The sequence below is a fragment of the Pseudoalteromonas sp. genome (assembly GCF_018402495.1).
Classification (GTDB): Bacteria; Pseudomonadota; Gammaproteobacteria; order Enterobacterales; family Alteromonadaceae; genus Pseudoalteromonas.
In genome coordinates, this window is the sequence record NZ_JAGYIU010000001.1 from 1038088 (window position 1) to 1095758 (window position 57671).

At 40.2% G+C, this 57671-nt stretch carries 45 protein-coding genes, 1 pseudogene and 1 riboswitch (2 of these 47 only partly in view); of the genes and pseudogenes, 23 read left to right on the forward strand and 23 right to left on the reverse strand.

The annotated features are described in order from the left end of the window. A protein-coding gene (locus KG708_RS04790) for a LysR family transcriptional regulator (protein ID WP_213608332.1) crosses the window boundary here: on the reverse strand, positions 1 to 863 show its 5' portion. It extends 82 nt beyond the left edge of the window; the window shows 863 of its 945 coding nt (coding positions 1-863); the start codon lies at positions 861 to 863; the stop codon falls past the left edge of the window. A 118-nt stretch (positions 864 to 981) separates the two neighbouring features. Here KG708_RS04790 and KG708_RS04795 point away from each other — a divergent pair, with 118 nt between their 5' ends. Further along, a complete protein-coding gene (locus KG708_RS04795; RefSeq protein ID WP_213608333.1) occupies positions 982 to 1929 on the forward strand; it encodes a sodium-dependent bicarbonate transport family permease in 948 nt (315 codons plus the stop codon). A 316-nt stretch (positions 1930 to 2245) separates the two neighbouring features. Further along, on the forward strand, positions 2246 to 3415 hold the full coding sequence (locus KG708_RS04800) for an MFS transporter (RefSeq protein WP_213608334.1): 1170 nt from the start codon (positions 2246 to 2248) through the stop codon (positions 3413 to 3415). 312 nt (positions 3416 to 3727) lie between these two features. Here KG708_RS04800 and KG708_RS04805 read toward each other — a convergent pair whose 3' ends face one another. The 6 genes and pseudogenes from KG708_RS04805 to KG708_RS04830 all read right to left on the reverse strand — a co-directional run bounded on the left by KG708_RS04805 (position 3728) and on the right by KG708_RS04830 (position 9363). Continuing rightward, positions 3728 to 4759 (reverse strand): UvrD-helicase domain-containing protein, encoded by a 1032-nt coding sequence (locus KG708_RS04805; protein WP_301003227.1) that lies wholly within the window; start codon positions 4757 to 4759, stop codon positions 3728 to 3730. 3 nt (positions 4760 to 4762) lie between these two features. Further along, a pseudogene (locus KG708_RS04810) lies at positions 4763 to 5730 on the reverse strand (IS30 family transposase). Positions 5731 to 5803: 73 nt separating this feature from the next. Next, complete coding sequence (locus KG708_RS04815; RefSeq protein ID WP_301003229.1) at positions 5804 to 6937, reverse strand: UvrD-helicase domain-containing protein; 1134 nt, start codon at positions 6935 to 6937, stop codon at positions 5804 to 5806. Between the two features lie 207 nt (positions 6938 to 7144). Further along, positions 7145 to 7852 carry a pirin-like bicupin family protein gene (locus KG708_RS04820; protein WP_213608335.1) on the reverse strand — a complete coding sequence of 236 codons (708 nt, stop codon included), beginning with the start codon at positions 7850 to 7852 and terminating at the stop codon, positions 7145 to 7147. A gap of 29 nt (positions 7853 to 7881) precedes the next feature. Then, positions 7882 to 8832, reverse strand: a complete 951-nt coding sequence (locus KG708_RS04825; RefSeq protein WP_213608336.1) for a glutathione S-transferase family protein — start codon at positions 8830 to 8832, stop codon at positions 7882 to 7884. Positions 8833 to 8910: 78 nt separating this feature from the next. Further along, positions 8911 to 9363, reverse strand: coding sequence for a DoxX family protein (locus KG708_RS04830; protein ID WP_213608337.1), 453 nt, complete (start codon positions 9361 to 9363; stop codon positions 8911 to 8913). A gap of 124 nt (positions 9364 to 9487) precedes the next feature. On the opposite strand from KG708_RS04830, the gene KG708_RS04835 reads away from it, so the two are divergent. Beyond that, positions 9488 to 10387, forward strand: coding sequence for a LysR substrate-binding domain-containing protein (locus KG708_RS04835; protein ID WP_213608338.1), 900 nt, complete (start codon positions 9488 to 9490; stop codon positions 10385 to 10387). A gap of 64 nt (positions 10388 to 10451) precedes the next feature. On the opposite strand, the gene KG708_RS04840 is transcribed toward KG708_RS04835, so the two are convergent. Both KG708_RS04840 and KG708_RS04845 read right to left on the reverse strand, forming a co-directional pair. Continuing rightward, a complete protein-coding gene (locus tag KG708_RS04840) occupies positions 10452 to 10862 on the reverse strand; it encodes a hypothetical protein (protein ID WP_213608339.1) in 411 nt (136 codons plus the stop codon). Between the two features lie 293 nt (positions 10863 to 11155). Further along, entirely contained in the window at positions 11156 to 12454 is a 1299-nt protein-coding gene (locus KG708_RS04845; protein ID WP_213608340.1) for a porin, read from the reverse strand. Positions 12455 to 12767: 313 nt separating this feature from the next. On the opposite strand from KG708_RS04845, the gene KG708_RS04850 reads away from it, so the two are divergent. Next, positions 12768 to 12989 (forward strand): hypothetical protein, encoded by a 222-nt coding sequence (locus tag KG708_RS04850; RefSeq protein WP_301003232.1) that lies wholly within the window; start codon positions 12768 to 12770, stop codon positions 12987 to 12989. Positions 12990 to 13090: 101 nt separating this feature from the next. Here the strand turns inward: KG708_RS04850 and KG708_RS17475 are convergent, their stop codons facing one another. Beyond that, positions 13091 to 13213 carry a hypothetical protein gene (locus tag KG708_RS17475; RefSeq protein ID WP_301003233.1) on the reverse strand — a complete coding sequence of 41 codons (123 nt, stop codon included), beginning with the start codon at positions 13211 to 13213 and terminating at the stop codon, positions 13091 to 13093. An 80-nt stretch (positions 13214 to 13293) separates the two neighbouring features. Continuing rightward, a complete protein-coding gene (locus KG708_RS04855) occupies positions 13294 to 14154 on the reverse strand; it encodes a hypothetical protein (protein WP_213608341.1) in 861 nt (286 codons plus the stop codon). A 244-nt stretch (positions 14155 to 14398) separates the two neighbouring features. Between KG708_RS04855 and sbcB the strand changes: the two genes are divergently transcribed. Then, complete coding sequence (sbcB, locus tag KG708_RS04860; RefSeq protein ID WP_213608342.1) at positions 14399 to 15844, forward strand: exodeoxyribonuclease I; 1446 nt, start codon at positions 14399 to 14401, stop codon at positions 15842 to 15844. A gap of 339 nt (positions 15845 to 16183) precedes the next feature. Here sbcB and KG708_RS04865 read toward each other — a convergent pair whose 3' ends face one another. Continuing rightward, complete coding sequence (locus KG708_RS04865; protein ID WP_213608343.1) at positions 16184 to 17065, reverse strand: NAD(P)-dependent oxidoreductase; 882 nt, start codon at positions 17063 to 17065, stop codon at positions 16184 to 16186. 120 nt (positions 17066 to 17185) lie between these two features. On the opposite strand from KG708_RS04865, the gene KG708_RS04870 reads away from it, so the two are divergent. Next, positions 17186 to 17728 carry a glutathione peroxidase gene (locus tag KG708_RS04870; RefSeq protein ID WP_213608344.1) on the forward strand — a complete coding sequence of 181 codons (543 nt, stop codon included), beginning with the start codon at positions 17186 to 17188 and terminating at the stop codon, positions 17726 to 17728. A gap of 84 nt (positions 17729 to 17812) precedes the next feature. Next, positions 17813 to 18793, forward strand: coding sequence for a 2-hydroxyacid dehydrogenase (locus KG708_RS04875; protein ID WP_213608345.1), 981 nt, complete (start codon positions 17813 to 17815; stop codon positions 18791 to 18793). 78 nt (positions 18794 to 18871) lie between these two features. Here the strand turns inward: KG708_RS04875 and KG708_RS04880 are convergent, their stop codons facing one another. After that, on the reverse strand, positions 18872 to 20194 hold the full coding sequence (locus KG708_RS04880; RefSeq protein ID WP_213608346.1) for a sodium-dependent transporter: 1323 nt from the start codon (positions 20192 to 20194) through the stop codon (positions 18872 to 18874). A 166-nt stretch (positions 20195 to 20360) separates the two neighbouring features. On the opposite strand from KG708_RS04880, the gene KG708_RS04885 reads away from it, so the two are divergent. Beyond that, the gene (locus tag KG708_RS04885) at positions 20361 to 21119 is read left to right on the forward strand and encodes a 4'-phosphopantetheinyl transferase superfamily protein (protein ID WP_213608347.1); all 759 of its coding nucleotides are present in this window, start codon (positions 20361 to 20363) and stop codon (positions 21117 to 21119) included. Here the strand turns inward: KG708_RS04885 and lysC are convergent. Next, positions 21096 to 22487 carry a lysine-sensitive aspartokinase 3 gene (gene lysC, locus KG708_RS04890; protein ID WP_213608348.1) on the reverse strand — a complete coding sequence of 464 codons (1392 nt, stop codon included), beginning with the start codon at positions 22485 to 22487 and terminating at the stop codon, positions 21096 to 21098. The two genes, KG708_RS04885 and lysC, sit on opposite strands and share 24 nt — an antisense overlap. Positions 22488 to 22562: 75 nt before the next feature. Continuing rightward, a riboswitch (Lysine riboswitch) is annotated at positions 22563 to 22735 on the reverse strand. A 98-nt stretch (positions 22736 to 22833) separates the two neighbouring features. Next, positions 22834 to 24081, reverse strand: coding sequence for a sodium:proton antiporter NhaD (gene nhaD, locus KG708_RS04895; protein ID WP_213608349.1), 1248 nt, complete (start codon positions 24079 to 24081; stop codon positions 22834 to 22836). 196 nt (positions 24082 to 24277) lie between these two features. On the opposite strand from nhaD, the gene KG708_RS04900 reads away from it, so the two are divergent. The 5 genes from KG708_RS04900 to KG708_RS04920 all read left to right on the forward strand — a co-directional run bounded on the left by KG708_RS04900 (position 24278) and on the right by KG708_RS04920 (position 30464). After that, complete coding sequence (locus KG708_RS04900; RefSeq protein WP_213608350.1) at positions 24278 to 25549, forward strand: hypothetical protein; 1272 nt, start codon at positions 24278 to 24280, stop codon at positions 25547 to 25549. 5 nt (positions 25550 to 25554) lie between these two features. After that, positions 25555 to 26103 carry a hypothetical protein gene (locus KG708_RS04905; protein WP_213608351.1) on the forward strand — a complete coding sequence of 183 codons (549 nt, stop codon included), beginning with the start codon at positions 25555 to 25557 and terminating at the stop codon, positions 26101 to 26103. Then, the gene (locus KG708_RS04910) at positions 26100 to 28874 is read left to right on the forward strand and encodes an ATPase (RefSeq protein ID WP_213608352.1); all 2775 of its coding nucleotides are present in this window, start codon (positions 26100 to 26102) and stop codon (positions 28872 to 28874) included. Before KG708_RS04905 ends, KG708_RS04910 begins: the two co-directional genes overlap by 4 nt. 164 nt (positions 28875 to 29038) lie before the next feature. Continuing rightward, positions 29039 to 29587, forward strand: a complete 549-nt coding sequence (locus KG708_RS04915) for a DUF4136 domain-containing protein (RefSeq protein ID WP_213608353.1) — start codon at positions 29039 to 29041, stop codon at positions 29585 to 29587. A gap of 64 nt (positions 29588 to 29651) precedes the next feature. Continuing rightward, positions 29652 to 30464: a methionine sulfoxide reductase gene (locus tag KG708_RS04920; protein ID WP_366513560.1), complete on the forward strand. Its 813-nt coding sequence runs from the start codon at positions 29652 to 29654 to the stop codon at positions 30462 to 30464. Between the two features lie 5 nt (positions 30465 to 30469). Here the strand turns inward: KG708_RS04920 and KG708_RS04925 are convergent, their stop codons facing one another. Next, entirely contained in the window at positions 30470 to 30976 is a 507-nt protein-coding gene (locus KG708_RS04925; protein WP_213608354.1) for a peptide-methionine (S)-S-oxide reductase, read from the reverse strand. A gap of 202 nt (positions 30977 to 31178) precedes the next feature. On the opposite strand from KG708_RS04925, the gene KG708_RS04930 reads away from it, so the two are divergent. After that, positions 31179 to 33032: a TonB-dependent receptor gene (locus KG708_RS04930; RefSeq protein ID WP_213608355.1), complete on the forward strand. Its 1854-nt coding sequence runs from the start codon at positions 31179 to 31181 to the stop codon at positions 33030 to 33032. Positions 33033 to 33352: 320 nt separating this feature from the next. Here KG708_RS04930 and KG708_RS04935 read toward each other — a convergent pair whose 3' ends face one another. Beyond that, positions 33353 to 33616, reverse strand: a complete 264-nt coding sequence (locus KG708_RS04935) for a YkgJ family cysteine cluster protein (RefSeq protein WP_213608356.1) — start codon at positions 33614 to 33616, stop codon at positions 33353 to 33355. A 171-nt stretch (positions 33617 to 33787) separates the two neighbouring features. Between KG708_RS04935 and KG708_RS04940 the strand changes: the two genes are divergently transcribed. The 3 genes from KG708_RS04940 (at position 33788) to KG708_RS04950 (ending at position 39139) form a co-directional block, all read left to right on the forward strand. Continuing rightward, positions 33788 to 34963 (forward strand): efflux RND transporter periplasmic adaptor subunit, encoded by a 1176-nt coding sequence (locus KG708_RS04940; protein ID WP_213608357.1) that lies wholly within the window; start codon positions 33788 to 33790, stop codon positions 34961 to 34963. 3 nt (positions 34964 to 34966) lie between these two features. Further along, positions 34967 to 38119, forward strand: coding sequence for an efflux RND transporter permease subunit (locus tag KG708_RS04945; protein ID WP_213608358.1), 3153 nt, complete (start codon positions 34967 to 34969; stop codon positions 38117 to 38119). Between the two features lie 129 nt (positions 38120 to 38248). Continuing rightward, positions 38249 to 39139 carry a dienelactone hydrolase family protein gene (locus KG708_RS04950; RefSeq protein ID WP_213608359.1) on the forward strand — a complete coding sequence of 297 codons (891 nt, stop codon included), beginning with the start codon at positions 38249 to 38251 and terminating at the stop codon, positions 39137 to 39139. A gap of 20 nt (positions 39140 to 39159) precedes the next feature. Here the strand turns inward: KG708_RS04950 and KG708_RS04955 are convergent, their stop codons facing one another. Then, the gene (locus tag KG708_RS04955; RefSeq protein ID WP_213608479.1) at positions 39160 to 40101 is read right to left on the reverse strand and encodes a LysR family transcriptional regulator; all 942 of its coding nucleotides are present in this window, start codon (positions 40099 to 40101) and stop codon (positions 39160 to 39162) included. Between the two features lie 126 nt (positions 40102 to 40227). Here KG708_RS04955 and KG708_RS04960 point away from each other — a divergent pair, with 126 nt between their 5' ends. Then, a complete protein-coding gene (locus KG708_RS04960; protein WP_213608360.1) occupies positions 40228 to 40884 on the forward strand; it encodes a nitroreductase family protein in 657 nt (218 codons plus the stop codon). A gap of 44 nt (positions 40885 to 40928) precedes the next feature. Here the strand turns inward: KG708_RS04960 and KG708_RS04965 are convergent, their stop codons facing one another. From KG708_RS04965 to dapB, 5 genes are all read right to left on the reverse strand, one after another. Further along, on the reverse strand, positions 40929 to 41987 hold the full coding sequence (locus KG708_RS04965; RefSeq protein ID WP_213608361.1) for a S66 peptidase family protein: 1059 nt from the start codon (positions 41985 to 41987) through the stop codon (positions 40929 to 40931). Positions 41988 to 42157: 170 nt separating this feature from the next. Then, entirely contained in the window at positions 42158 to 42634 is a 477-nt protein-coding gene (greA, locus tag KG708_RS04970) for a transcription elongation factor GreA (RefSeq protein WP_213608362.1), read from the reverse strand. Positions 42635 to 42684: 50 nt separating this feature from the next. Further along, entirely contained in the window at positions 42685 to 45903 is a 3219-nt protein-coding gene (gene carB / locus KG708_RS04975) for a carbamoyl-phosphate synthase large subunit (protein ID WP_016900400.1), read from the reverse strand. A gap of 16 nt (positions 45904 to 45919) precedes the next feature. Next, entirely contained in the window at positions 45920 to 47056 is a 1137-nt protein-coding gene (carA, locus tag KG708_RS04980) for a glutamine-hydrolyzing carbamoyl-phosphate synthase small subunit (protein WP_213608363.1), read from the reverse strand. A gap of 362 nt (positions 47057 to 47418) precedes the next feature. After that, complete coding sequence (gene dapB, locus KG708_RS04985) at positions 47419 to 48216, reverse strand: 4-hydroxy-tetrahydrodipicolinate reductase (RefSeq protein WP_213608364.1); 798 nt, start codon at positions 48214 to 48216, stop codon at positions 47419 to 47421. Positions 48217 to 48596: 380 nt separating this feature from the next. Between dapB and KG708_RS04990 the strand changes: the two genes are divergently transcribed. From KG708_RS04990 to KG708_RS05010, 5 genes are all read left to right on the forward strand, one after another. Beyond that, a complete protein-coding gene (locus KG708_RS04990) occupies positions 48597 to 49820 on the forward strand; it encodes a glycosyltransferase (RefSeq protein WP_213608365.1) in 1224 nt (407 codons plus the stop codon). Positions 49821 to 49943: 123 nt separating this feature from the next. Next, on the forward strand, positions 49944 to 51176 hold the full coding sequence (locus tag KG708_RS04995) for a threonine/serine exporter family protein (protein ID WP_213608366.1): 1233 nt from the start codon (positions 49944 to 49946) through the stop codon (positions 51174 to 51176). A 133-nt stretch (positions 51177 to 51309) separates the two neighbouring features. Continuing rightward, a complete protein-coding gene (locus KG708_RS05000) occupies positions 51310 to 53358 on the forward strand; it encodes a S9 family peptidase (RefSeq protein ID WP_213608367.1) in 2049 nt (682 codons plus the stop codon). 377 nt (positions 53359 to 53735) lie between these two features. Then, a complete protein-coding gene (locus KG708_RS05005) occupies positions 53736 to 56063 on the forward strand; it encodes a TonB-dependent receptor (protein WP_213608368.1) in 2328 nt (775 codons plus the stop codon). A 113-nt stretch (positions 56064 to 56176) separates the two neighbouring features. Continuing rightward, positions 56177 to 57671, forward strand: partial view of an RluA family pseudouridine synthase gene (locus KG708_RS05010; RefSeq protein WP_213608369.1) — the 5' portion only. Its footprint extends 179 nt past the window's final position; 1495 of the gene's 1674 nt are visible here — the first part of the coding sequence; it begins with the start codon at positions 56177 to 56179; its stop codon lies off the right edge, out of view.

Sequence of the window (57671 nt, forward strand, 5' to 3'; positions counted from 1 at the left end):
ATAAAGCTGCGCGCAGCATGAGAAATATGCCTGTCTGTACGTACTACAAAATACCAATGGCTGGCTAAGCAGGTGTCGGTTACGTTGAGCACTTTAAAACTGTTATCGCCTTTTGGTAATACATGATGGGAAAGCACCGCAATCCCCATCCCCGAGGATACAGCAACTCGTATGGCTTCGTTACTAGCCATTTGCACGCTATCGCTAAGAACTAAACCACGGCTTTGTAATTCGCTTTCAAAAAGCATACGCGTAGCAGAGCCCGGCTCTCTTAATAAAAATCGATATGGCATTAAATCAGCTAATGTTAATGCTTTTACATCGGCAAGCGAATGATCAAACGGCACAATAAAAACCAAGGGATTATGTAAAAAACGCGCAGCTTGGGCATGTTCAAGTGATGGTGGGTGGCTAAACACATAAATGTCGTCTTCTCCACGCTCAAAACGCGCTAGCACTGCAGAGCGGTTGCCAATTTCTAATGGCAGCTCTACATGGGGATGGGCATTACTGTAAGGCCCTAGTAACTTAGGCAAAATATATTGTGCAGTGTTTACCATGGCAATTTTACAGCGCCCGCGCTCCCCGCCTTTAAGCTCGGCTAAATAGTCTTGGTAATCATCAAAGTGACCAAACACTTGCTCACAAGTTCTAAATAAGTGTAAACCAGCTTCGGTAACCTGCAATTTTTGCTGTTGCATAATAATTAAAGGTTCATTGACTGCTTCTTGTAAACGTTTGATTTGTAGCGAAACCGTAGGCTGGGTTAAATGTAATTGCCGAGCCGTTTCGCTAATGGAGCCGGTTTTAACTACACTCATAAATACTTCGAGTAATCTAAATGATAATTGTCTTATGTTCATATTTACCTCATAGGTTTTTATCTATGAGATACTATCATCAATTTTATTATTTACTATACAAAGATTTGTTTACAATAACGCCGCTTAACAATAACTATCTAATAAAAAGGAGAATCGTGTGCCTGATATTGTAGTCATGTTTTTTATTTTAGGATTAGTAGCGGGTATTTTACGCTCAGATCTATCAATTCCCAAAGCCACTTATGACACCCTTAGTCTATTGTTAATGCTCACCATAGGTTTAAAAGGTGGCATGGTGCTGCATGGTAACTTAAGCTGGCAACTTCTTCCTGAAATGGCCTCGGTTATGTTACTTGGTGGTCTTATTCCGCTCACCCTTTATCCTATTTTAAAGTACGTTGTTAAACTAAGTGTCGCTAATAGTGCCAGTATCGCCGCTCATTATGGCTCGGTAAGCGCAGGGACGTTTGCAGTTGCACTGGCATATGCAGAGTCAGCTAAATTAGAGGTAGGTGCTGAGGTTACACTGTATTTAGTGATGCTCGAATTACCTGCCATTATTGTTGGTTTAATGTTATATCGTAAGCTTGATAAACAACACAGCCAAAATAATGCGCTATCACTTAAGGCGCTTTGGCACGAAACACTTACTAACAAAAGCGTGATTTTGTTAGTTGGCGGTGTGATCATCGGAATGATGTATGGCACACAGCAAGGCAGCCAAGTAACCAGTCTTTTAACCAGTAGTTTTAAAGTAGTACTGGCATTATTTTTACTTGAAATGGGTTTAGTGGCTGCGCAAACTCTGCGCCCATTCCCTTGGCAGCATTGGAGACTCGCTGCATTTGCTATTATTACTCCGCTATTTTTAGGTACTATCGGCGTAACTGTAGGCACACTATTAAAATTAGAATTAGGCTCGGTGGTGATACTCGGTAGTTTAGTGGCTAGTGCCTCTTATATTGCAGCCCCTGCGGCAATTAAAGCAGCCGTTCCCAAGGCTGATATTGGCCTAGCTATGCTGAGCTCTTTAGGGGTAACGTTTCCGTTTAATGTGATTGTTGGTATTGGTTTATACCATAAGCTTGCGCTTGCCATGCATTAAAATAAACACCAATAAAAGCCCAACATGGGCTTTTATTTTTTAACTATACCCCGCCATTACTAAGTTATTACCCTCTTAAAAACTCAACAAATATAAAACAAAACCGCCAACTTATTTCTACAATCACATTGCAATTAAGCGATTAATTTACCTAAAAAACCATTTTTAAAATTATTTTAATTGAGCAATTAAAAAACACTTTACTTGGTATAAAAAGCAGCATAAATTCGCAGCCAAATTAACCTGCTTCAAATAATCGCGCCACTATCACACCTAAATCAGCAATTATTTAAACCCTTTTTATCGGAATAATCTAATGGTGGAACTTGCCGCTAATAGTAAATCAAATAATCCTTTAGCCCCTGTTATTGGTTTATCTTTTTTTGCTATTGCTTCGGGCTTTTTAATGAGCCTGATCCCGTTATCACTGAGTGCTTTTAAGTTAAGTATTGATCTTGCGCCTTGGCTTGCCAGCGTCTTTTATTTTGGTTTACTTATTGGCGCGCTGTGTATTGAGCGTGTGGTAGTAAAAATTGGCCACCGTATGGCATTTATCGCATTTTTAATGTTGCTGATCATCAGTGTTATTGCACAGATCATATCCCCTACAGCCACTATGTGGTTAATTGCTCGCTTTATTGCTGGTATTGCTGTTGCGGGAGTATTTGTAGTGGTTGAGTCGTGGTTGTTAATGGCGAATACACCTAAGGCGCGAGCTAAACGCTTAGGTTTATATATGACCTCTTTATATGGTGGCAGCGCTGTGGGGCAATTAGCAATCACACCGCTTGGCACTGAAGGTGCCGTACCGTATTTATTTGTCGTAGCCCTTTTGGCGTTGGCTATTTTAGCTCCATTATTAATTACCACAGGCCAACCTAATGCTCAGCAATTACAAAAGCTGCCACTTAAAGAGTTAAAAACTCTAAGCCGCCCTGCTATTTTAGGCTGTTTAGTATCAGGATTATTACTAGGCCCTATTTACGGATTATTACCAGTTTATATAGCCGCGCAAGCTGATCAAGCCCAATATACCGGCTTACTTATGGCGGTGATTATTTTAGGTGGCATGCTGGTGCAACCTTTAGTGAGTTATTTATCAACCCGTATTATAAAAAGCTTACTTATGGCTATTTTTTGTTTTGTTGGTGCTGCCAGCGTAATGGGAATATTAAACGCACATAGCTTTGGCGGATTAGTTGTAAGTTACTTTGTATTAGGTGCGTGTAGTTTTGCACTTTATCCGATTGCAATTACTTTAGCGTGCGACTCCTTACCTATGGCAAAAATAGTGTCAGCAACTGAAATAATGCTGCTCAGCTACAGTGTCGGCTCTGTATTAGGCCCGTTGTTGGCAACGCATTTTTCTGATGCAAGCCATGGTGTGCTTATTTATTTAGGTGGTTGTTTAATTACCACCTGTATTTATATGCTCATAAAAAGTATGAAAAAAATACCCACAGGTAACACCCCTGTTGCAGGTTAATTAACGCAATAAACCGCTTAAGCTTATTCGTTTGTCATTAGGGTCTGTTGACCTTTCAAGGTTGAATTTACAGAAGTCTGTTTTGTATTTAGGCAAGGCAGCGCCTATGTGGTGTGGTTATTCCCCATAAATAGGTGATAACGCAGCATCAATGCCAAACAGGCGCTGCCCTTCGGGTTCTGCCTAGGAGCGATTTACTCTTTGTTGGTCGGTTTTTACTTAGCCCACTAGGTTACAAACCGAGCGCCGCGATTAAACCGCCCCTAGTTTGAACAAATTTTAATCCGCAAAGGTCAACAGGCCCTAAGCGGTTTATACCTGCGCTGCCAAATTACTGGCTTTGTTTTTTAACTCTTTTAGCTCAATTTGATGCTCGTTTATGAGCTCGTCAACAAAACAGCTGCGGTTGTTGTCATCACTTATGATAAACACCTTGTGTTTAGCACGAGTGAGCGCCACATAAAATAAGCGTCGCTCTTCGCTATGGGCATACAAATCTTTAGCGGGTAAGAGAGCTTCTAACATTGCAGGCGATGGCTTAGTGCTCGGAAATCCAAATTGCCCGCCATGCATACCTAATATAACTACGTAATCGGCTTCTTTACCCTTTGAACCATGAAAAGTATCACACTCAATTTGTAATGAAGAAAAGGTGTGCTGCAAGGCGTTAATATCGGCTTTAGTAGGTAACTGAAAGCGATAGCGTGCCAGTAAATACACAACAGCGGGCTTATTTGTGTTGATAGCGCCAAGTACATGGGCAAGTGCCCCATTATTTAGCTCAGCTATTTTTGTATTTTTGCTTGAGACAACATTCGCTGTTTTTAATACGCTAATAGCGGGCTTTGTCACTTGTGATAACGAGTTAATTTGCTTAGCTAACTGGGCAGGGTTTTTCATGATAAAACATGAAGCAACCTCACTAATTTTATTATTAAAACGAAACGTAACATCCAGTATGGTTTGTGTAGTAAAACCAAAATGTGCAGCAAACTCTGTGGTAAGGCGCATATCAGCACCACTAAAACGGTAAATAGCTTGCCAATCATCGCCTACTACAAACAATGAGCTTCTAGGCTTACTATCGCGCAGCGCTTTAACCAACGCCGCACGCGTAGGCGATATATCTTGAAATTCATCAACCATAATATAACGCCAAGGCGATTTAAACTTGCCTGACTCAACATATTGTGTTGCTTTTAAAATCATGTCGTCAAAATCAATTTCACCTTTCGTGTGTAAGTAATGGTTATAGTTAGCCAGTATTGGCTTTAACAATTTCCATGCCTGCTGTAACTGCTTTGACTCGCTTTTAAAGGTCTTGAATTCAAGTATTAAGTGCAATCATTATGCAGCCACCAGAACTTCTGATTGCCCGGTAAATAATTCATGAGGAGTTTTATATCCTCTTGTCTTTCTTGGCCGATGGTTGAGCTTATCAACTGCCGCCTGTATTTCTGACTCACTTAGCGCCATAAAGTCAGTTCCCTTAGGGAAGAAGCGCCTGAGTAAGCCGTTGGTATTCTCATTTATGCCCCTCTCCCATGATGAATATGGGTGAGCGAAATACACATCCGCTTCTAATTTTTGTGCAATATGCTCATGGTAAGCAAACTCTTTTCCATTATCTAAAGTCACGGTAATAACCTTATCTTTATATGGTGTCATACACTTTATCAGCGCATCGGCTGTTATTTGCGCATGTTTGCTTTCAATTCTGTGAACGATTGTATATAACGTTTTACGTTCAACCATTGTGACAAAGGCATTTTTACGCCCTTTACCTATCACTGTGTCACCCTCCCAATCACCAATCCTAGACTTTGCATCCACAATACTTGGGCGTTCATCAATACTGACTCGATTAACTATCTGTCCACGTTTATCGTAGCTTCCATAGCGTTTTTTATACTTTTTACATGCACGAGTGAGTGTCTTATATAGTTCACCACCATGAGCCTTGTCCCTGTAAATATATTGATAAATCGTTTCATGATGTAAAACGACCTTTTTCTCTAAAGCTAAGCGACCTGCCACCTGCTCTGGCGAAAGCCCGTTAAGCAACAATTTATTAATCCATTCAGTAACTTCATCTGTTAACTTACTTGCTTTGAAAGATGATTTGCGTCTTTGCTCTGCAAAATTATTGGCTTGGTTAGGCCGATAGCCTTTAAGCCCTTTATTGCGTTTTAACTCTCTGAAATGAATGACGGTGAACGAGTTAGTTCATCAGCAATTTGTTTTTGGTTATTTCCTGCTTTTATTAACGCGTAAATCTGGTATCTTTCTTCTTGTGTCAGCTGTTTATATTTCATTAAAGCAATTTCCTTTGGCGAGAAAATGGCCGAATTATAACAGCTGGCCATCTAATCTGAGAAATTGCACTTATTATCCGAATTTAGGGGTTGTATTTGCTGTTTTATACACGCTAATTAATTGACTAAATAAAGTCGCTAATTTGGTTAGATAACCGCCAGCTTTTATCTCTTTTAGAAGCGCTATATGACTAGGCTTTGCAGTGCTTAATTCAAACCCACTTTTAACGTCATTAAGATTGTTATTTATATAGTTTACCAATGCTTTAGCATACTGTGGCTTAGCATTAGCAAGCGATTCAAAACACCCTTCAACCCATTTTATTTTAGCTTTTTCGTTTTCAGCAAGTTTAGATATTTTAGGTGGCTTGCCCTCAACCTCAGTAATAATAGTTAAACCTAAACTGTGAAAAGTAGCGGTTTTTATAGCCTGTGTATTCAGCTTAGTTTTAATACGTTCGTCCATTTCACTGGCAGCTTGCTTACCATAGGCGAGTAATAAAATATCATCGTAATTAGCTTGCTCACTGTTAACTAAATAGCCCGCTCGCGCCACCATTACACTGGTTTTACCTGTGCCGGCTCCGGCTAATACGAGGTTATTATCGTCATCGATAATGCATGCCCGTCTTTGCTTTTCAGTAAGTGGGTTTGCTTCAACGTTATCGAAAAAACCAGCATAACGCTGCAACTGTGTTTGTGTGTATTTATGCTGTAAAAAGCGAGTTAATGAATCGCTCCACTGACTATATTGTTCGAGCAGTTTTATTTGCGTACTAACAAGTGCCAATGCCTCACTCTTTTTTATCCAAGGTAACCAGCGGTTGTATTGCTGTTTAACGCGCTGTTTTATATCTGCCACATAGGATTGACGCAAAAATTGATGATGTGCAAATTGGTTAATATTTTCTAGCAGCTGATTTAATGGTTCAATATTATTATTGACCCATAGCTGATCCGTTTTGGCTTTAAGTATTCGGTGACTGCCATAAGCCCTCATCCACACTCGATACTGCCCAGACTGTGTTGAAAAACGTAGTGTTTGTCCAAGCACCCCATATTCATAACAAATAGGCGAGGTTAAATCGCACCAATTCAGTGTATCCGTGTGCTTTTTGTTGTTAATGACTAAACCTTGTTGATTAATATCAACAGCGAGGTGTGGGGTAAACAGGCGGCCAAATACGCTGGGGAAAATAGAATTCATTAACAGCAGAATTCCTTTATAAAAATAAACCAATTAGCGCTATTTTAAGGGAATAATGTTTATAAGTGTAATAAAAATAAAGATAAATAATGGCGCGGTGCCTGCTACACCATTATTTAGCCGATGCTGGGTTTTTAATAATCTAAAAACAATTTAATTAACGCTTTTTTGTAACCTAACCCGCTTATTGGCGACTGCTACTGAGCCCTAACCTAATGTATCAATAATAATTATTTCACACTCTGTTGTTGTAGTTAGCGTGATAAAATCAGCATGAGTGACCTCAGTACCATCCCCTTTGTTCATGGTAATTACACTGTTTTTGTCATCTACAGTAAATACACCATCAGATGCAAGTACATAAGCTTGATGATCAATACGCTGAGTGATGGTGGTACCTTTTGCAAGCTTTCCACCATAAATGCGTGCTTGTTGATTAATAAATAAAGTATTTCCCGCATCTTCTGCATAACCCGACACTAAAAGCGTAAGCTCGTTAGCTACGTCGGTCGGAAATTTTTTACTTTCCCAACGGGGCTGCACATTATGCTGATTACTTTGAATCCAAATTTGATAAAACGTCAAAGGTTCATCTGTTAGGTTATATTCTGAGTGGGTAATACCGGTGCCTGCACTCATTACCTGCACCTCACCTTGCTCGGTGATCCCTTTGTTGCCCATGCTATCTTGATGAGTAATGGCACCACTGCGGATAAAACTAATAATTTCCATATTTCTGTGCGGATGCGCTCCAAAACCCATTTCAGGTGCAACCCAATCATCATTAATAACGCGTAATGTACCAAAGCCCATACGTGCCGGATTATAGTAATGTGCAAAACTAAAATGATGTTTAGATTTAAGCCAACCGTGATCGGCACTGCCTAAACTGTTCTTTGGATAATGATTGATCATGGTCTTTCCTCAAAAAGAATAAACATTAATTAATATTGACGTTCACGGTCGTGTGGAGCATCAAAATGATGCTTTGCACCCAGCGGTACTATTTGTGTTGGATTAATCGTTAAGTGGCTTACATAGTAATGCACCTTTGTGTACTCTAAATCGACTGTTTCTTTAACACCCGGTACTTGGTAGAGCTCGTTAACGTAATTGCTAATATGGTGAAACTCGCTTAATTTTTGACGGTTACACTTAAAATGCCCGTGATACACCGCATCAAAGCGGATGAGGGTTGTAAATAATCGCCAATCGGCCTCAGTGAGAGTATCGCCTACTAAATAACGCTGTTTTGCTAATCGTGCTTCTAACCAGTCTAAGCTATCAAATAGTGCGGTGTAAGCCTCGTTGTAAGCCTCTTGTGTTGTAGCAAAACCGGCTTTATATACTCCATTATTGATAGTGTTATACACGCGGTTATTCACGGCTTCGATTTCTTCACGAAGTGGCTCTGGATAATAATCATCAGTATTGCCAGTGAGCTCATTAAACGCACTATTAAGCATACGAATGATCTCTATTGATTCATTATTTACAATAGTTTGCGTTTTTTTATCCCATAAAATAGGCACGGTAACACGCCCTTCATAGCTAGGGTCTGCTTTTAAATACAATTGGTAAGCGTAATCTAAGTTATAAAGTGGATCGCCCTGCTCGCCAAATTCCCAACCATTTTCCATCATCGGAGCTTCAACAATGCTCATAGAAATAATGTCTTCGAGCTGCTTTAATTTACGAAAAATAATGGTGCGGTGCGCCCAAGGACAAGCCAACGACACATATAAATGATAACGACCCGCTTCTGGTTTAAATTTACTGTTTTGCGCTGATGAAATCGTATCTCTAAAGCGGCTATCTTGGCGTACAAATTTACCGTCGCTTTTTTCGGTATCGTACCATTTATCGACCCATTCACCGTTAACAAGTAATCCCATGTCCGTCTCCTTAATTTATAGAATGTGCCAACCTTACGTAGATTGGCAGCTTAAAGTTTAGTCACTTATGTGATCAGCTTATTGATTTAATTTGCTATGAATTTTTCCATCAACAGATAGCTTTCCAGCTCCTTGGATCAGTAGAGCTAGGGTAATAGCTAACAGCGATAACGCAAATTCATAGCCGTTGTTGCTCATAAATAAACCGTTATCTATGTGCGTGGTAAAAATAGCAACCACCATAGTGATAGCCAGTACAAAACTCGCAGGACGCACCAGTAAGCCTATAAGCAACAATGTGCCTCCAAAGAATTCAGCACTGCCTGCCATTAATGCCATTAAATACCCAGGCGCTAAGCCAATCGATTCCATCCATTGCCCGGTGCCTTCTAGGCCGTAGCCGCCAAACCATGCAAATAATTTTTGCGCACCATGTGCACTAAACACTAACCCCGCAATAAGCCTTAATGGTAGTGCTGCAAAAGACTGTTCAGTTTTTGTGATGATGTTAAAGATGTTTTTAGTCGTCATAGTGTTAACCTACATGATATGTATTGAGTATGCAGCCATTGTATAAGTTGAATTAGAATTAAATAACCCCTATTATTTACTCTATATGTTCAAATATTTTGAACAGTTAATATTTGGTATTATTATGAATACACCCCCTATCAGCATTGAGGCTTTACTGGTATTAGACGCCATTGAGCATCGTGGCAGTTATGCCGCCGCTGCAGAGCAACTTAATAAAGTGCCATCAGCCCTGTCGTATATTGTTAATAAACTTGAAGAGCAATTAAATGTAACTTTGTTTCAACGCCAAGGTCGTCGTGCGGTTTTAACCCCAGCAGGTAAACATTTACTAACCGAGGGGCGTAAAGTGCTCAATGCTATAAATAGTTTGTCTGAGCAAACACAAACTATAGCCAATGGTTGGGAGCCACGGATCCGTATTGCCTATGACTCTATTTTTGATATGAGTGGCACATTTAAGAGCTTGCAACTTTTTTTAAATGAACATAAAAATATTGAAATTGATGTTAAAGAAGAAGTACTCAATGGCACATGGGAGGCTTTAATTGAGGATAATGTTGACCTATTAATTGGCGCGCCGGCTCCCGTTCCCAATCAAAAAGGAATAAGAGCAGTAAAAATAGCAGATATTCAAAATGTTCTGGTGGTTCACCCTAGCCACCCGTTAGCGCAACTAAAAACACCCATTGAGCCCAGCGAACTTGGTCAATACACTACGGTTATAGTACATGATTCCGCAAAGCAGAGCATTCCGTGGTCAGCTAATTTAATCGAAGGTAATCAACGTTTTTATGTAAGTTCTGTAAGCCAAAAAATAACCGCTATTTTATCCGCTATTGGTATTGGTTATTTACCTACAAACCTTATTGCTGAGCATGTAAAAGCTAACAAACTGCATGTTGTGGAACTTACCGAACCACGCCCATTACAAGAGTTATATCTTGCATGGAAAATAACAAATAAAGGCAAAGGGTTAAAAAAATTGACTCATCTTTTAATCAATAATAATTTACTAAGCTAACTACATAAATGCAAAAGCCCACGCTCACTAAATTAGCATGGGCTTTTTAAATCAGTAATAAACGTTATAGAGCAAGATCTTGCTTAGCGCGCGTTAAGTTATGCGACACTAACTCGTTACCAGACATTTGCTGTGCTTCGTAAAAATCTGATAATGCAGCAGTTTCGTTTTTAGCCATTAAACGCCCTACTCCCCGATTACTCAAAGCAAATGAAGTCAGCTCACGTACTTTAAAACGCGGGCCTTTACTTTGCTTTAATAACGTAATCGCTTTTGAGCAGATTTCTTCAGCTTGGCTGTAATTTTTTGATTTTACATTTAATGCGCAACTGTTAAATGCAACTTCGAATTCTTGTGGGGCTGTTGCAGCCTCTTCAATAACCATTAACTTGTAGTCACTTTGCTCAGCCATTACAGCAGCTGAGCAAGTTAATAAAGAGCCAAGAGCGATGGTTTTGATAAGTGAACGTTTCATGATTAGTTTCCTATTTGGTTAGTCGTGCTTGTTGCCGACAACTAAACTTTAGAGTGTTTACTTAATCTCGACAAACGATTAAAAACAAACCAATAAGTGAAAAAAACTAACCTATAAACTTTAGGATATGCTGACATTTGTAGACTAAAATTTTAATGTGCTAAGCTACAAATTATTAAGTAGCAAAGAGTTAATATTAAAGCCTGCACTCATATAAAGCAGCACGTGTTTGCATCTATACGACGAAATTAGCTAATTATGCGCAAGTAACAAACACGGCTGCAATTTAACTATTAAAAATAATAACCAATATTGATATTAAAGCGACGCTCGGTTTCGCTGCTGTCACCGGCAATAGAGCCACCAACAAACGGCATGTTTTTACCATGTACTAAGTCAAAGTAAGTGAATAAACCACCTGCCGCCACTGAAACACCCGTTACGTTCATCCAGGTATCTTTTGTGTTATCTGATTTATCGTAAATAGCACTATAGTCGTTATAAAACTGAAGATTAGTTACAGCGCCCCATTGCACCGGTACACTGTATGCCACGTTTGCACTCGACATTGTTGCCTCAGCAGCCATGCTATCGTAAAACGCGTAAGCACCTACCGCAATGCGATTTACATCATCAATATCGTAATTGTATTCACCATGTTGTAGTTGGAAATTCCAAGGGCCCATATTACTGTTTAAATGTAATGCCCATGCGTTGTAATCACCTGCGCGATCATTTCCATCATGTAAACCACCGGCAAGCGCAGAAACACCCACTTCTGTTTTACCACCTTCATGTTCTATATGGTAGCCATAACGTCCTACAAAGGTATTGTATTCGCCTATAGGATTGCCAGGTTCGTCGTAAACGCCATCACCCGCCTCTCTAAAACCGACAATATCATAGGAATAGCGGTCGCTACGGTCACTCACATAACCATCAACCCCACCTAATTCGTCATTTTTGAAAAAACCAAGATCAAGCTGCCAGTTATCGGCAATTTTACGTTTAAATAACACACCTAAGTCGTGATCGTCTTCTAAACCAACATAGTAATTTGTACTAAAAAAGTAGTTGTGGGAGTTATAAGGCCAGTTACCAAAAGGAACCTGAGTAATACCTGCCTGAACTTGCCAGTCATCTGCAAAGTCGTACGCAGCATAGGCATATTTTACCGCGGTCATGTAATCGAAAAAGCGAATTTCAGCGTTTAGTTTTACATTACCCACGTCACCTGAAAAATTTAGACGAAATATATCAAAATCAAAATCGCCACCACGGTTTTTATTTCCATCATCATACGATGTATGGCTGTAGTTGGTACGAACAGCACCACCAACTTTAATACCTTGGGGTTTATGTTCATGCTTAGCCACTTTAACTTCAGCAACATCTTCTTTGCTTTCAATGGTACGGTTGATTGCTTCTTCGCTATTTTGCTCTGCTTTTGCAAGTTGTTTTTGTAAGCTTTCAACTTGCTTTTGTAAGCTACTTAATTGCTGTTTAACCTTATCAAGATCTGTATCTGCATGTGCCGGATGTGAAAAAACAACCATAGCCACTGCCAGTGCTAAAGGTTTCATAGGTGTCATAATTTGTCCTTGCTTGCCTTGTTGATATTATTAACTCGAACTTGGTCAGCGTGAGCTAAGTACCTGCTTGATTTTACATGTTGTTTTACAATGATAACTTATTTTTACAACTCTTCAATTACACTTTGTAATTTTGCACAACAGACTAGCAACACTCAAATCACTTTTTTGCATGGTAAATATGAAAATTAATCATCGCTTTTGTTAATAAAAGCAGTAACTTGCAAAAATTAAAGTTTGAAAAACAATAAGGTGATTATGGCCTTATTACTAATGTAGTATTATTTTAAAAATAAACTTAAGACCACAACATATGCAAAACAACACAACTTTCAACACCATTGCAACGTTAATTTTTAAACATCTTTATAATAATTTTCCAAGCCCATATCAATTAGATCCAGAGCAAATCATTGAAGATACATCAGATAAACAAGGTGAAGAAATTAAAGGAACTATTGCGTTTCTTATTCACGAGGGATACATATTTACAACACCAAATACCACCTTTTTTACTAACCGAAAAAGGCTTTAGCAACGCATTGTGTCCAAAGTTTTAAACTCACCGCTTACAAAGCGATACCACAAAAAAAGCCCTAGCAATTAAAGCTAGGGCTTTATAATGATTTTTAACGTTTATTTTTTCTCTTTTTCTAAACGCTTTTTAAGACTCAATGCCGCATCGGCCGCCAGTAAGCACATAAATTCAGAACCATTATTTTTCTCCCCCAGCCCTGCACCTATAACAATTTTAGGCACTAAGCGACTGTTACCTAAGCTCGTAAATACAACATTAACCTTTTTTGTAACGTGTTAATAATCAAAACATATTTTTATCTCTACATTTTTCTTATCACTATTTTCGCCTCTTCATTTATTTCACTGCTAGGCATTCTTATAATTGCTTTAGCCAATTCCATATCAAAATTTAATGCTAACTCTTCGAAAAGCTCATTTTTAGTAATTTCATCATATTGGTAGATATTATTTATTAACCTTGATAACGCATTATTTATTATCTTAAATTCATTACTTAAACAAAAATGATAGCCTAAAAGTATATTTAAACACTCTTCCTTATCTTTCATTTTTAAACAACGTTCAAAATCAGGTTTAATTTCCTCATTTATAGACACAACATAACGATGCAGTGCTGTACTTACATAAAAGTCTTTATTAAAAATCAATGAAGCCATTTCAGCAGCTGTAACCTCGCCACTTCCTGAATTAAAATTATCACAAACATTATTAGTCAGTAATTTTGATAAACTAATCCTATCAGCAGCACTAACTTTTCCATGTAATAAGTTAATTAAATCATTAGCAACGTTTGAGGACGTCCTTAAATCTATTTTTTTATTTATCTTATCGTTTAAATTGTTAATTCTGCGAGAAAAAATTTCTAGAGAGTTTTTCTTTTTTTCTTCATTTAATTGTAGATTTAGCAAGTTTCTCGTTAATTTCATTTCACTTTTTGTTGTTACCCAGGTCATCCAAAGTAAAACTATACTTACTAAAGCAAGAAAAGGTGAAATTAAACCATTCATTATTGTTGCAGTATTATTCCATGCGCTTTGTGTATTTGAACGAATGGGAAATGCCTCCCTATACTCATTCAACAACAACAAGCAACATACAGACAAAGCAAACAGAATCAAATACGGGGTTATTTTTCTTACAGTTTCTAATCCTTTGCTCAACACTATCTAACCTCCGTAACACATATCTAAAAAAATGTAATAATACACTAAATAATTTTATTAATAATAAGATTTAAACCATAAGTAATTTTTATAATATGTGAAATCTCAAGGTTGAGTTTTGATAACATTTTTAATCTAAATCTACAAACCTCTACTCCCCTATGCCATAATCTAAATAATTCATAAATTTAGTAACTTGGCGGTGTGTCAACCGCTTCAAGCTAACTTACAGGGTGTTTAAATGGCTTATCCAGAACAAAACCAACCTACAATCTACTGGCACGATTATGAGACTTGGGGGGCTAGCCCGCAAAAAGATAAGCCGAGCCAGTTTGCAGGTATACGCACCGATCTTGATTTAAATATTATTGGCGAGCCGCTTATTGAGTACTGTAAGCCGCAAGCGGATTATTTACCCCACCCTGAGGCGTGTTTGATCACCGGCATAACGCCGCAAGTAGCAATGCAAAAAGGCTTAGTTGAGGCTGAATTTATTGCCAAAATTCATGCACAATTTAGCGTAGCCAATACCTGTGTAGCCGGCTATAACAGTATTCGATTTGATGATGAAGTAAGTCGATATAGCTTTTATCGTAACTTTTACGATCCGTATGAACGTGAATATAAAAACAATAACAGCCGTTGGGATATTATAGATTTAGTGCGTGCTTGTTATGCGCTGCGCCCTGAAGGCATTGAGTGGCCGTTAAAAGAAGATGGTAGCCCTAGCTTTAAACTTGAGCATTTAACTGTCGCTAATGGCATTGAACATGGCGCAGCGCACGATGCATTAAGCGATGTTACAGCTACTATTGCGCTCGCAAAACTAATAAAAGAAAAGCAGCCTAAGTTGTACAACTTCTTTTTTAGTCTTCGTGGTAAAAAAGCGCTCGCAGAATTGGTTGATGTGTTTAACATGACGCCATTAGTGCATACTTCGTCTCGTTTTTCAGCAAGCCAAGGCTGTACAACGTGGGTAGCACCTATGAGTTTTCATCCAGTAAATAAAAACGCGGTTATTTGTTTTGATTTAACCCAAAGCCCGCAAGTGCTGCTTGATTTAAATGTAGAAGAACTTCGTAAACGTTTGTACACCAAGCGGATTGATTTAGCTGAGGGTGATTTACCTGTCGGTTTAAAATTAGTACATTTAAACAAGTGCCCTATTTTAGCGCCGGCTAAAACGCTACTGCCTGAAAACGCGGCTCGTTTAGGTATAGATCGTGAGCAATGCTTGGCAAATTTAGCTATTTTAAAAGCCCATACTGAGCTTCGTGATAAAGTCACTGAAGTATTTAATGAGCAAGGCGATTACAGCGCCACCACGAACGTAGATTACTTATTATATGATGGCTTTACTAGCCATGCTGATAAAGCTAAATTTGCGATTATTCGTGATGCAAAACCTGAAGACTTGGCAAGTTTAAAGCTTGAATTTGAAGATCCTAAATTTAATACTTTGTTGTTTAGATACCGTGCGCGTAACTGGCCACAAACACTTAATCAGCAAGAGCTTGACCAGTGGCGTCAATATTGTCAAAACAAGTTAATGCATGGCGAAGATCAACCGTCAATCAGCGCGCAGGATTTTATGATCACTCTTGAAAACCTAGCGCACGAACATGACGACAGCGAAAAAAATCTTACAATTTTAAAAGCCCTGTATAACTACGCACAAAGTATGTAATTTGCTTTAGTTTATATAAGGCATGATAAACGCGACGCTTTAACAATAAAGTGTCGCGTTTTTGTTTTAAGTAACTGAACCACCAAAAAGCTTAATCCACAAAGAGAAGCGAATGAGAAGTAAATGAGAAAACATAAACCAACATTTATTGTTTATGTTTATCACTCCCTCTAAAAGCGCAGCGCCTCTTCGCCTCTTTGTGAACAATTAACTTTTATGGCCCTGCCCATCACGCAAGCAAGCTTCGCGTCTACAAAACAACCATAAATCTATATTTTGGGGTAGACGTAGAGCTTGCTCACGTGAAAAGCGCAGCTTTTAATTTTTACACGTGCAATGTTACTTTTTATGCAGTGCTTCTATGCGTGCAAGTAAGCTTGACGTATCGTATCGACCGCCGCCAAGAGCTTGAACATCAGCATAATATTGATCAACCATGGCCGTCATTGGCAGCGTTGCACCGTTATTTTTAGCTTCATCTAGGGCTATGCCTAAATCTTTACGCATCCAATCTACAGCAAAACCAAAGTCGTATTCGCCTGCCCACATTGTTTTGTAACGGTTTTCCATTTGCCATGAACCGGCCGCACCTTTAGAAATGGTTTCAATTACTTTTTCGCCATCAAGCCCAGCTTGTTTAGCAAAATGTAAACCCTCAGCTAAACCTTGCACCACACCCGCAATACAAATTTGATTTACCATTTTACATAATTGCCCTGAGCCTACTTCACCTAAAAGCTGGCTAAAACGGCTAAATGCCGCCATAACAGGTTGTGCTTTAGCAAATATCGCTTCGCTTCCACCTGCCATTACGGTTAATACTCCGTTTTCGGCACCAGCTTGACCGCCAGATACGGGGGCGTCTATAAAATCAATACCTTGAACAGCCGCTTTTTCAGATACTTCACGCGCCACTTCAGCGGAGGTGGTGGTATGATCGATTAAAATTGCATTTTCGTGCATACCAGCTAACACACCATCATCGCCGTATACCACTGAGCGCAAATCGTCGTCATTACCTACGCACATAAATACCATGTCGGCACCGCTGGCCGCTTCGCGTGGAGTCGATGCAAAGCGTCCGTTAAACTCTTCAACCCATTTTTGCGCTTTAGCTGGCGTACGGTTGTAAACACACACATTATGCCCCGCTTTTGCTAAATGCCCTGCCATGGGATAACCCATTACGCCTAAACCTATAAATGCAATTTCAACTGACATAAAAATGACCTAATAAAATGATAACGTACAAAATCAAACACGATTATGTCAATCGATGAATAAAAAAGCGAATTAAAATCTTTTAAAATTTCCTTTATAAGGGAATTAAGTAGGTAACCTATGGATAGTATTTATCAATTTAACGCACCACTTTGTAATAACAATAATTTTCCTTTGAGCCAGTTAAAAGGAAAAACGGTTCTTATTGTTAACACAGCAAGCAAATGTCATTTTTCTGCGCAATTATGCGCGCTTGAAAAGCTATATCAACAATACAAAATCGATGGTTTTACTATTTTAGCTTTTCCCTGTAATCAGTTTGATAAAAACGAACCATTAGAGGGAATGGCCATTAAAGACTACTATCAAAAACATTTTTCAATTAATTTTGAGGTGTTTAACAAGGTTATGGTAAATGGCCCCGATACACACCCACTGTTTAGTTATTTAAAGTCTCATACACGGGGTATTGCACAAAACCGAGCAATAAAGTGGAATTTCACCAAGTTTTTAGTAAATGCACAAGGACAGCTTGTTGCGCGCTATGCACCACGCACTAAACCTGAATCATTACATAATGTAATAAGAAGCTGTATTGAGTCAACGGCCACTACAAAAACACCTACGTCTGGCTTTAGCTCCGGTACATCAATGGTAAAATAAAGCTGTAAAATAATAACAACAGTGAAGCATCTGTAGTAAGAATAGTTTATGGTAATAAAATGATTAATTAATTGGAGCCTGTGAATGAACATTGCTTTTTTTAGTGCTCAAAAATATGAGCGCTCTTTTTTTGAGCAAAGCTTAAATGGCTATTCTAGTATCACTATTACTTATTTTGAGCAAAGTTTATCGGCGCACACAGCAATATTAGCTAAAAACTTTGACGCTGTGTGCGTATTTGTAAACGATACAGTAGATAAAGCGGTAATTGAGCAACTTGCCACATTGGGTGTTAGCGCTATTTTATTACGCTGTGCGGGGTTTAATAACGTTGATTTGCCCGTTGCCAAACAGCATAACCTAAGCGTATTACGCGTACCTGCTTACAGCCCTGAAGCAGTAGCTGAACATTGTGTTGCCCTTATGCTTACCCTCAGCCGTAAAACACACAAAGCTTATAACCGCGTACGCGAAGACAACTTTGATTTAAATGGCTTACTCGGGTTTAACTTACATAACAAGACCATAGGTATTATAGGCTGCGGTAAAATAGGCTTGGCACTGTGTAACATTTTAAATGGTTTTGGCGCTAACATTTTAGTGTGCGACCCTTACGCAAAACCAGGCAATTACACTATTACCGATTTAAATACCCTACTTGCCCAAAGCGATATAATTTCACTGCACTGCCCACTGAGCGAAGACACGCATCATTTAATCGATGATGCCGCATTTGATGAAATGAAACCTGGGGTAATGCTCATTAATACTTCTCGCGGTGCATTAGTAGACAGCCAAGCCTGCATTAGGGCGCTCAAATCACAAAAACTGGGGTATTTAGGGCTTGATGTGTACGAACAAGAGTCTGAGTTGTTTTTTAAAAACCTCAGTGACGAAATAAATCAAGACGATATATTCTCCCGTTTAGTGAGCTTTAGAAACGTGTTAATAACAGGTCATCAAGGCTTTTTTACTCAAGAAGCCTTAACCGAAATCGCTAATATAACATTACAAAATGCAAATGAGCTTGCTCAAGGGCAAACGCTAACTAATCAAGTCATCTAAAATGTAAAAAGCGAACTTTGAGGTGACCCTCAATAGTTCGCTTTTTAGAACTACATTTTTAATTAACTTTTAAAGGTTTTAACCAAACGCTACATTTGCAAATACTAAGGTCATTAGCACTGGGCAAACAAAACGAATATATTGTGCAAACCAATAGTGCGGTCCACTACTTGCCCTGTGGAGTTTATTACCACGTTGCCATAGCCAGCCTACGGTTATAAAGTAAAACAGCCCCATTAACGGCAATTGGTATTGGGTAAATACCATAATCACTAAACCAAATAACCAATCAAAGTTTAAAATAATGATACTGGCACAAATAAGCACAACAGCACTGACTGCCCAAGTTGCTTTGGTTCTATCCACACTGTGGTTTTCAACCAAAAATGCCACAGGGATCTCGGTTGAAGAAATAGTCGAGGTAACTGAAGCTATCGACATCAATACAAAAAATAATAAGCCAACCAATAAACCAATTTCACCCATAGTGCCAAATAGCTCAGGTAATATGGCAAAAATAAGTTGCCCCTCACCAATTAGTTTACCGCTACTAAATACTTCAACGCCATTGTACTGGGCAACATAAATAGCCGGAATTATTAATAAACCGGCTAAAAAAGCCACACTTGTATCTAATAAAGCAACACTTGCGGTTAATTTTGGTAAGTTAGCGCCGGGTTTTAAGTACGAGCCGTAAATCATCATACAGCCTACCCCAAGCGACAACGAAAAGAACGCCTGCCCCATTGCGGCAATAATTAAATCAGGGTCGAGTATTTTGCTAAAGTCAGGCACTAAATAGGCAGCAAACCCTTCGCTTGCGCCATCTAACGTTGCAATATAAATAATAAGCCCAACAAGGAGAACAAGTAAAAGCGGCATTAAACGGCGTGACCAAGTTTCTATTCCCGACTTCACCCCTTTTAAAATAATACTGGCGGTTAAAATAAGCATAAGCGGCGTAAAAATAAAATTACGTAACATAGAATCGCTATGTAAAAAATTACTCAAGCTATACATGCCAAAAAAGCTACTTATAGGCTCTATGGCGTATGACAGCATCCAACCGGCCACAATAGAGTAAAAACTTAACATAACGATGGCACCGGCAAGGCCAATATAGCCTGCTGCGGCTCCCACTTTAGGCGCGTGATCTTGCCATGCTTGGCTTAGCGCTTTAACAGGGTTAGCTTGGGCTTTGTAACCTAAATACAGCTCGGTGTACAAAGCAGGTAACGCCAGCAAAAAAATAACGATAAAGTAAACCAGTAAAAATGCGCCGCCACCATGATTAGCAGCCTGCGTAGGAAAACCCCATATATTGCCTAACCCTACCGCAGCACCGGCTGCTGCCAATACAAAACCAAGTCGACTTTGAAAACCATCACGCACTTGTGCCATACACCTACAAATCTGTTATTATTTTAACGAATGCGAATTAAACCATATTTAAGCGCGACTGAGTAATAAAAATGTACTTAGCGCCCACAACAACTAACAACCGCTCACAAACTATCCAGCTTAGGGTAATAAATATGTAATCGGTCGTCATTTATAACGAGCAATGATGAGTTCAACTTACTTTGAAAACCAGCTAGCAGTCACGCCCGCTTTAGCAAATAACAGCCATTGCATTGCGTTGCTTAACGCTACCTCCCTCAATGTCAGCAAATTTGATTTACCCCGCTATTTAAGCCCTTTTGAGCTCAATGTTATTAATCGGCGTAAAACCCCACAGGCTAAACAAGAATATTTAGCCACACGTTTAGTGCTTAAATATCTAGTAAAAACCGTTTTAACTGGGTATGCCTGCGTAAAACTGTGTGATATTAGTTCTGAATTTAACTCTAATAACAATAAATTAGAGTTACATATTAAAAATACGACAGAGGTGATCAGTTGCTGTGTTTCTCATTCTCATGGTTTTATAGGTGCAGCGTTAAATGTGGCAGCCACTCCATTTGGTTTTGATATTGAAAAAGTGAGTTTAAAGCGCCCTTTTAATAAACTCGCTAAACACTTTTACCACCCAGCCGAAGTGAGCTTAATAACCAATACAGATAACATAACAACCCAAGCACAGCATTTTTTTAGGATTTGGACCTTAAAAGAAGCGCTGGCTAAAGCCACCAGCCGCCCTATTGCTCAGCTATTAAGCCCTAATGTGTTTAACGAGCTTAATAACGCCCAGTTCACAGCCTGCAGCAATACCGTGATTGGAGCACATAACGAAATGTTTGATATTAGCGTTGTGGCAAAAAAAAGCACCGACTGGCGGTGCTCAATCATGACTATTAACGATTTACGCAGCGCAATCACTTTCTAATAATCGGCTATGAATCGCTTGAACCACTGCATCAGACTCGCTTTGCTCAACTAAAAAGCACAAGTTATGTTTACTTGCACCATGGCAAATGAGTCGAATATTAAAGTCACTTAATACTTTCATTAAATTCATTTCATGTTGGCGCAAAACAATTTCAGAGCCAATTAACGCTACCAGCGTTAAATTGTTTTCAACCGATACATGGCAAAATTCAGCGAGTTTATCCAAGCACTCTTGATCTAGCTCTGGGCGTGATGCATTAGGCGCATTATCAAGGGTAATTGCTACACTAATTTCAGAGGTGGTGACCAAATCTACCGAAATATTACACTCACTTAAAATGGTAAATATACGGGCTAAAAAGCCACTGGCTAACAGCATTTCTGGGCTTTTAAGCGTTAACAATATTTGGTTTTTACGTTGCGTTACCGCACGAATTCCAGGTAGCTGCGATTTTTCACGTTCAATCCAGGTACCACCAAGTTCTGGTTCTCGGCTAGAGCCAACAAATACACTAATGTGGCTACGACTGGCTGGCAAAATAGTCGCCGGATGCAGCACTTTTGCGCCAAAAGTCGCCATTTCAGCCGCTTCGTCAAAACTTAAACGGGCAATAGGTGTGGCTTTTACACACAAACGAGGATCGGTGCTAAAAATACCCACTACGTCCGTCCAAATATGTACACTTTTAGCGTTAATAGCCTCCGCAAGAAGCGCAGCGCTATAATCAGATCCTCCGCGACCAAGTGTGGTCGTCACATTATTTGCATCGCACCCAATAAAACCCTGAGTAACAATAACACTATCATCAAGCAGTGGAATTAAATGGGTTTTAGCAGCTTGCGCTGTGGCGGCCACATTAGGTGTTGCTTTACCAAATTGACTATCGGTTTTAAGTACGTGGCGCACATCAAAACGCTGTGCATTTAAGCCTTTCAGGCGTAATACTTGGGTAAATAAATACGACGATAAACGCTCGCCAAAGCTAAGTAGCTCATCGAACTGCTGCTCAGTATTGAGTATTTGTGCCGCCAAGGTTTGCAGTTCATCCAGTGTTTGATTAAAGCCAAGGGCTAAATCATCGTCGAGTGTCAAATCATTTAAAATAGCCTGCTGAATGGCAAGTACGCCATCAATATGCTGTTGACGTTCGGCTGCAGTAATATCGGCTTTGCAAAGTGCCACTAAGTGATTAGTCACTCCAGCACTGGCGCTTACTGCAACAATACGTACATTTTTATCGTTTACGATAATTTCGCTACAACGGCTCATAGCCTTAAAATTAGCCACGCTGGTGCCACCAAATTTGGCAACAATGTAATCTGATTTAGTGCTCTGTGAACTTTGTGGCACTGGTTGGGTAGTCATTTCGTCTCCTTTGGCGGCATTCAAACCGCAATAAAACAAGAAGAACTTGGCAGGAAATAAAGATAAGAAAAATCTACTGCCAGAAGCTCTCCACCTAAATTGGTGACAGTTTTGAGGATTCAGCCCCATAAACCGAAAAATAATGAAAACGACCCATTATCTTCCTCGGCGAGTACTTCCCTCCTTAATGGTCAAAGGCTGTCGTTGCCTCACATTAAGTACCTAAGTATCGCACCTCTTCTGAATGGTTTATTAACCTGTGGCTAATAAAACAAAACCGCACTAAAAGTGCGGCTTTGAAAGTTATCGTTTAGACGTCTAGCTGTCAAGTCGTTTTACTCTAAAATCAAATAAAACTTCCCATATAATAGGCACCCGCATAGCCAAAGGTATAACACACTAATAAATAGAGCGATAAGCGAAAGTAACTTGTAAACGTTAACGCTTTCACTTTACTCATAGCAATAATACCAGCCGCAGAACCAATAATGAGCATAGAGCCACCTACACCGGTTGCATAAGTAAACGACAGCCAATGCTGTTGACTCATTACAATATCGGCTTTTAATAACGCTGCCGTTAGTGGCACGTTATCAACACCTGCAGATAAAATACCCATTAAGTAGTTTGCATACTCGGGTGCCATTACCGTATACAAATTAGTAAATTGGCTCAGTACACCTACTTCTTTCAATGCACCAACAAGTAATAATACACCAACAAAAAACAATAAGGTGTCGTACTCTATGTCACGTATAAAATCGATCATATCTTTGTTGATGTCTTTTTTGCGCATTAAAAATTGCGCCACTAAAAACATAATAGATAGACCCAATAAAAAAGTAAGTAATGGCGGCACACTGTATAAAACACTTAAAGTAAGCGTCGCAATAACCGTAGAGAAGAAAATAACAGCAATAGTAATATCGGTTTTTTCAATGCGTTTAAATTGCGTTTTTTTGAACTCAAGCTGCTTATTCATACCAATTGATAACAAGGTAGCGAGTAACAATACACTTAATAATGAAGGTATAATTAATAGCAACAAGTGACTAATGGTCACTTTACCATCAAGGAAAATCATTAAAGTAGTTACATCACCCGTGATGAGCGATACCCCACCGGAATTCACTGCAAATACAATCAGCGTGGCATACTTAACTAGTTTTTTAGCTTCAAGCTTCAATGACATAATCACTGCCAGTGATATCAGCGTGGCTGTCACGTTGTCGGAAATAGATGAAAATAAAAATGCAAAACCACCCACTAAAAACATCAGCTTTCGCTCACTAATGCTTGTTGGCATCACCCGATTCACAACATTTTCGATGAGTCCTTTCGAGTTTAAATAGGCAACAAAGGTCATTGCGGCCATTAAAAACAGCCATAAAGAAGCAATTTCTAAAATATTGTGATTAAGGAGAGTTTGAATCGTTTCAGGGCTTTGCCCATTAAGAGGAAAAATAAAGGAGATAATCCAGCAAAGTGTACCAAAAAACAACGTCGTTTTGGCTTTGTTAACATGAATCACATCCTCAATAACGATAAGCAAAAATGCAATCGCTATCAGCGTCAGGATAATCGAAGAAACCATGATATTAAACAACCTTTGGGGTTAAGTAAAAATTGAAACCATGTGAAAAATATACCCACAAACTCTACGTGCCTATATTTGGCGCGCATGCTATCACTAAGCGGGTGTAAAAACTATTATTAAATCGTCGCAAAAACGAATACCATATAAGCTCAAAAAATATAAAATAACCAATACTAGGATGTTGTAACGCCTTATGATCCCAGCTAAAAAGCGACTAAATACCCTAAATGAACACTGGGAAGTATTAGCGCTATTATTTAAACGCTTTAAAATGGTCGATTTTAGTATTAAAGATTTACAAAATGCCATTAAGCAAAAACAACCCACATGGAATAATGAGCGCATTTATAAAGAAACCAATCGGTTATTAAATCAAGAAATTATTATTCCTTTAGCTAAATCGTCTCAATTAGAAATTAACCGCGACATTGCTGACTTTGCCACCTTTTTACTGCAAGAAGAACATTTAGGCCTAGCACAAGAAATTAGCGTATTGGTTGACGATTTAGCCCGTTTAGGTAATCGGCTATCAAATGCAGGTGAAATAGAAGACTTTGATGATTTACGCCGCTTTAGCCGTATTATGGATGATCGGGTGCGTAAAATAATCAAACTGTTTTTACACAACGAAAACGCTATTTTAAATATTGTTGAGCAAGCTAAGTCTAATAACGCGATACAATCATTGCAAAAGCGCTATAAAGCCGTGATAGAAGCGTTTGATGAATACATAGAGCCCATGCTGGAAATGGTGGATATTCGTGGTGATTTTCATGCCTGCTTCACCCTTATTGAGCAACAAATCAGTACCCAAATAGAACATATTGAGCGTTCAGGTAAAGCGTACAGCGACAAACGCATGCTTGAGCAATTGCGTACCCGTATTCTAGAAATGCACCTAATTGGCCGTGAAAGTTTGCGAAAAAGTGCCGATATGCTAATGCCACTGCGCGAAGAATTGCGCCGCAATAACCTTATTACCCGCCAAGCAGCAAAAGTACTTAGTTTAATTCGTAAAAACGGGGTAGACAACATGCTCAGCGCAGTGCAACCCCATTTTGTAAGCGATGCGCAAAAGTATTCATTGGGGCAACAACGCCATATCGTCGCCTACATGGCAAGCCTAGCTGAGTTTGAACATCACGAATATCAGCTACCAGAGCAAGATGATGTGCCCGCGTTTGTTACGCCAAACATTCCTGACTATCAGGATGTAAAAGCGCAATTTGCAAAACGCTTTAAAAAACAGCGTAAAAAACCACAGCCTCTGCTGCAATTTTTAGACGAAAGCTACCCTGAACTTGAAGCCGATGAAATGCTGTTTTTGTATCAAAAACTAGTGAGCGATAACACCCTACACATTAGCCAAAGCGATAAAAAAGCCCGCATTAACATTGCAGGCCAGCACTTTTCTTTGTACCCCTTTAATTCAGAGCCTCAGGCTGATAAAGCCGAGCACGAGTAATGACCATGACACAGATAAACTTAGATGCGCTTTCTCACTTACAAGCCATAAATAAAAAATTAGTCGCGGGTTACCACATTTGCGAACAAGACACCCTAATGTGGCAAGAGCTCGACCAACAAATTGAAGCCTATAGTGCCTTATTCACAGCATTAGGCCATGATTTAAAGCATGATAGTCGTGGCTTTTATTATTTTGCCAGCGATGAAAGCACCCCTAATATGGGCAAAATATCGCGCGCGATAGCGCTCACTATTTACATTTTAATCGAACACTTTGCCAACACAGGTAAAGATCCGATGCGTGCATTATTTGATGAGCCAAACGATTTAGAGTTAATGCAAACCTTAGTACAACTTAATAAGCATTTGTTTGATCAGCTAGAAATATTCTCGGGTTCTGATTTACGCAAAGATGTGTATTTACGCATGGTACGTTTAGGCCTTGCCCGCGAAGTGGAAAATGGTTTTATGCTGCAAGCCCCTATTCACCGCTATATTGATGCCTTAATGGAAGTAAACGAAGAAACCTTTTTAGGAGAGGACGAGCAATGAAAAACTTATATGGACTGAGTAAACTCGCCCTACTTAATACTGCAGGCTATGCAAAATGTGTGATCCCACTGGATAAAAGCAGCTCTATTTGTGCCCCTAACAACACAGGTAAAAGCTCAGTTATAAATGCTCTGCAATTTCCGCTTATTAACGATTTACGCCTTACTGAGTGGGATGGCCATGATTTAGATGAAACGCGTAAGTTTTATTTTTCATCCGATCAATCGTACATTTTATTGCAAGCCGATTTACCCCATGGCTCAGTGGTCATTGGCGTAGCAGGCTTAGGTAAAATTGCTGGTTATGCACACCAGTACTTTTGCTATCAAGGCAAACTTGATTTAGCCCAGTACACCCAAGGCAATACTATTATTAAGTTTACCAAGCTGTTTAATCACCTAAAGCAGCAAGGTTACAACCCGATAGAGCTTAAAGCGCAAGAGTTAAACGCCCTACTTACTGGCGGTGCAACGCAATTTGATGGTGAGATCAACTTAAAGATGATCCCCCTTAACAACGTTCAAGACTCTGCAATATACAAAGAAATATTTCGTCGCATTCTTAATTTACATAAATTAGGCGCAAACGACGTTAAGCGCTTTATGTTACGTGTGTTTGAGCGCCACATGTCAAATTCAAAGGTCGACTTCTTTGAGGTATGGCGCCGTTCATTCGATAAAGTAAACCGCGCAAAGCGTGAATTAAAAGCACTTGAATCGATGCAAGAGCCCATAGCCGCCCTTGAATCTATGCTAGAAAACCAAACCGTGCTTAAAGGTAAACTAGCCGCTTATGCGCCAAAAATTGATCAAGCGCTCGTTGATTTTGATACGTATCAAGAAGAGCAACTAAGCGAGCTCAACATCGCCCTTGAAGACATTGAGCACGAAAAACACGAGTTTGAACAAAAACAAAGTCTATACGTTCAACAATCGCGCGATATAGAGCGCAAACAAACCCAAATTGAACAATGGTTTTTAGATTACAACGCCCTTAAGAGTGAGTTTGAGCTAGTTAATAAAGCCACACTCAAAACCAGCTTATCGCAGTTGAAAAATGACTACGAATCGTTGTCACACTCTATTACAAGTGCACAAGGCCAAAGCCTGCATACTCTTGATTACCGCATTGGCGAAACACAAAAACAAATTAAAAGCTTAAAGTTACAACTTAAAAACTTAGAATTTAACTTATTCACTCGTATGCGTGAAGACCTATCACTCAAAGAAGTTGAAGAAATATCACGACTATTAAACCCCGATCTTCTCTCCTTTGCTACCACTAGCAATGGCGATATTACCATTGATGACGACGACGCCTTCGGCGAATTTTTATCACAGCTTAGTGAAAACGTAAAAGGCGGTGTGCTCACCCTCCCCGGTGCGAGCATTAAACTTAAAAAGCTCTCGCCAGTGCAAATGCAAAGCGGCGAGAACAAAGAGCAGCTGAGCGCTCAGTTAACCGCACTTGAGCAATCATTAAAAGAGTTTAAACAACAGCGCGAGGTAGCCGCCAATGTTGCCGATAAACAAAAAGAAAAAGACGCGTTATATGATGAGCTAATGAGCTTAGAGGCTGCGTTAAAACGCTTAGAGCAATTTAACGTAATGCAACAGTCGGTTGACGCCCAAGCAATGCTAAAAGAGCAGCTTTTAGCCGAACGCGAACAAGTTGACGACTACCTGCAAGATATTCAAAAAAACAGTGGCTCAATTGCTGACAGACGATCACTAATCAAATCAAAACAAGCGCAAATTAATCGTCAAACAGAGCGCCTGCGCCAAGTTAAAACCGAGCGTATTGACCACACGTTAGATTTATACAGTGGTAAAGTGACGCCTTACATGATTGATATAAAAATCGATTTTGATAATTTAAGCGATTTAATTCACCACTTTAATAAAGACTGCCAAGAGCTACGTAATTTCGATATAAATGTACGTAATACTTATATGCATATTTACAATGCAGGTATTACCAAATTTGATAACGAAAGCGATGACTTTACTAAATACCAAAAGCTCATCAGTGCGTTTCATAATATTGATAACGAGCGTGATGCTGTTGAGCGCCAAGGTCGCGTTGCTCTCACCGAAGTGGCCGCCACTATTAAAGGCTTACGTGAAGATTTAGACCGCCTACGCCGTGAAATGAATAGCTTTAATAAAGGTATAAGCCAGTATCGCATTTCAAACCTGCAAGCGTTTAAAATTAATATTATCCCGCGTAAAATGTTGGTAGACAGCATTGATACTATTATCAGCACCTCTAACCAATTTGAACAAGGCGATACCCTGGATTTACTCAGCCAAGAGCCGTACAGCGAAAGTGCAGTAAACGATGCCAAAGATCATTTAATTAAACTCGCCTCAGACAAAGCAGGCCTGACCCTCACCGATTTATTTGATATTCGTTTTGAAGTGGTCAACCGCGCGGGTGAAACAGAGCACTTTGAAAAAATAGATTCGGCTGGTTCTAATGGAACACGTATCACCATTAAGCTTTTATGTGGCATGTTGTTTATTCGTTACTTATTAAGCGATCAGGAACAAAACTTATACCGTATACCTATTTACATAGATGAGGCAGCTGATATCGATCCGCAAAATCAAAAAGCAATCATAGAAACCGCCTTGAGCTTTGGCTTTGTACCAATATTTGCTTCGGTTAAACCGCAAATAAGTTGTGATTACATTGTACCCATCCGTTCAGTAAAAAACGGCGCACAAAACTGGGTAGATGAAAAAGATTGGATTGAGGTTGAACATTGATCAGATATTACGGTCTTAGCTTTGCCTAATACCGTAATAACTTTTTAACATTCAGTCATTAACAATTACAGTGCTATTTACTGTATTTAACGAAAAACGCTAAATTATCATTTTTTGTATTATTTTTATGCTATGTTATTAAAAATTGCCAAGGAGCAAAATTCATGAAAAATCTATTAATCGCCACCGCTGTATTACTACTTGCGGCATGTGCTAAAACCCCTGATTGGGATTATGATAAATCCGCTAATTTTAGTAACTACAAAACATTTGCTTGGATGCCCAGCGCAAGCCTCACTAAAAATGTTAATAATTATCAAATTAGTGGGCTTATGGAAAAGCGCGTACGTGAAGCGGTAAACAATGAGCTACAAAAACAAAATATGCAGCTTGTTGATGTAGCTCAAGCGGATGTGTTAATTAACTATCACGCCTCGGTTGATACAAAAATTGACGTAGATACCGTTAATATTGGTTACGGTGCGCGTTGGAATTACTGGAACATGGGTTATAACACGCAAACCACAACGCGCGAGTACGAAGTTGGCACGCTTATTATTGATGTAATTGACAGTGCTTCTAAACAACTGATATGGCGTGGTGCTAAAGAAGGCCGTTTAAAGAAAAATCAAACACCAGCGCAACGTACTCAGGTTGTTAACGAAACAGTAGCAAACATTTTAAGTAACTTCCCGCCTAAAGCACAGCAATAAACTTTAACTAATATTTAAAAGCCCGCGGGCTCGCGGGCTTTTTTGTGAGAAAAGGAATTTTTCGGTGACATTTAAAAAGATCCTAACCCTTAGCTTATTTTTACCCCTGCTTTGTGCGTTCCATGCGTACGGCACTCAACTACAGTTAAAGCCTGGTATATGGCAAGGAATTTATAAAGATCATTTTGAGTACAATGTACTGGAAATTAAAGAAAACGGAGAACACCGTTTAATAATAGCAAGTATCGCCAATGCATTTTATAGAAATAAATCAATTGCGTTTAGCAATAATGATATAAAATGCAGTCGCATTAATTGCACTATCAAACTTGTTAGCCCTAATAAAGAACATCTGCAATTTACATTGATTTTGAGCCCCTTTTTAGATAATTCATTCGAGGTGTTAGAGATTTATTCTAATGCAGACGATAATTTTGTAATGTCAAAAACGTACCGATTGGAAGAACAAAAAGGGCAATCTACCGTTCGTACATTTATAGGTAAATACCGCTCTAAAATAGATGAGTTAGCTACTATAGAAAAGACGGGCCTACATGGTTTTTGGGTAGGATTATTAAATTTAGACGGCAAGCAAGAACTAGCAAGTATTGAATTTCACCCCAATAAAAAGTCGTATTTCAATTATTTTACAAATGGGACCAATGACATAATTAGCACCTCTTTTATGCCACAAGATATTCAAGAAAAAGAGAGGATATTGGAAATAACCACCAGCCACCCACTTTTCGCAAATAAGCTAATTATTCATAAAGACAACCGAGAACTTAAAGGCTATATGTACTCAAACCACAAAGGCACAACACTTCAAACTGGCTCGTTCAAATTATATCGTTTTGAAAGGCCTGAGTACCCTTAAAGCTATCACGATTTATACTTGTGCAATAAATCAATTGGGATATGGCAATAATCATCTGGGTGATTGGTTAAACGGTCTTGATGCTCGGGATCGCTAGGGACATAATTAGTCAGTGGCGCTACTTGTACCGCTATTTTTTTGGCATCGTCCCGCTGGCTAATATAGTCTCTGGCGATGTTTAAATGATTGCTGTCTTGGCTAAAAATGGCGGTGCGGTATTTTTCGCCTACATCGTCACCTTGTTTATTGATACTGTATGGGTCAATAATCTCAAAAAAATAGCCGATTAATTCATTTAAGGTTACTGCTTGGCTATCAAATGTTACTTTAACGCATTCGGCATAGCCGTCGTATTCACCTTGTGTTGTGTTACTAGTACCATTGGCACGCCCCGCCTCAGTAGTCACTACTCCAGGTAAATACTTCATAAATTCTTGCACGCCCCATAAGCAACCACCTGCAAAATAAAGTGTCTGCTGAGTGAGTAGATTGCCTGATTGTTGTGTTTGCATAATAAAGTGACCAATGTAAATAATTTATAGGATTCAGAGTTACTATTTTGTAACGCTAGGTTTGATTATCAAATGCAGTTTTTTATCATTAATGTACAATAGCGCCCAAAATCACCCTAGCTTAGTGAGCTTACCTTATCATGTGATAAAAAGTGATAGGTATTTAATTGTTAGCGCCATTGCATAAAATGAGAATAATGATATGAATCGTGCCCCGTACCTTATTATACCGGCTGTACTAGCCAGTATTTCAACTGTTGCTTATGCAGAGCAGAGTAAAGAAACAGCAACCATAGAACAAATAACAATTGAAGCATCACCCACTGCCAATACCTTACCTGTTGGTACATTTGATTCACCTATTTCAAATTTAGAGTACGACCCGCGTGTTGATTTACAATCGCGTAACATGGCTGAAGCACAAGCAGACGTGACCATACGCGGTGGTATTTTTGAAAATACCGGCTTTAGAGTCGGTAGTGCAACTCTACTCGACCCGCAGTCAGGTCACTACTTTGCAGAAATCCCCATTGCACCGCACATGTTATCAGGCCCCTATGTACTCACTGGTGCCGACAATGCGCTTGGCGGTGTAAATAGCTCTGTCGGGACTGTGGCGTTTGGCTGGAAGCCTATTATTAGCGCAGGCAGTGTCTCTGTTGGAGTTGGATCTAATGATTTTAATTTGCAAACAATTCATGCTGGTAAAAGTATTCCTTTAAATAACACATCCGATTGGCGCATTGGTTTTGAAGGCGAATATTCACATTCACAAAGTGATGGTTCAATTGACTTTGGTGACCATGACTTTACCCGCACCTCTGGCAGAGTACAGTTGTCAAGTAGCCTGTCGCAAACTGATTTATTTTATGGCTTGCAAGAAAAGTTTTTTGGTTGGCCAAACCTTTACACTCCTTTTGGCGTCAATGAAACAGAAGACTTGGAAACGCAACTGATAATGCTTAATCATAAGCAAAGTTACACAACAAATAGCGAATTTGAGGTCTCAGCTTATTACCGCAAGCATAACGACCATTATGTTTATTCAAGAGAGAACCCAAGCGCGTTCCAAGCATTTCATGAAACACAAGTAACATCATTGGCTATTTCAGGTCGTCATGCGCAAACAAAGTCAGTTGCGGTTAATTACTCAGCGCAATACATTGAAGATAGTATTAAATCGACCACGCTTGAAAATAATTTTACTTCACGTAACTACTTTAAGCTTAGTGTATTGCCTGAATACACAACCGCACTTAAAAACAATCAGCAGCTCACGGTGCGTTTAGGTGCTGCATTTGATAACACCAATCGTGATGATTCCGAGCTATCGCTGATTGGTGATGTTACTTTGAACACGCAAAATAGCGATGGTACTGAACGTACGCTTTATTTGTCGTATGCCGAGGCAAGTCAAGTAGCAGGCTACACCGCGATCGGTGGCAGTGAATCAGGCGGGTTGTTTAGAAGTAACGCTAACCTTGAGCGTGAAACCACTAAAAGCTTAGAGCTGGGCTTATTGTTTGAGCAACAAAGCTGGCAACTCAATTCGGCGCTTTTTTACCGTGAAGATTACAACCTAACTGATTGGACATTTAACTTTGATTCAAGCTCAGCGCGATTTGCCGAGCCGGTTGATATTAACACCACAGGCCTTGAGTTCTTAGCCACCAAACAATTTGAAAATACAGCAATTGTTGCCAGTTATGCCTACTTACATAAAACAGAAACCTACGGCGCTGAAGACGTTGATGCTAGCTTTTATGCCTTAAACTTTCCTGATCATCGGTTAACTCTGGGTGCAATTTGGAATCCTACTGATGTATTAGAGTTTCGGGTTGATAATGAATGGCGTAAGCAGCATAAAAATGCGCTGCGCCGTTCAGGTGACGAAGTGCTATTTACTCAGTTGACGTTAAAAATTACTCCACCAGCCCTGCCTAACTTCTTTATTAGTCTTGCGGCTGATAACTTGTGGGATGAGTCGTTTGAAGAAATTCCCGGTACGCCAGGACGCGGTGAGCAATATACGCTAAGTGCCACGTATAGCTGGTAACTTTATAGCTCGGCGAGGGTTTATCCCACGCTGAGCTTGTTTTTAAATTGAAATAATAAACTGACTAGTGCAAAGCTGTATTATAAATTATATACCGCAATTCGCCCTATTTTACGTGCACTAAAAGCGCTGTTTCTCTTCGCCTTCTTTATGTATTTATCATTAAAAAATAGGATGAACAAAGAGAAGTGAATGAGAAAATACTAGCTGCAAGTGAATACGTAATTGTCTATTTCATTACAGTTTTTAAAAACGCGAAGTGAGTGTCTACACATTTTAAACGTATAAATTGTAAATATATGTGTATTTAACACCATAAATTAGGTTAATTGTTCTAATTCGGTAATTAACATTAATGCCTGTTCATTAGTCGTTCCGCATACATCTAAAGTAGCGCTAAAGTCACTGCACACTTTAGGGCGCGACGGTTTACCAAATAACTTACATAAATTACGTTCATCGAGCTGAACACAGCGTTCTCCGGCCTTTTTACCGTTTGGCATACCTGGTATTGGTGAGCTAATACTTGGCGCAATACAACATGCTCCACAGCCTAAACGGCACGCCATTGATTGTATTTTCATTCTAACCTCAGTAATAAATTTCAATTATAGTGCTGCTACTTTGCATATAAATAGCGCGTTTTGAGCTAGTTGTAACCGCACTTTGCAATGACTTGTTACATCTTCAAACACACTGTAAACACTTTATTGCTTATTATTAGCCCATCAGCATAATTTATGAAGGAATGCCCTGTGGCGACTAAAAAGCAAATAATACTTCCGATCGCGGTCCTTATTGGTGGCATCACTCTCGCAGCTGGCTTTTCTACACTAAAAAAGCCGCCAGAAGAAAAGCCACCGCAAGATACTCGCCCTTTGGTTGCAACTCAACCTATAAACCTTGATGCAATGACCCTAGATGTTAAATCGTACGGTATTGTACAACCAAAAGAGCGCACTGAACTGATTGCTCAGGTAAGTGGCCAAGTTATTTCTGTTGCAGAACACTTTGTTGAAGGTGCCTTTGTAAAGCAAGGGGATATTTTAGCACGAATTGATCCAAATGATTACGACGCTGATTTAATTGAAGCCGAGGCAGGCCTTGCTCAAGCAAGCTCAGCACTTGAAATTGAACGTGCACAAGCGCATGTTGCTAAAGCCGAATGGGAACGCATTAAAGCAGACTCAAGCGATATTACTGCGTCTGCGCTTTATTTACGTAAACCACAATTAGCAGAGAAAATGGCGCGTTATCGCTCAGCACAAGCCAGCGTAAAACGTGCCAAACGTAATTTAGAGCGCACTTATATTAAAGCCCCTTATGATGCGATTATAAACGCGCGTAGCATTAGTTTAGGCTCGGTAGTAAACCCGGGCAATAGCTTTGGCTCGCTAAGTTCAACTGAGGTCGCTGAGGTACGCTTACCTGTTGCCGATAAAGAGCTGCAATACCTTAATAATAGTGGTATCGGTGCAACAGTTGAGCTTAATGGACAATACGCAGGAAAAGAAACCACATGGCAGGCTAAGGTCGTTCGCAGTGAAGGGGTGATTGATCAAAAAAGCCGAATGAGCTATTTAGTGGCGCAATTGCTAACCCCCTATGCTGATAAAGCCCAGCCACTTCGTTTTGGTGCGTATGTTAACGCCAGCATAGAAGGCCGCACAATTAATAATGCCATCGTCGTGCCGCACCATTTAGTAAAGGAAAATAAAATTGCGATATTAAACGACGATTTAACCCTGTCATTTAAAACTCTCAATATTATTCGCAAACAAAATGGCATGGTCATCGCTGATCAAGGTTTAGCACAAGGGGAGCAATTAATTACCTCAGCCCTTGAATACCCAACCGAAGGCATGGCGGTAAAAATTGAAGACACAGTGACAATGCCAGATGTTACTCAACTTGCACTTAAAGGAGAGTAAACGATGACTATGACTGAAGAAAAAGGATTAATTGCCTGGTTCGCGCGCAACCCAGTTGCCGCTAACCTGATCATGGTTTTTATATTGATTGGTGGATTACTAACCGCTCTAACAATTCGTAAACAAGCGTTCCCCCAATTTGAAAGTAACTGGGTAAGTATTCAAGCTATATACCCTGGCGCCGCGCCACAAGAGGTGGAAGAAGGTATTACGATAAAAATTGAAGAAAACCTTGAAGGCACTGAAGGTATAAAGCGCTTAATCACTTATTCTAATAGAGGCTATGCACAAGCTTGGATTGAGATTGAAGAAAAGTATGACGCTAAAGAAGCGCTAGATGAAATAAAAACTCAGGTAGATTCAATTAATACGTTTCCTGCTGGTATGGAGCGCCCTGTTGTTCAGCGTGACAAGTTTCAACAGGAAGTAATGATACTCGCGCTTTATGGTGATATGAGTTATTACCAATTAAAAGAGCTTGGCAATGATATTAAGGATGAATTACAAAACCTTCCTCACGTAAACCTTGTTGATTTTTACAGTGGCTTAGACTACGAAATTGGCATTGAAATTAGCCCTGATAAACTTCGCGAATACGGACTCACGTTTAGAGATGTATCTAATGCGGTACAAAGCTTTTCTACTAATATGTCGGCGGGGCAAATTCGCTCTGACACTGGCTACATCTCGATGCGTGTCGAAAAGCAAGCTTATCGTGGCGGCGAATTTGAAAAGTTACCGCTCATTACATTACCAGACGGTGCTCAAATTAAATTAGGCGATGTAGCCACTATTAATGATGGCTTTGAAGAGGGCCTACTTTACTCTAAATACAATGGTAAAAATTCATTAACGTTTGAAGTTGATGCCTCAAAAGATCAAGACATTACCGTTGTCGCTAAAGTTCTTAAAAAATACCTAGCCGACAAAGCCGATCAACTTCCTGCAGGCGTTAAGCTCTCACCCATCGTTGATTTAACCTACTACCTTGAAGGCCGACTCGACATGATGCTCGACAATATGGTGTGGGGTGGTATTTTAGTTATGCTGGTATTAGCGCTGTTTTTACCGCTACGTTTAGCGTTTTGGGTAATGATGGGCCTACCAGTGTCTTTCTTAGGGGCATTCTTATTTATGCCTATCGGCTTTTTAGACATTACTATTAATATGGTGTCTTTGTTTGCCTTTATTATTGTTCTGGGGATTGTGGTTGATGATGCCATTGTTGTAGGTGAGTCGGCCAGTGCTGAAATTGAAAAACATGGGCACTCACTTAACAACGTTATTCGTGGTGTAAAACGTGTGGCCATGCCAGCAACCTTTGGTGTACTAACCACTATTGCCGCATTTTTACCTCAAGCAATGGCTTCAGGCCCAAGCGCTGCGTTTTCAAAAGCCATTGGCGTAGTGATTATTTTATGCTTAATTTTTTCACTGATTGAATCAAAACTAATTTTACCTGCACACATTGCAGCAATGAACCCGCGTAAGCCTAATCCTAAAAATCCATTACACAAATTACGTAATGTTGTTGATAGTGGCTTAAAGCATTTTGTTGAACATTATTACACTCCTTTTATCGGCCGTTGTATCCATTATCGCTATACCGTGATTATTGGCTTTTTATGTATTTTAATCGTCAGTGCAGGACTCTTTACCGGTGGTATGGTTAAATTTGTACCGAACCCTAAAATTCCGCATGATTTTCCGCGTATATCGCTAGAAATGAACCTTGCCTCTTCTGAGCAAGCAACGCTTGAAACAGCGCGTAAAATAGAAAATGTATTACTGAGCGTCGACAAAGAACTAGAGCTGCAGTATGGCCAATCTATGATCCGTGATTTGTCTGTTAGTCTGCGTGGTCGTACTAATGCGAGTATCATGGCCATTTTAGTAGAGCCTCATTTGCGCCCAATTGATACCTTTGAGCTAAGCACTTTGTGGCGTGAAAAAATGCCGCCGCTACCGGGGCTTAAAACACTCACTATTCAAGATAGTATTTTTGGCGGTGGTCGTGATGATGGCGACGTTAGCTTTAGACTCGAAGGAAAAAATGCCGACGAACTAAAAGCAGTGTCTAGCAAACTAAAAGCTAAGTTACAAAGTATGGAAGGCGTGGGGGATGTAAATGACTCATTACAAAGTGCCACAGACGAAGTACAACTTGATTTAAAACCACTTGCTTACAGTATGGGCTTAACCCTAGCTGATGTGGCCTCTCAAGTTAGTTTTAGTTATTACGGCCTTGAAGCACAGCGTATTTTACGTGAAGGTGAAGAAATCAAAGTAATGATTCGCTACCCTCAAAGCGAGCGTAACTCTATTAGTAACATTCAAGATACGCGTATTATCACCCCTTCGGGCGCTGAAGTTTCTTTGAGTGAAATAGCTATAGTCAAGCTGGTTGACGGCGTAAGCAGTATCAGGCGTGAAAACTCAAACCGTACTGTTAATGTATGGGCTGCGGTCAATAGCGACCAAGTAGAGCCATTTGCCATTGCACAAGAAATTCGTGATGTTTACTTACCAGCACTCCTTAAAAACTACCCAGGGGTACAAAGTAATGTTGCTGGGCGTATTCAAGAAGAGATGGAAAGTGCTAATGAACAACTACGTGATTTTGCAATCTCATTAATGATTATTTTTGCGCTACTGGCCATTCCACTTCGCTCATACTCTCAGCCTTTGATCATTATGTCAGTGATCCCATTTGGTGTTGTAGGTGCCATGTTTGGTCATATGGCTTTAGGTATGACAATGAGCGGATTATCAATGTTCGGCATTATCGCTGTAGCCGGTATAGTAGTTAACGACTCTCTTGTTATGGTGGATTTTGTAAATAAAGCCCGTGCAGAAGGTGTGGCAATAAAAGAGGCGGTAATGCAAGCCGGAGCGCGTCGTTTTAGAGCCGTATTACTAACCTCAGTCACTACGTTTATAGGGGTCATGCCAATTATTATGGAAACCAGCTTACAGGCAAAAATTGTTATACCTATGGCGGTATCGCTCGCTTTTGGTGTGCTGTTTGCCACGGTAATAACGCTTATTCTTATACCATGTCAGTATGTTGCGCTTGAAGATGCGAAACGCCTGATCCGCAAATGGCGTGGTAAAAATGCGATTGTCGATGGCCAACCAGCAACGACCAATAGTTAATTCAGTAAAATCCCAACCAAAAAAGCTCGGCATAATTATGCCGAGCTTTTTATTTATAAATTAAACTGCTCGTTTTTTATGCCTTTTACGTTATGGTATTAAATAATCATAATAAAATAAGGCACAACTATGACCTCCCCTCAGTCTGAACACATTCTTCAAGAAGCATTTGATTGGTATGACGAATACGCTCATGGGTTAATTGATAGACGCACGTTTATGAAAAAGCTCGGCGGCTTGGCCACATTGGGCTTTTCAATGACGGTGCTTACAGGTGCATTATTACCTAATTACGCTCAAGCTGAGCAGGTCTCATTTAACGACGATGACATAAAAGCCACTTACCAAGAATTTGATTCGCCTGATGGCCATGCTTCGGGCAAAGGCTATTTAGTGGTTCCAAAAAATACACAAGGCAATCTACCTGTTGTATTAGTAATTCACGAGAATCGCGGCTTAAATCCGTATGTAAAAGATGTTGCAAGGCGACTGGCTAAAGCCGGCTTTATCGCTTTTGCACCCGATGCGTTACACCCTCTGGGTGGTTACCCTGGCAACGACGATGAAGGTCGTGCCATGCAGCGCACAATGGATCGCGCTAAAATACAAAATGATTTTGTTGCCGCCGCGCATTTTTTGAAAGCGCATCCAAATAGTAATGGTAAATTAGGTGCCGTTGGTTTTTGTTTTGGTGGCTATATTGTTAACTATTTAGCTGCCGTAGACAGTAATTTATTGACTGCGGGCGTGCCCTTTTATGGTACACCTGCAAGTGAAAGCTTACATAAAAACATTAAAGCGCCATTAATGATTCAGTTAGCTGAGCTTGATAAACGCGTTAACGCCACATGGCCTGAGTATGAGCAGAGCTTAAAATCAAACAATGTTGATTACACTATGCACATGTACGAAGGCGCAAATCATGGTTTTCATAACGATTCGACTGGCCGCTACGATGAAAAAAATGCCGAACTTGCATGGCAGCGTACATTAGCGTTTTTTAATAACCACTTAAGTTAACATTACTAAGCGTGTATTTGTTACTCGTTAATTAATACACGTTTATCAACAATTCCCTCTTTTACTAGCTGGTTCAATAAGTGAGCGGTTTTTCCTCTGCACACATCGCGTAGTAGCCGTACAGCGGGAGTAATTGATTGCCTGCTTGGGCAAATAAGCCACAGCTCCCCTTGAGTGTGCTGATAGTTAGGCATCACAGTAACGACCCTTTTATTTAATAAGTCATCGGCAATATCTAACGCCGATTTAACCGCTAAACCTTTACCTGCCAAACACCAACGCCTGACTAAATCGCCATCGTTTGAGGCACGTCTGCCCTGCATTTTTACTTTGTATTTTTTTTGGCCATCGGTAAACTCCCATACATTATTGATAATATCTTGCAGCTGATAAAATAACCCTTGATGCTGCGCTAAATCATCAGGGTGCTCTGGCTCACCATATTTAGCTAAATAGGTAGGTGTAGCACAGAGTAGTCGCGGTACGTTGCAAATTTTAAATCCATAAACACTACTATCACTTGGGGAGCCATAACGCAGTGCAATATCAACCGAATCACGAAAAAAATCGATATTGCTATCGCTAATGTGCGTACGCAAACTCACACTTGGGTACCTATCCATAATGCCATCAATCCAAGGGATCACTAAGTTACGCCCTAAATCAGATGAAGTAGCTACCCGCAATTCGCCCTCAATAGCATCATGTTCCCCTTTGAGATTTTGCCTTGCCGTTTCAAGTACAGCCAGCGCTTGTTCGCATTGGGGTATGTATCGCTCCCCTGCACTAGATAAACGCAAATGGCGAGTTGTTCTAATAAATAATTCACAGCCAAGGGCTGATTCTACGCGCTTAATAGCAGCACTGGCGGTTGCTGTACGCATATCTAACTTGGCAGCAGCCAGCGTAATGCTTCGACACTCAGCTACTTTTAAAATCAGTTTTAAGTCATCAACCTGCATATTATCTATTTTTATTTGATAATGATTCAATAATTATGATGTTTATTTTAAATAAAGCAAATTGTATTATGCTGCTCATACACTTAATGAACCCTATTTATCAGCTTTTTTTATTATGGAGAGACTATGATTCACCCTATTATTCGCGATCTTCAAAGCCGCCACACCGCTAAACGTTATGATGCTACAAAGCGCATTTCTCAAGACGATTTAGCAGTATTGTATGATGCTATGCGTCTTTCTCCTTCGTCAATTAATTCACAGCCTTGGAAATTTATTGTGATTGAATCAGACGCCGCAAAAGAGCGTATGCATAGTACCTTTACTAATAAGTTTCAATTTAATCAGCCACACATTAAAGCGGCATCGCACATTATTTTATTTGCTCATAATCCGCAATATACCCGTGAAAACTATGGCCAAGTAATTGATGCTGATATAAAAAATGGCCGAACTAAAAAAGAAAACCGCGAGCAAGCTTTTGGCGCTTTTGCGTTTGTTGATTTAAATACCGATGAGCAAGGTAATAATGCCGCGTGGACCAAAGCACAAACCTACATTGCTTTAGGCAATACTATGCATGCAGCAGCACGCTTAGGGATTGATACCACGCCGATGGAAGGCGTTGATGCACAGCTGATTGGTGAAGAGTTTGCAAGCGAATTAGACGGCTACATCTGTGATGTTGCACTTGCGCTGGGTTACCATGATGCAGAAGAAGACTACAATGCTAAGTTACCAAAGTCACGTTTAAGCAAAGAACAAGTAATTCAGGTTTTATAAGTTAAAGCTGCTCACTTTAAATTGTTAGTGAGCAGCTTACTTTATTAGGCTAGTTTTGTGACCACAGACGCACTAATAACTTTGCCTTGCTCAACATCTGCGGTAACAGTGCATAAAGCTCCATTGATTAAATTTAAATTAGGAGGGATGTGACCAATATCGGCATCAATGATCACCGGAAATAAACACCCGCCAAAAGCGGCATTTAAGCCTTGGCGATAATCAAACCCCGGATCTTGCCCCTGTAAGGTTACATGGCGGCCAATAATCACCCCGTTTATATCATCAAACATACCGGCTAATTTGAGTGACAATAAAAACCGTGCAACCGTCGCAGGCGTGAGCTCTGCGCTTTCTAAATAAAGCACGATACCTTGCGAGGCATTATGCTTTTTAAACTCATGCAGTGCTAAAAAAGGCGAATCAAGCAACAGCCCAACCGTATCAAGACATCCACCAAACAATCGCCCTGACATTTCGATACTGCGTTTATCGGTGTAATTTAAACATTGCCACTGGGTTGGCGCGCTGTGATCAAATAATACGTTTGGGTTTTGTGCATAATCAGGCTTGCTATGTTGATGGTAAGTCGAGGGTGCTTGCTCAAACTCACTATTAGCCTCATAGCTTAGACTTTCAAAAATTTGTAAACAATACGGATCTTTTTCATCGGGGTGTAACTGAATTAAATTGGCGCTATGCAGTGTTGCCCAATTACATTTTGCTGTCAGTGCGCAGGCAATCGTACTGACATCTGAATAACCCACCAACCATTTAGGTTTAGCGTTTTTAATTGCGCCAAAATCAAGTAACGGCAATATTTCCATTGCCAGCTCTCCGCCCATTGGCGGCATAATCGCATCTATTTTATCATCTAATAAAAAGTCCATTAATTGCTTGGCATGCTGCTTAGCAGTATGTTGAGCTCGCGGCTCGTTTTGACGTAAAAACTCCCCCTCAACAACCTCATAACCTCGATGTTTTAAGCCATTAATGACGATGTCTAACCGTGGGTGATATTTTGATTTGATCCCCGCTGATAAAGAACACACAGCGATTTTAGATCCCACTTTTAAAGGTGCTGGATACAGTATATTTGCCATATTATTTCCTTATTGAAGAATAGGTTACTACCATAACAACATAGCCTACATTTACAAACAATGAATAATAATTGACCGGTATCTAAACCAAATATAAAAGCCGAGCATAAAAAAACCAGTGCTTATTGCTAAACACTGGTTTTTATAAAACGTTAAAGTGAGTTAACTAATTAAATATACTCAACCTCAATGATTTCGTACTCTACATCACCTTTTGGCGTTTTGATAATCACAGCGTCATCCGCTTGTTTACCAATTAAGCCGCGAGCAATTGGTGAATTAACAGAGATTAAATTATTTTTAATATCGGCTTCATCATCGCCAACAATCTGATATTTAACTTCAGCGTCGGTTTCAACATTAACGATGGTTACTGTAGTACCAAAAATCACTCGGCCTGTATTAGGCATCTTTGTTACGTCAATCATCTGCATGTTTGAAAGTTTTGCTTCAATTTCTTGAATACGGCCTTCACAAAAACCCTGTTGCTCACGCGCAGCGTGATACTCAGCATTTTCTTTTAAGTCACCGTGTTCACGTGCATCAGCAATATCAGATACAATTTTTGGACGGGTAACAGTTTTTAATTCGTTAAGTTCATCGCGCAATAATTTTGCGCCACGAACTGTCATTGGAATTGATTGCATACTTTTCTCACTTAATCCCAAGGCCGTGGTTACGGCCTTGGCACATTTCCTTAGTTCAATCGCAGGTGTAGTTCTTGAACAGACGTCACTTTACTGCGGTCATCTGCTTGGTTAGCAGTACAGTTAGCAAATGCCGCATTCAATGTCGTAGTATAATTGGTTTTGTGCTGCAATGCACCACGACGTAACACCTTTGAATCTTCAATCGCTTGGCGACCTTCGGTGGTATTAACGATATAGCTATACTCGCCATTTTTGATTCTATCAAGAATGTGCGGACGACCTTCATATACTTTATTTACACGGCGAACCGTAATTCCAGCATCTTCAAGTGCAGCAGCTGTTCCACCTGTTGCATCTAGCTCAAAACCAAGGTCTGTCATGGTTTTAGCTAGTTCTACAATACGTGGCTTATCGCTATTACGTACAGATAGTAACGCGCGACCACCACGTGGTAAAGTGTTGCTTGCACCTAATTGTGCTTTTGCGAACGCTTCGGCGAAAGTATCACCAACACCCATTACCTCACCCGTTGAGCGCATTTCTGGGCCACGGATAGGATCCACACCTTGGAACTTAGCAAATGGCAATACCACTTCTTTTACGCTGTAGTACGGTGGAATCACTTCTTTAGTAATGCCTTGGCTTGCTAAAGATTGACCTGCCATACAACGTGCCGCAACTTTTGCAAGTGCTACACCCGTTGCTTTAGATACAAATGGAACTGTACGTGCTGCACGTGGGTTTACTTCGATTAAATACACTTTGCCATCTTTAACCGCAAACTGTGTATTCATCAAACCAACTACGCCAAGCTCAAGGGCCATATCAGTTACTTGCTTACGCATTACATCTTGTACTTCTTGCGTTAGCGAGTGAGCTGGTAATGAACACGCTGAGTCACCAGAGTGAACGCCCGCTTGTTCAATATGCTCCATGATGCCGCCAATAATAACTTGCTCACCATCACAAATTGCGTCAACATCAACTTCGATTGCGTTATCTAAGAAGCGGTCAAGTAATACAGGCGCTTCATTTGAGGCAGATACGGCCTCGGTCATGTAACGACGTAAGTCTTGCTCATCGTATACAATTTCCATCGCACGACCACCTAATACGTACGAAGGACGTACTACCAGTGGGAAACCAATTTCAACTGATTTTAAAATAGCTTCTTCAGTTGAGGTTACGGTGGCATTTTCTGGCTGCAGTAAATCCAAACGCTCAACAAGTTGTTGGAAGCGCTCACGGTCTTCTGCACGGTCAATCGCATCTGGCGAAGTACCAATGACTGGCACGCCGTTCGCTTCAAGCTCACGCGCAAGTTTAAGTGGCGTTTGACCACCGTACTGCACAATAACGCCTTTTGGCTTTTCAACACGTACAATTTCAAGCACGTCTTCTAGGGTAATTGGTTCAAAGTATAAACGGTCTGAGGTATCGTAATCGGTAGATACCGTTTCAGGGTTACAGTTAACCATAATAGTTTCGTAACCGTCTTCACGAAGCGCAAGCGCAGCATGAACACAACAGTAGTCAAATTCAATACCTTGGCCGATACGGTTAGGACCGCCACCAATCACCATGATTTTATCACGGTCAGATGCGTTCGCTTCACATTCTTCATCGTAAGATGAGTACATGTAAGCTGTATCTGAGCTAAATTCGGCAGCGCACGTATCAACGCGTTTGTACACAGGCACAATATTGAGTTGATGACGCTTTTTACGGATTTCAGCTTCTGACACACCGGCAATTTCTGCAATACGCGGATCAGCAAACCCTTTGCGCTTTAACTTACGTAGGAAGTCTGCATTTAAGCCGGCCATACCGACTTCTGAAATTTTAGCTTCGTCTTTTAAGATATCTTCAATTTGTACTAAGTACCAAGGGTCAATCTTAGTTAATTCAAATACATCTTCAACGCTCATACCATGGCGCATTGCATCGGCAATGTACCAAATACGCTCTGCACCTGGCTCACGTAATTCACGAATGATTTTTTCTTTTGCTTTGGGGTCATCAAGTGCCACAATTGGGTTAAAGCCTGTTGCGCCTACTTCTAAGCCACGTAATGCTTTTTGTAATGACTCTTGTTGGTTACGACCAATCGCCATTACTTCGCCCACTGATTTCATTTGCGTCGTTAAACGGTCGTTTGCACCGGCAAATTTTTCAAAGTTAAAGCGAGGAATTTTTGTTACAACGTAATCGATTGACGGTTCAAACGACGCTGGGGTTTTACCACCCGTAATATCATTTTGAAGCTCATCTAACGTGTAGCCTACCGCTAACTTAGCGGCGATTTTAGCAATAGGGAAACCGGTTGCTTTAGAGGCCAGTGCCGATGAACGTGATACACGTGGGTTCATTTCAATGATAACCATACGGCCATCAACTGGATTTACACCAAATTGTACGTTTGAACCGCCGGTTTCAACACCAATTTCACGCAATACGGCCATAGAGGCATTACGCATGATTTGGTATTCTTTGTCGGTTAATGTTTGTGCTGGAGCCACAGTGATTGAGTCACCTGTGTGCACACCCATTGGGTCAAAGTTTTCAATAGAACAGACGATAATACAGTTGTCTTTTTTGTCACGAACAACTTCCATTTCGTATTCTTTCCAACCAATTAACGACTCATCTATTAATAACTCGCTGGTTGGTGAAAGGTCTAAACCGCGCTCACAGATTTCTTCAAACTCTTCCATGTTGTAAGCCACACCGCCGCCGGTGCCGCCCATTGTGAAAGAAGGACGAATAATACACGGTAAGCCGATACGGGTCATGGTATCGCGCGCTTCATCCATTGAATGGGCAATTTCAGCACGTGGACATTCTAGGCCGATGTTACGCATAGCAACATCAAAGCGTTCACGGTTTTCTGCTTTATCGATTGCATCGGCTGTTGCGCCAATAAGCTCAACGCCATGCTTAGCCAATACACCATGCTTGTCTAAATCAAGCGCACAGTTTAGTGCTGTTTGGCCACCCATTGTAGGCAGTACAGCATCTGGCTTTTCTTTTTCAATGATTTTTTCTACCACTTCCCAGTGAATTGGTTCGATGTATGTTGCATCGGCCATTTCTGGGTCAGTCATGATAGTTGCTGGGTTTGAGTTAACGAGTATAACTCGATAGCCTTCTTCTCTTAGTGCTTTACACGCTTGAGCACCAGAGTAGTCAAATTCACAAGCTTGACCAATTACAATTGGGCCTGCGCCTAAGATAAGAATGCTTTTTATGTCGGTACGTTTTGGCATTATTACTCCGGTTAAATTAGTGGTTACGCGCTTGCATCAAATCGATGAAGTGGTCAAATAATGGGGCTGCATCGTGCGGACCAGGACTCGCTTCAGGGTGACCTTGGAAGCTAAATGCTGGTTTATCTGTACGGTGAATACCTTGTAATGTGCCGTCAAATAACGATTTATGCGTTGCACGTAGGTTATCTGGTAATGTGGCTTCATCAGCAGCAAAACCATGGTTTTGTGCCGTTATCATTACAACATCGCGGTCAATATCTTTAACGGGGTGGTTACCACCATGGTGGCCAAACTTCATTTTTACTGTTTTAGCACCTGAGGCCAGCGCTAATAGTTGATGCCCTAAACAAATACCAAAAATTGGCGTGTCGGTTTCTAAAAAGGTTTTAATTGCATCAATGGCATACGTACACGGCTCAGGATCGCCGGGGCCATTCGATAAGAAAATACCATCAGGGTTTAAGGCTAATACGTCAGCGGCAGAGGTTTGTGCAGGGACAACCGTTAGTTTACAACCACGGTCAACAAGCATGCGTAAAATATTACGTTTAACACCGAAATCGTAGGCAACAACATGAAACTTTTCATCATCAGCGTGTAAGGTTTTAAACCCTTCTCCTAATGACCAGCTTGATTCGCGCCACTCAAAATTTTCCTTGGTTGAGACAACTTTTGCTAAATCCATGCCTTTTAAGCCTGGGAAGGCTTGCGCAGCTTCAAGCGCTTTTTTCTCGTCTAGTTTGTCACCGGCAACGATACAGCCATTTTGTGCGCCTTTATCACGCAAAATACGGGTTAGTTTTCTGGTGTCGATGTCCGCAATACCTAAAATATTACGTTCTTTTAAGTAATCATCTAACGATTTCTCGTTGCGAAAATTACTCGCTAGCAGTGGCAAATCACGGATCACTAGGCCTTTAGCCCAAATGTGACTCGCTTCTTCGTCTTCGCTGTTGGTACCCGTATTACCGATATGTGGGTACGTCAAAGTTACGATTTGTTCCGCGTACGATGGATCAGTCAAAATTTCTTGATAACCAGTCATAGACGTATTGAATACTACTTCACCGACTGACATACCGTCAGCGCCGATTGCAGTACCGCGAAACACTGTGCCGTCTTCTAGGACTAACAGAGCGGATTTAGTCAAGTTAAACCTCCTAACAGTAAAAAACGGGAGTAAGCAAATTGCTTAACACCCCGCCAATACTCAGATAATTGGTCAAAACCTGATTTCTGTGAGCTTAAATTGTTTTACGCAGTCTTAAATGATGCCGATGTAAACCACTAAACCTTCATTCATTTTTCTTGCCTAAAACTCTTTTCATTCCCACACAAACCCCGGTTTTGCTAACCATATGAGTATAATTGGAAACACGCATTTAGTAATTTTTGGCAAATTGGCTGCATTCTACATGAAGTTGGCTTTTAGGTCTAACGCTAATTAGTAAATTGCAATAAATAAGTGGTTATAGCAAAAAACCACCTCAAAGCGTTAAAAAAGGAACTTAACTACTTTAAATCTAGCACATCTTGCATGTCATAAAGTCCTGCAGGTTTATTTTTCAACCACTGCGCAGCTCTTATAGCACCTAGCGCGAAGGTCATTCGCGAACTTGCTTTATGGGTTAATTCAAGTCTTTCGCCCATTGTAGCGAAGTAGGCCGTGTGTTCACCTACTATATCTCCGCCTCTTAGCACCGAATAACCAATTTCATTTTGTGATTTGGCCTGCTCTATGTTGTTGCGATCATAAACGGCAACTTCATCATGATCCCACCCTTTTGCCTGAGCAATCGACTCGCCAATGGCAAGTGCCGTGCCCGATGGCGCATCAATTTTATGACGATGATGTGCTTCAAAAATTTCTATATCTAAATCATCACCTAGTTTTGTCGCTGCCGTTTGCACTAAGTTAAGTAGTAAATTTACACCCACGCTATAATTACGCGCAAATACAATCGGAATATGTTTAGCGGCATCCGTTAATAGCGCCATATCGTCATGAGTTAAGCCGGTGGTGCCAATTACCATAGGTGTTTTTTGCTCAACGGCTGTTTTTAAATGATTTCTCATGCCTTCAGGCAAAGTAAAGTCTATAAGCACATCTACATTTTCAACCTGCTGTTCACTGCTAAACTTAATCTCTTTTGCCGCTGCGCTATTAAGCTGATTAACGGGCAGGTCTAATAACAGTGACTGACTGCGCACATAGGCCGCCGCTAATTGTGAATTTTTATTAATTGTTGCAGCTTCTAAAAGTGCGAGTCCCATTCGACCATTTGCACCAAATACACCTATTCGATTCATCTTTTTATAACCTATGCATTTTTTAGTGAGCTAGATTTTATCTAAAACTCATGTAATAGTCAGGAAAGCTTACAAGAAAGCTTCTATTATTTTAGGGTCTGTTGACCTTTGCGGATTAAAATTTGTTCAAACTAGGAGCGGTTTAATCGTGGCGCGAGGTTTGTAACCTAGTGGGCTAAGTAAAAACCGAGCAACAAAGAGTAAATCGCCCCTAGGCAGAACCCTTCGGGCAGCGCCTGTTTGGTATTGATGCTGCGTTATCGCCTATTTGTGGGGAACAACCACACCACATAGGCCCTGCCTTGCCTAAATACCAAACAGACTGCTGCAAAATTTAACCTTGAAAGGTCAACAGACCCTAATAATAAGAGATCTAGCCAATGAAAAAAGTGCTGGTAATTGGCTATGTTTGGCCAGAACCCAATTCTTCTGCTGCGGGTACGCACATGATGTCGCTACTTAATGCGTTTAAAGCGCAAAACTGGGATGTTGAATTTGCCACACCTGCACACCCTACCGAGCACATGGTAAATCTTGATGACTACGGCATAACCAGCCAAAGCATTGCACTTAACTGCGATAGTTTTGATAGCTATGTTAAAGCTTACAATCCCGATATTGTCATGTTTGATCGCTTTATGATGGAAGAACAATTTGGTTGGCGCGTAGATAAGCATTGCCCAAATGCACTGAAAATTTTAGACACCGAAGATTTACAATGTCTACGAAATGCACGCCACGAAGCCCATAAAGGCGAGCGTAAATTTTCAAACAACGACTTACTTTCAGATATTGCTAAACGTGAAATAGCCGCAATTTTACGCTGCGATTTAAGCTTAATTATTTCAAGTTTCGAAATGGGTTTGTTACATGAGGTATTTAATGTAGATACTGATTTATTGCATCATTTACCCTTTATGGTTGATTTAAACACCTTACCTCAAACAACTAACACCTTTGAGCAGCGCCAGCATTTTATGACTATTGGCAATTTTAGGCATGCGCCAAACTGGGATGCGGTACTGTATTTACAACAAATTTGGCCACTTATTCGCAAACAGCTTCCCGATGCACAATTACATATTTATGGTTCATACCCACCCCCAAAAGCCACCGCACTTAATAATCCTAAAACCGGCTTTTTAATTAAGGGCTGGGCGGATGATGCTTATAAAGTAATGCAAAATGCACGTATCTGTTTAGCTCCCCTTCGTTTTGGTGCTGGCATAAAAGGTAAGCTATTAGAGGCCATGATCATGCAAACCCCCAGTATCACCACACCAATAGGCAGCGAAGGCATGCATGGTAATTTACCTTGGCCTGGGGCGATTACTCAAAATGCAGAAGAATTTGCAAATGCTGCCGTCTCAATTTATAGCAATGAAGCTGAATTTAAAACTGCACAAAAAGCAGGCAATACGTTACTTCATTCTATGTATGATAAAGCGCAGTTAAGCCACAATTTAATCGAAAAAATTCAATTAGTAAGTGAAAGTTTATCGACGCACAGAATGAAAAATTTCACCGGCCAAATGCTTAAACATCACACCATGCGCAGCACACAATACATGTCGCAATGGATAGCAGAAAAAAATAAAAAATAACGGTGAGAAATGACTAGACAGGCGGCGATTTGTGTTTAAAATCGCCGCAAATAAACTTGGGCAATTTTAGCATTATTGCCTATATTTTTAGCTTAGTTATTTAATAGTTGGTTCAAAACAAATTTGAAAACCGCAACGTTTACAGAAAAACGCAAATTTATCGTTAAATTGGGCAAAATGCTTCATAAGTACGGTACACCGGCTTATCGCCTAGAAGCCCATTTAATGGAAGTGGCTACTTACCTTGGTCTTAAATCATCGTTTGTCATGTCGCCAACATCGGTCACCTTTGTTATTTGGACTGATGGCCACGAAGATGAATACACCCATGTTGCCCGCGTAGATCCAGGCGATCACGATTTAGGCTCGCTTGCAGATACCGATGACCTCGTTAATAAAATGCTCAATGATGAGTTAACGTTGCAAGAAGTTGATCAGCAACTGGATATTATTTTTGAGGCGCCAAATCCGTACAATAAAGTGATCACAGGTATTGCCTTTGCTACATCAGGTGGCGCATTTGCGATGTTAATGGGCACTAGTTGGAATGATGTAATTTGGTCTGGATTATTAACCTTTATTGTTTATTTATTTGTGTTGTGGTCGGCACGTTCTAAGCGTGTTGCCCACATGCTAGAGCCACTGGTTGCCATTGTTTCAGCAATATTAGCGTGTGCAATTAGTGTACATTTAGATGCGCATATTAATATCCGTCTTATCGTACTCTCGGCTATTATCGTGTTTATACCCGGACTTGCCTTAGCGCTTGGTTTAGCCGAACTTGCTGCACGGCATTTAGTATCAGGAACAGCCCGCGTTATGGACTCGTTTATGTTGCTGTTTAAACTCTATTTTGGTGCGTTTATTGGTATTGCGATTGGTTTTGCACTTTTTGGCCAAGCTGATTTTGTACAGCCCACGCCACTGCCTAAATGGACAGCCTGGTTAGCTATATTTTTACTGTGTAGCAGCTTAATTGTGATTTTTAGAACTAAGTTTAAACATGCAGCTTGGTCTATTGCTTCAGGATTTATCGCTTATGGCACCAGTATTGGACCTGCCGTATACCTGGATTTAAATTACACGTTGGGTACATTTATAGGTGCGTTTTCAGTGGGTGTATTTAGTAATTTATTTAACCGAATTGCCAATGCCCCGGCCTCTATTGTGGCTATGCAAGGCTTGATTGTGTTAGTACCCGGGAGCAAAACCTACATTGGTTTAAACTCACTAATTGAAGGCCAAGATTTTGTTTATGCTGAGCATATTGGCCAGCAAACCTTCTTAATTTTTATGTCTCTTGTTGCAGGACTTATTTTTGCAAACGTAGCGCTTCCTCCTAAAAAGAGCCTATAAATTAATGCGCGGTGTTCCACTGCGCCTTTATTTCTTCATTAAACGTCCTCTTTTGAGGATTAATCGCATTTTTTAGTATATTAGTTACACCTTGTTATAATGAGGTAAATCTTATAAAGCAAAGGAAATAACAATGCTAAAAACTAGCTTAGCGCTAGCAATTGGGCTTTCAAGCTCACTTGCATTTGCGCAATCGGCGATAACCGTTGAAGACATTCCAAAAATCCAATCGGTGATCCAAACAAGTGTTAGCCCAGATGGCGACAACGTTGCGTTTACACGTTCGATACCCCGTACATTATATGTTGATGAGAATGGCAGTAATTATAGTGAGCTTTATGTTGTTGACGATAAAGGTGTTGAACGCCCCTTTATTACTGGCTCAGTTAATATTAAAAGCCTACAGTGGTCAAACGACAGTAAGACAATTTATTTTTTAGCTAAGTTAAAAGACGATAAATACACTTCGCTTTACCAAATACCTGTTGATGGCGGCCAAGCACAAGCTGTTATGTCGTTAAAAGACACATCAATCTCAAGCTACAAATTAAGCCCAAATAACAAACAGCTCGCTATTTTAGCTATGCCAGCGGCAGACAAGTCAGAAAAAGAACTTAAAAAATTGGGCTTTAAAGCTGAAGTATATGAAATGGGCTTAAAAAACAAACAGCTCTTTATTGTTGACTTAGCAAAAGCTGACAAGCCACTTACACCTACCGCACTCAATGTTGATGATTATGTGAGTGATGTTAACTGGGCACCCAATAACGAAAAGCTACTGATTAAAACTCAGCCGAGTGCGTTAATTGACGACAAATACATGAAATCGCAATGGCATTTGTTTGATATTGCCAATAATAGCATCAGCATGTCGTTTGCTACACAAGGTAAGCTCGGTGATGCAGAGCTCTCTCATGACGGTAAATACATTGCTATTTTAGGTGCAGAAGACAAACATGATCCTGCAACCGGTCGCTTATTTATTGCCGACACTAAAACCGCTGAAATCACTGAATGGTTACCTAACTTTATGGGTCACGTTGTTGATTTTGAATGGTCGCATAAACGTAATACCCTTAACTTTATTGCCAATGTTGGCACACAAAGTTTTGTAGCAAGCATTAAAGCTGGCTCTAATAAGTACAAAAAACTAGTTAAAGAAGGCAAATTTATTGCCTCACAACTCAGTATTTCAGATTCGGATGAAACACTCGCACTTCGAGGAAATACCGCAAAACATCCTAACGAAGTATTTATTGTGCGCAGTAACAAAGCAAAACGTTTAACCGATTCAAATAGCTGGCTAAACGACAAGCGCTTTGCTAAACAAGAAACCATAACGCTAAAAGCACGTGATGGTGTTGAAATTGATGGGATACTCGTTTACCCACTTGATTACAAAAAAGGCACACGGTACCCGCTAATCATGTCGGTACACGGCGGCCCTGAAAGCCATGACAAAGACGGCTGGGTAACCAACTACTCACGTCCGGGCCAAATGGGTGCCGCTCGTGGTTATGCGGTATTTTATCCAAACTACCGTGGCTCAACAGGTAAAGGCGTGGATTACTCAAAGCTTGGCCAAAATGATTACGCAGGTAAAGAGTTTGACGATTTAGTCGATTTTAAACAACACCTTGTTGATATGGGGTTAGTAGACACCAAACGTGTTGGTATTACAGGTGGCTCTTACGGAGGTTATGCATCAGCGTGGGGCGCAACCAAACTCACTGAGCATTTTGCCGCCAGTGTTATGTTTGTAGGTATAAGCAACCAACTCTCAAAGTTTGGTACTACTGATATTTCTAACGAAATGAATCTAGTGCATGCACGCTCTTACCCTTGGGATAAATGGCAGTGGTACTTAGAGCGCAGCCCTATTTACTGGGCTGGCCAATCTGAAACACCTCTGCTTATTATGCACGGCAAGGACGATCCTCGCGTTCACCCTGCGCAATCGATGGAGCTTTACCGCTATATGAAAGTACAAGGTAAAGACGTGCGCCTTGTTTACTACCCAGGCGAAGGACATGGTAATCGTAAAGTGGCCGCACAGTACGATTACAGCTTACGTTTAATGCGCTGGATGGACAATTACTTAATGGAAGGCAAAAAAGACATGCCTGAATTTGAAATTGACCATGCCGCTAAATTAAAAGCAGTTAAAGACGCTAACAAATAAAGCGCTAAGAATGACTATGGGGCAGGTTTTTCTGCCTCATAGTTAACCTTATTTTGCTACTATGGCGTTTATAGTTACGACAGTGTGCTTTATTGATGCCAATACACTACTTAAAACTTAACGCACTGAATAATCATTAGTTATAAATAGAGTCATTTCAAACACCCTCGTCTAATTTGAACTATTTCAGATAGAGCGATTCATCTAATAAATTATTTCCTCCCCCTATTTACGCAGTTCAATATGCATATTGATCCGAACAATTTTACAAAAGTGATATTAAGCGTATATTAACAATTGAAAATGCAATTGATAATAGTTATCATAAACACTTAGTTAACTGTTATTAATAATTAGTGCATTTAAAAGGAAATATAATGAAATCTCGCCCCCTGTATTTGGCTTCATTGATCAGCGCAGCTTTATTTGCCCCTGCCGTTTTAGCAGATGATGATAATACCGCAGCGAATATGGAAGTAATGGTTGTTACCGCCTCTGGGTACGAACAAAAATTAATTGACGCCCCAGCCAGCGTATCGGTTATTTCTCGTGATGAATTAAAAAACAAACCTTACACCAGCTTAGCTGACGCCTTAAGAGATATTGAAGGTATTGATGTAGGCGCAGGACAAGACAAAAACGGCAATATTAGCATTACAATGCGTGGTTTACCGGCAAGCTATACTTTGGTACTTATTGATGGTCGTCGTCAAAGCGATGTAGGTAATATCGGTCCAAACAACTTTGGTAACAGCCAATTTATGTATATGCCGCCACTGGAAGCAATTGACCGTGTTGAAGTTGTTAGAGGCCCAATGTCAACATTATATGGTGCAGATGCCATTGGTGGTGTTATTAACATTATTACACGTAAAAACCTTGATACACTCCATGGCGGCGTAACTGTCAGTAGCAATATTCAAACCGATTCACAGTACGGTGACGATAACAAAATCGATTTATATTTAACTGGCCCAAGCGGCATTGATAACCTTAGCTATGCTTTACGCGGTAGCTTTTATGACCGTAGCGAAAGCATGCCAACTTACAGCGAAAGCCGAAAATTACCAGATGGCACTATGTGGGTAGATGATGGCAGTTTTGGCGACAAAAAAATTGTTGCTGCGCGTAACTTTAATTTAGGGGCTACGCTAAACTACCAACTAAATAAACAAAACGAACTCAGCTTTGAATACGATATTGCGAAACAACGTTACGATAATACTGAGGGACAAACCGGTACCCTTGATAGCCCTAACAGCCTATGGCGGGCTCGCGGTGGTATTGTACAACCACGTGTCGGGTATACACCTTATCAACGTGTTGAGCGTGAGCAATTTGTTGTTGCACATGTAGGCCGATACGATCTTGCAACAATTACCAGCAGCATAACAAGCAGTCGCAGTGAAAACTTTGGTCGTTCGCTTCCTTTAACAGTTCAAGAAAGACAAGGCGTACAAGCTATTTGGGATCAAGCTATTATTGACCAAGACACAACTAGTCCAGTATTAACTGATGATATTTACGCACAACTTAATGATACGTTTTTACCTCGTCCACTGCGTAATTTAAGACTTGATAACCTTATTATTAATACTAAGTTAGAAGCCAATATTGACAACCATTACTTTGTTGTTGGCGCGCAATATTATGATGTTGAAATGGAAGACGGTGTATTTGGTATGTACGGCGATGGATTTCGTGAAGGTACAACACAAGATCATCGACAAACGGCCCTCTTCGCTGAAGATAACTGGGAATTAACCCCAGATTTAACGGCCACAATTGGTGCGCGATACGATCATCATAATATTTTTGGCTCTCAAGTAAGTCCACGTGCATATTTAGCGTTTGCGCCCGCAGACGAGTGGACTTTTAAAGGCGGTGTAAGTACAGGTTATAAAACACCACAGCCTAATCAATTATTTCCAGGCATTACTGGTTTTGGTGGCCAAGGAACCTTTCCGTTTGTTGGTACGCCAGACTTACAACCAGAAACCAGCGTAAACTATGAGTTAGCAGCATACTTTAATGGCGCAGATAACTTTAGCGGTAATATCACCGTATTTTATAACGACTTTAAAGACAAAATTATTAATCAAGACAATTTGCCTAACTGTGAAGTTGCCCCAGAAGGTGCTGCGTGTGTTGAAATTGGCGATGGCTGGGCCGACTTAGGCATTACTAATTTTTCACAAGCTGCCAATGTTGATAAATCATCCACTCGTGGCCTGGAGTTAGCAGCAAATTGGCACATAACAAACACTTTAACACTTAAAGGTAACTACACATATACCGACAGTGAAGTTAAAAGTGGCCGCGATGAAGGATTACCGCTGGTAAACACACCTAAAAATATGACCAACGTTACGCTTGATTGGCAAGCAATGGAAGACTTAACGGTATCTCTTATCTCTGAAATTCGTAGCGACCGTTTTCGTGGTACGGCCAATGTTTCTGGTCCGCAAGGCCCACAAGCACAAAAACTTTACTATAAACCGTATGAGCTATTTCACTTAGCCGCAAATTATAAAATAAACGACAACTTAGTGCTTAATGCTCGAGTAAACAATTTACTAGATGATGATTTATCAAGCCGTACATGTTTACTTGCCGCATCAGAAGATGAGTTCGAATGTACCTCTGATTACAACACCACTCAAAAAGCACGCAGTGTTTGGTTGTCAATGAGTTACAGTTTTTAAACTAGTTCCCTATGTAAATCGTGAAATACGCTAAAGCGTGCATTATTGCACGCTTTTATTTTGTCTATGGTATGATCTGCGCCACTTATTTTGTTGTTTTAAGCGCTATTGTTATGCATAACTCTGCTCTTTGTTTTATTCCTTTTTGCCAAAATATTGAGGCACTTGAATTACCTGAAAAATTTACCTTTCCTTTTTATTATCAGCCGCACCCTTTGGCGGTGATTGCTGTTAAACAATTACAGCAACAGCTTGATACGGCAATTCCTTATCAACAAAATGAAAGTGTAAGCGATGAAACAACGGGGAAGATGTTTGGCGTGCTAATTGTAAAAAATCAAGCCGAACAAATAGGGTTTTTAGCCGCTTATTCCGGGCAACACGCCGCGTTAAAAGCGTCAATCAAATTTGTACCTGCCGTATCAAACATGCAATTGAATGACCCTGTATTTTTAACACAAAATAAAGTCATTAATGAAATAAACAGTGAAATACATACTTTAGAAAACAGCAGTGCATACAAAGAAACCAAGCAGCAATTAGCCACCGCGTTAGCATGTTATGAGCAACAGCTTTTAGCTAAGCAACAAGCAATGCAGTTAACGCGTAAAGAACGTAAAACACAGCGACAAATGGCTAGTGAACAACTTAACGACCATGATCTTGAGCAGCTAAAAACTAAACTTGCCACGCAAAGTATTGCTGAAAAAAAGCAGCTACAGGCATTAAAGCAAACGTGGCAAACTAAAATAACGCAACTTGAACAATTATTAACACAGCATACTGACATAATAAAACACTTAAAAAAACGGCGCAAAACACTCTCTAAAAACTTACAAAAGAAATTATTTGCTCAGTATCAGTTTTTAAATGCTAAAGGCGAAATTACCGATTTAAATACTATTTTTGCTAAGCTTCCCGAGCATACACCGCCGGCAGGTGCGGGAGATTGCGCAGCACCCAAGTTATTACAATATGCATACACACATGATTTAAAGCCACTCGCTATGGCTGAATTTTGGTGGGGAGCACCGCCTAAATCAGCAATAAGGCACCATAAACATTATTACCCTTCATGCTACAGTAAATGCCAACCTATCTTAGGCCACATGTTAGCTGGCTTAAATGTTGAACAAAATCCATTGTTGATCAATCCCGCACAAGGCAAAGATTTAAGCATTATTTATCAAGATGATGATTTACTGGTCGTTAATAAACCTGCGGAGTTTTTATCGGTGCCCGGGATTAATATTGATGACTCTGTGTATATGCGCATTAAAACGCAGTTTCCTGCGGCTTCTGGCCCGCTGATTGTACATCGATTGGATATGTCGACCTCAGGGCTATTAATGATTGCACTTAATAAACGAGTACACAAAGCACTGCAAAAACAATTTATTGAACGCACCGTTGAAAAGCGTTACGTTGCTTTAGTAGCCGGTAATATCAAAGAGAATAGCGGGGTCATTAATTTACCCTTAGTGCTCGACTTTGATGACAAACCACGGCAAATGGTATGCTATAAAACCGGGAAACCATCGTTAACAACATGGCATGTACTGGCGCGAAAAAACAACACCACACGACTGCAGTTATACCCCAAAACAG

Coding starts and splice junctions, on each gene's coding strand:
- KG708_RS04925 (WP_213608354.1), bottom strand. CDS start 30,976: ATGCAAACACAACAATCAGGCAATCTACTCACTCAGCAGACACTTTAT.
- KG708_RS04915 (WP_213608353.1), top strand. CDS start 29,039: ATGAAAAATCTATTAATCGCCACCGCTGTATTACTACTTGCGGCATGT.
- KG708_RS05005 (WP_213608368.1), top strand. CDS start 53,736: ATGAAATCTCGCCCCCTGTATTTGGCTTCATTGATCAGCGCAGCTTTA.
- KG708_RS04825 (WP_213608336.1), bottom strand. CDS start 8,832: ATGGGATTACTTGTTAACGGTGAATGGGTCGATAAATGGTACGATACC.
- KG708_RS04875 (WP_213608345.1), top strand. CDS start 17,813: ATGAACATTGCTTTTTTTAGTGCTCAAAAATATGAGCGCTCTTTTTTT.
- KG708_RS04840 (WP_213608339.1), bottom strand. CDS start 10,862: ATGAAACGTTCACTTATCAAAACCATCGCTCTTGGCTCTTTATTAACT.
- lysC (WP_213608348.1), bottom strand. CDS start 22,487: ATGACTACCCAACCAGTGCCACAAAGTTCACAGAGCACTAAATCAGAT.
- greA (WP_213608362.1), bottom strand. CDS start 42,634: ATGCAATCAATTCCAATGACAGTTCGTGGCGCAAAATTATTGCGCGAT.
- carB (WP_016900400.1), bottom strand. CDS start 45,903: ATGCCAAAACGTACCGACATAAAAAGCATTCTTATCTTAGGCGCAGGC.
- KG708_RS04820 (WP_213608335.1), bottom strand. CDS start 7,852: ATGATCAATCATTATCCAAAGAACAGTTTAGGCAGTGCCGATCACGGT.
- KG708_RS04845 (WP_213608340.1), bottom strand. CDS start 12,454: ATGACACCTATGAAACCTTTAGCACTGGCAGTGGCTATGGTTGTTTTT.
- nhaD (WP_213608349.1), bottom strand. CDS start 24,081: ATGGTTTCTTCGATTATCCTGACGCTGATAGCGATTGCATTTTTGCTT.
- KG708_RS04900 (WP_213608350.1), top strand. CDS start 24,278: ATGATCCCAGCTAAAAAGCGACTAAATACCCTAAATGAACACTGGGAA.
- KG708_RS04880 (WP_213608346.1), bottom strand. CDS start 20,194: ATGGCACAAGTGCGTGATGGTTTTCAAAGTCGACTTGGTTTTGTATTG.
- KG708_RS05000 (WP_213608367.1), top strand. CDS start 51,310: ATGCTAAAAACTAGCTTAGCGCTAGCAATTGGGCTTTCAAGCTCACTT.
- KG708_RS04850 (WP_301003232.1), top strand. CDS start 12,768: ATGCAAAACAACACAACTTTCAACACCATTGCAACGTTAATTTTTAAA.
- KG708_RS04955 (WP_213608479.1), bottom strand. CDS start 40,101: ATGCAGGTTGATGACTTAAAACTGATTTTAAAAGTAGCTGAGTGTCGA.
- KG708_RS04905 (WP_213608351.1), top strand. CDS start 25,555: ATGACACAGATAAACTTAGATGCGCTTTCTCACTTACAAGCCATAAAT.
- KG708_RS04815 (WP_301003229.1), bottom strand. CDS start 6,937: ATGAATTCTATTTTCCCCAGCGTATTTGGCCGCCTGTTTACCCCACAC.
- KG708_RS04885 (WP_213608347.1), top strand. CDS start 20,361: ATGAGTTCAACTTACTTTGAAAACCAGCTAGCAGTCACGCCCGCTTTA.
- dapB (WP_213608364.1), bottom strand. CDS start 48,216: ATGAATCGAATAGGTGTATTTGGTGCAAATGGTCGAATGGGACTCGCA.
- KG708_RS04935 (WP_213608356.1), bottom strand. CDS start 33,616: ATGAAAATACAATCAATGGCGTGCCGTTTAGGCTGTGGAGCATGTTGT.
- KG708_RS04990 (WP_213608365.1), top strand. CDS start 48,597: ATGAAAAAAGTGCTGGTAATTGGCTATGTTTGGCCAGAACCCAATTCT.
- KG708_RS04945 (WP_213608358.1), top strand. CDS start 34,967: ATGACTATGACTGAAGAAAAAGGATTAATTGCCTGGTTCGCGCGCAAC.
- KG708_RS04800 (WP_213608334.1), top strand. CDS start 2,246: ATGGTGGAACTTGCCGCTAATAGTAAATCAAATAATCCTTTAGCCCCT.
- KG708_RS04930 (WP_213608355.1), top strand. CDS start 31,179: ATGAATCGTGCCCCGTACCTTATTATACCGGCTGTACTAGCCAGTATT.
- sbcB (WP_213608342.1), top strand. CDS start 14,399: ATGGCTTATCCAGAACAAAACCAACCTACAATCTACTGGCACGATTAT.
- KG708_RS04960 (WP_213608360.1), top strand. CDS start 40,228: ATGATTCACCCTATTATTCGCGATCTTCAAAGCCGCCACACCGCTAAA.
- KG708_RS04865 (WP_213608343.1), bottom strand. CDS start 17,065: ATGTCAGTTGAAATTGCATTTATAGGTTTAGGCGTAATGGGTTATCCC.
- KG708_RS04910 (WP_213608352.1), top strand. CDS start 26,100: ATGAAAAACTTATATGGACTGAGTAAACTCGCCCTACTTAATACTGCA.
- KG708_RS04965 (WP_213608361.1), bottom strand. CDS start 41,987: ATGGCAAATATACTGTATCCAGCACCTTTAAAAGTGGGATCTAAAATC.
- KG708_RS04830 (WP_213608337.1), bottom strand. CDS start 9,363: ATGACGACTAAAAACATCTTTAACATCATCACAAAAACTGAACAGTCT.
- KG708_RS04870 (WP_213608344.1), top strand. CDS start 17,186: ATGGATAGTATTTATCAATTTAACGCACCACTTTGTAATAACAATAAT.
- KG708_RS04835 (WP_213608338.1), top strand. CDS start 9,488: ATGAATACACCCCCTATCAGCATTGAGGCTTTACTGGTATTAGACGCC.
- KG708_RS04950 (WP_213608359.1), top strand. CDS start 38,249: ATGACCTCCCCTCAGTCTGAACACATTCTTCAAGAAGCATTTGATTGG.